Annotated in this window: 50 protein-coding genes (2 of these 50 only partly in view); 38 read left to right on the top strand and 12 right to left on the bottom strand. The window is 60.3% G+C overall.

Going from position 1 to position 57,671, the window contains the following annotated elements; all coding sequences use genetic code 11:
• Positions 1 to 269 carry the start of a bifunctional allantoicase/(S)-ureidoglycine aminohydrolase gene (locus POF53_RS05425; RefSeq protein ID WP_110739035.1) on the bottom strand. The gene continues 568 nt to the left of window position 1, outside the view, so the window shows 269 of its 837 coding nt (coding positions 1-269); its start codon is at positions 267 to 269; its stop codon lies off the left edge, out of view.
• A 256-nt stretch (positions 270 to 525) separates the two neighbouring features.
• Here POF53_RS05425 and POF53_RS05430 point away from each other — a divergent pair, with 256 nt between their 5' ends.
• The 3 genes from POF53_RS05430 to POF53_RS05440 all read left to right on the top strand — a co-directional run bounded on the left by POF53_RS05430 (position 526) and on the right by POF53_RS05440 (position 2,581).
• On the top strand, positions 526 to 1,434 hold the full coding sequence (locus POF53_RS05430) for an NHL repeat-containing protein (protein WP_498966690.1): 909 nt from the start codon (positions 526 to 528) through the stop codon (positions 1,432 to 1,434).
• 64 nt (positions 1,435 to 1,498) lie between these two features.
• Positions 1,499 to 1,921, top strand: a complete 423-nt coding sequence (locus tag POF53_RS05435; RefSeq protein ID WP_498966692.1) for a PA0061/PA0062 family lipoprotein — start codon at positions 1,499 to 1,501, stop codon at positions 1,919 to 1,921.
• Positions 1,922 to 1,963: 42 nt separating this feature from the next.
• Positions 1,964 to 2,581 carry a dTMP kinase gene (locus POF53_RS05440; protein ID WP_234561176.1) on the top strand — a complete coding sequence of 206 codons (618 nt, stop codon included), beginning with the start codon at positions 1,964 to 1,966 and terminating at the stop codon, positions 2,579 to 2,581.
• On the opposite strand, the gene POF53_RS05445 is transcribed toward POF53_RS05440, so the two are convergent.
• Complete coding sequence (locus POF53_RS05445) at positions 2,582 to 3,472, bottom strand: LysR family transcriptional regulator (protein WP_203646485.1); 891 nt, start codon at positions 3,470 to 3,472, stop codon at positions 2,582 to 2,584.
• 106 nt (positions 3,473 to 3,578) lie between these two features.
• On the opposite strand from POF53_RS05445, the gene POF53_RS05450 reads away from it, so the two are divergent.
• The 4 genes from POF53_RS05450 (at position 3,579) to POF53_RS05465 (ending at position 6,519) form a co-directional block, all read left to right on the top strand.
• Positions 3,579 to 4,586, top strand: a complete 1,008-nt coding sequence (locus POF53_RS05450) for a zinc-binding alcohol dehydrogenase family protein (protein WP_498966695.1) — start codon at positions 3,579 to 3,581, stop codon at positions 4,584 to 4,586.
• Positions 4,587 to 4,995: 409 nt separating this feature from the next.
• Entirely contained in the window at positions 4,996 to 5,322 is a 327-nt protein-coding gene (locus POF53_RS05455; protein ID WP_498966697.1) for a putative quinol monooxygenase, read from the top strand.
• A gap of 115 nt (positions 5,323 to 5,437) precedes the next feature.
• Positions 5,438 to 5,980: a chalcone isomerase family protein gene (locus POF53_RS05460; protein ID WP_232856242.1), complete on the top strand. Its 543-nt coding sequence runs from the start codon at positions 5,438 to 5,440 to the stop codon at positions 5,978 to 5,980.
• A gap of 2 nt (positions 5,981 to 5,982) precedes the next feature.
• Positions 5,983 to 6,519: a DUF3833 domain-containing protein gene (locus tag POF53_RS05465; RefSeq protein ID WP_232856241.1), complete on the top strand. Its 537-nt coding sequence runs from the start codon at positions 5,983 to 5,985 to the stop codon at positions 6,517 to 6,519.
• Positions 6,520 to 6,540: 21 nt separating this feature from the next.
• Here the strand turns inward: POF53_RS05465 and POF53_RS05470 are convergent, their stop codons facing one another.
• Positions 6,541 to 6,759 carry a hypothetical protein gene (locus POF53_RS05470; protein WP_050705559.1) on the bottom strand — a complete coding sequence of 73 codons (219 nt, stop codon included), beginning with the start codon at positions 6,757 to 6,759 and terminating at the stop codon, positions 6,541 to 6,543.
• A gap of 297 nt (positions 6,760 to 7,056) precedes the next feature.
• Here POF53_RS05470 and POF53_RS05475 point away from each other — a divergent pair, with 297 nt between their 5' ends.
• The 7 genes from POF53_RS05475 (at position 7,057) to POF53_RS05505 (ending at position 17,093) form a co-directional block, all read left to right on the top strand.
• Positions 7,057 to 7,917, top strand: coding sequence for an RNA ligase family protein (locus POF53_RS05475; RefSeq protein ID WP_498966700.1), 861 nt, complete (start codon positions 7,057 to 7,059; stop codon positions 7,915 to 7,917).
• Between the two features lie 14 nt (positions 7,918 to 7,931).
• Positions 7,932 to 9,077 carry an AAA family ATPase gene (locus POF53_RS05480; RefSeq protein WP_498966702.1) on the top strand — a complete coding sequence of 382 codons (1,146 nt, stop codon included), beginning with the start codon at positions 7,932 to 7,934 and terminating at the stop codon, positions 9,075 to 9,077.
• Between the two features lie 38 nt (positions 9,078 to 9,115).
• Positions 9,116 to 9,259: a hypothetical protein gene (locus POF53_RS05485; protein ID WP_254463702.1), complete on the top strand. Its 144-nt coding sequence runs from the start codon at positions 9,116 to 9,118 to the stop codon at positions 9,257 to 9,259.
• Between the two features lie 276 nt (positions 9,260 to 9,535).
• On the top strand, positions 9,536 to 15,121 hold the full coding sequence (locus POF53_RS05490) for a DUF7379 domain-containing protein (protein ID WP_498966705.1): 5,586 nt from the start codon (positions 9,536 to 9,538) through the stop codon (positions 15,119 to 15,121).
• A 169-nt stretch (positions 15,122 to 15,290) separates the two neighbouring features.
• Positions 15,291 to 15,854 (top strand): hypothetical protein, encoded by a 564-nt coding sequence (locus POF53_RS05495; protein ID WP_498966707.1) that lies wholly within the window; start codon positions 15,291 to 15,293, stop codon positions 15,852 to 15,854.
• Positions 15,855 to 15,858: 4 nt separating this feature from the next.
• Complete coding sequence (locus POF53_RS05500; RefSeq protein WP_498966709.1) at positions 15,859 to 16,242, top strand: hypothetical protein; 384 nt, start codon at positions 15,859 to 15,861, stop codon at positions 16,240 to 16,242.
• A 101-nt stretch (positions 16,243 to 16,343) separates the two neighbouring features.
• On the top strand, positions 16,344 to 17,093 hold the full coding sequence (locus POF53_RS05505; RefSeq protein WP_498966711.1) for a hypothetical protein: 750 nt from the start codon (positions 16,344 to 16,346) through the stop codon (positions 17,091 to 17,093).
• A 143-nt stretch (positions 17,094 to 17,236) separates the two neighbouring features.
• On the opposite strand, the gene POF53_RS05510 is transcribed toward POF53_RS05505, so the two are convergent.
• Positions 17,237 to 18,172 (bottom strand): cyclase family protein, encoded by a 936-nt coding sequence (locus tag POF53_RS05510; protein ID WP_498966713.1) that lies wholly within the window; start codon positions 18,170 to 18,172, stop codon positions 17,237 to 17,239.
• 316 nt (positions 18,173 to 18,488) lie between these two features.
• On the opposite strand from POF53_RS05510, the gene POF53_RS05515 reads away from it, so the two are divergent.
• The 3 genes from POF53_RS05515 (at position 18,489) to POF53_RS05525 (ending at position 22,292) form a co-directional block, all read left to right on the top strand.
• Positions 18,489 to 19,040, top strand: coding sequence for a fimbrial protein (locus POF53_RS05515; RefSeq protein WP_110737120.1), 552 nt, complete (start codon positions 18,489 to 18,491; stop codon positions 19,038 to 19,040).
• A gap of 62 nt (positions 19,041 to 19,102) precedes the next feature.
• Positions 19,103 to 19,849 carry a fimbrial biogenesis chaperone gene (locus POF53_RS05520; protein WP_254463691.1) on the top strand — a complete coding sequence of 249 codons (747 nt, stop codon included), beginning with the start codon at positions 19,103 to 19,105 and terminating at the stop codon, positions 19,847 to 19,849.
• A gap of 37 nt (positions 19,850 to 19,886) precedes the next feature.
• Positions 19,887 to 22,292: a fimbria/pilus outer membrane usher protein gene (locus POF53_RS05525; protein ID WP_498966716.1), complete on the top strand. Its 2,406-nt coding sequence runs from the start codon at positions 19,887 to 19,889 to the stop codon at positions 22,290 to 22,292.
• A gap of 4 nt (positions 22,293 to 22,296) precedes the next feature.
• On the opposite strand, the gene POF53_RS05530 is transcribed toward POF53_RS05525, so the two are convergent.
• Positions 22,297 to 25,878: a transporter substrate-binding domain-containing protein gene (locus POF53_RS05530; protein WP_498966718.1), complete on the bottom strand. Its 3,582-nt coding sequence runs from the start codon at positions 25,876 to 25,878 to the stop codon at positions 22,297 to 22,299.
• 10 nt (positions 25,879 to 25,888) lie between these two features.
• The gene (locus POF53_RS05535) at positions 25,889 to 26,512 is read right to left on the bottom strand and encodes a response regulator (protein WP_498966720.1); all 624 of its coding nucleotides are present in this window, start codon (positions 26,510 to 26,512) and stop codon (positions 25,889 to 25,891) included.
• Between the two features lie 225 nt (positions 26,513 to 26,737).
• Here POF53_RS05535 and POF53_RS05540 point away from each other — a divergent pair, with 225 nt between their 5' ends.
• From POF53_RS05540 to POF53_RS05565, 6 genes are all read left to right on the top strand, one after another.
• Positions 26,738 to 27,763 carry a fimbrial protein gene (locus POF53_RS05540; RefSeq protein ID WP_498966799.1) on the top strand — a complete coding sequence of 342 codons (1,026 nt, stop codon included), beginning with the start codon at positions 26,738 to 26,740 and terminating at the stop codon, positions 27,761 to 27,763.
• Between the two features lie 35 nt (positions 27,764 to 27,798).
• Entirely contained in the window at positions 27,799 to 29,025 is a 1,227-nt protein-coding gene (locus POF53_RS05545) for an EAL domain-containing protein (protein ID WP_498966722.1), read from the top strand.
• 125 nt (positions 29,026 to 29,150) lie between these two features.
• Positions 29,151 to 30,284, top strand: a complete 1,134-nt coding sequence (locus tag POF53_RS05550) for a pyridoxal-phosphate-dependent aminotransferase family protein (RefSeq protein ID WP_498966724.1) — start codon at positions 29,151 to 29,153, stop codon at positions 30,282 to 30,284.
• A 22-nt stretch (positions 30,285 to 30,306) separates the two neighbouring features.
• Complete coding sequence (locus tag POF53_RS05555; RefSeq protein WP_203646467.1) at positions 30,307 to 30,858, top strand: YdeI/OmpD-associated family protein; 552 nt, start codon at positions 30,307 to 30,309, stop codon at positions 30,856 to 30,858.
• Between the two features lie 367 nt (positions 30,859 to 31,225).
• Positions 31,226 to 31,462, top strand: coding sequence for a hypothetical protein (locus POF53_RS05560; RefSeq protein WP_028688843.1), 237 nt, complete (start codon positions 31,226 to 31,228; stop codon positions 31,460 to 31,462).
• Positions 31,463 to 31,539: 77 nt separating this feature from the next.
• Complete coding sequence (locus POF53_RS05565) at positions 31,540 to 31,728, top strand: hypothetical protein (RefSeq protein ID WP_498966726.1); 189 nt, start codon at positions 31,540 to 31,542, stop codon at positions 31,726 to 31,728.
• Here POF53_RS05565 and mhpA read toward each other — a convergent pair.
• The 4 genes from mhpA to POF53_RS05585 form a co-directional block, all read right to left on the bottom strand.
• The gene (gene mhpA / locus POF53_RS05570; protein ID WP_498966728.1) at positions 31,717 to 33,456 is read right to left on the bottom strand and encodes a bifunctional 3-(3-hydroxy-phenyl)propionate/3-hydroxycinnamic acid hydroxylase MhpA; all 1,740 of its coding nucleotides are present in this window, start codon (positions 33,454 to 33,456) and stop codon (positions 31,717 to 31,719) included. The genes POF53_RS05565 and mhpA overlap by 12 nt on opposite strands.
• Entirely contained in the window at positions 33,446 to 34,480 is a 1,035-nt protein-coding gene (locus tag POF53_RS05575; RefSeq protein WP_498966730.1) for a VOC family protein, read from the bottom strand. The genes mhpA and POF53_RS05575 overlap by 11 nt, the downstream gene beginning before the upstream one ends.
• Positions 34,481 to 34,489: 9 nt before the next feature.
• Entirely contained in the window at positions 34,490 to 35,359 is an 870-nt protein-coding gene (locus tag POF53_RS05580; protein WP_498966732.1) for an alpha/beta fold hydrolase, read from the bottom strand.
• Between the two features lie 257 nt (positions 35,360 to 35,616).
• Positions 35,617 to 36,222, bottom strand: a complete 606-nt coding sequence (locus tag POF53_RS05585) for a TetR/AcrR family transcriptional regulator (RefSeq protein WP_498966734.1) — start codon at positions 36,220 to 36,222, stop codon at positions 35,617 to 35,619.
• 193 nt (positions 36,223 to 36,415) lie between these two features.
• On the opposite strand from POF53_RS05585, the gene POF53_RS05590 reads away from it, so the two are divergent.
• From POF53_RS05590 to POF53_RS05635, 10 genes are all read left to right on the top strand, one after another.
• Complete coding sequence (locus tag POF53_RS05590; RefSeq protein WP_498966736.1) at positions 36,416 to 37,489, top strand: amidohydrolase family protein; 1,074 nt, start codon at positions 36,416 to 36,418, stop codon at positions 37,487 to 37,489.
• A 113-nt stretch (positions 37,490 to 37,602) separates the two neighbouring features.
• Positions 37,603 to 38,898, top strand: coding sequence for an OmpP1/FadL family transporter (locus tag POF53_RS05595; protein ID WP_498966738.1), 1,296 nt, complete (start codon positions 37,603 to 37,605; stop codon positions 38,896 to 38,898).
• A gap of 445 nt (positions 38,899 to 39,343) precedes the next feature.
• Positions 39,344 to 41,011, top strand: coding sequence for a bifunctional 3-(3-hydroxy-phenyl)propionate/3-hydroxycinnamic acid hydroxylase (locus POF53_RS05600; RefSeq protein WP_498966740.1), 1,668 nt, complete (start codon positions 39,344 to 39,346; stop codon positions 41,009 to 41,011).
• 1 nt (position 41,012) lies between these two features.
• Positions 41,013 to 41,957, top strand: a complete 945-nt coding sequence (gene mhpB / locus POF53_RS05605) for a 3-carboxyethylcatechol 2,3-dioxygenase (RefSeq protein WP_498966742.1) — start codon at positions 41,013 to 41,015, stop codon at positions 41,955 to 41,957.
• A gap of 17 nt (positions 41,958 to 41,974) precedes the next feature.
• Positions 41,975 to 42,838: an alpha/beta fold hydrolase gene (locus POF53_RS05610; RefSeq protein ID WP_498966744.1), complete on the top strand. Its 864-nt coding sequence runs from the start codon at positions 41,975 to 41,977 to the stop codon at positions 42,836 to 42,838.
• A gap of 14 nt (positions 42,839 to 42,852) precedes the next feature.
• Complete coding sequence (gene mhpD, locus POF53_RS05615) at positions 42,853 to 43,647, top strand: 2-keto-4-pentenoate hydratase (protein ID WP_498966746.1); 795 nt, start codon at positions 42,853 to 42,855, stop codon at positions 43,645 to 43,647.
• 11 nt (positions 43,648 to 43,658) lie between these two features.
• Complete coding sequence (locus tag POF53_RS05620) at positions 43,659 to 44,591, top strand: acetaldehyde dehydrogenase (acetylating) (protein ID WP_498966748.1); 933 nt, start codon at positions 43,659 to 43,661, stop codon at positions 44,589 to 44,591.
• Positions 44,588 to 45,598, top strand: a complete 1,011-nt coding sequence (gene mhpE, locus POF53_RS05625) for a 4-hydroxy-2-oxovalerate aldolase (protein WP_498966750.1) — start codon at positions 44,588 to 44,590, stop codon at positions 45,596 to 45,598. The genes POF53_RS05620 and mhpE overlap by 4 nt, the downstream gene beginning before the upstream one ends.
• Before the next feature lie 94 nt (positions 45,599 to 45,692).
• Positions 45,693 to 46,874, top strand: a complete 1,182-nt coding sequence (mhpT, locus tag POF53_RS05630) for a 3-(3-hydroxy-phenyl)propionate transporter MhpT (protein WP_498966752.1) — start codon at positions 45,693 to 45,695, stop codon at positions 46,872 to 46,874.
• An 81-nt stretch (positions 46,875 to 46,955) separates the two neighbouring features.
• Positions 46,956 to 48,221, top strand: coding sequence for an OprD family porin (locus POF53_RS05635; RefSeq protein ID WP_498966754.1), 1,266 nt, complete (start codon positions 46,956 to 46,958; stop codon positions 48,219 to 48,221).
• Between the two features lie 162 nt (positions 48,222 to 48,383).
• On the opposite strand, the gene POF53_RS05640 is transcribed toward POF53_RS05635, so the two are convergent.
• Positions 48,384 to 49,235, bottom strand: a complete 852-nt coding sequence (locus POF53_RS05640; RefSeq protein WP_498966756.1) for a DNA-binding transcriptional regulator — start codon at positions 49,233 to 49,235, stop codon at positions 48,384 to 48,386.
• A gap of 340 nt (positions 49,236 to 49,575) precedes the next feature.
• On the opposite strand from POF53_RS05640, the gene POF53_RS05645 reads away from it, so the two are divergent.
• Together POF53_RS05645 and POF53_RS05650 are read left to right on the top strand one after the other, a co-directional pair.
• Positions 49,576 to 50,484 (top strand): amidohydrolase family protein, encoded by a 909-nt coding sequence (locus tag POF53_RS05645; RefSeq protein ID WP_498966801.1) that lies wholly within the window; start codon positions 49,576 to 49,578, stop codon positions 50,482 to 50,484.
• A 306-nt stretch (positions 50,485 to 50,790) separates the two neighbouring features.
• Positions 50,791 to 51,204 carry a hypothetical protein gene (locus tag POF53_RS05650; protein ID WP_498966758.1) on the top strand — a complete coding sequence of 138 codons (414 nt, stop codon included), beginning with the start codon at positions 50,791 to 50,793 and terminating at the stop codon, positions 51,202 to 51,204.
• A gap of 105 nt (positions 51,205 to 51,309) precedes the next feature.
• Here POF53_RS05650 and POF53_RS05655 read toward each other — a convergent pair whose 3' ends face one another.
• A complete protein-coding gene (locus POF53_RS05655) occupies positions 51,310 to 52,047 on the bottom strand; it encodes a PA3715 family protein (RefSeq protein ID WP_232856224.1) in 738 nt (245 codons plus the stop codon).
• Between the two features lie 756 nt (positions 52,048 to 52,803).
• Between POF53_RS05655 and POF53_RS05660 the strand changes: the two genes are divergently transcribed.
• From POF53_RS05660 to POF53_RS05670, 3 genes are all read left to right on the top strand, one after another.
• Positions 52,804 to 54,501 carry a FliH/SctL family protein gene (locus POF53_RS05660; protein ID WP_232856223.1) on the top strand — a complete coding sequence of 566 codons (1,698 nt, stop codon included), beginning with the start codon at positions 52,804 to 52,806 and terminating at the stop codon, positions 54,499 to 54,501.
• A gap of 63 nt (positions 54,502 to 54,564) precedes the next feature.
• Positions 54,565 to 55,569 (top strand): hypothetical protein, encoded by a 1,005-nt coding sequence (locus tag POF53_RS05665; protein WP_232856222.1) that lies wholly within the window; start codon positions 54,565 to 54,567, stop codon positions 55,567 to 55,569.
• A gap of 71 nt (positions 55,570 to 55,640) precedes the next feature.
• Positions 55,641 to 57,671, top strand: partial view of a phage tail tape measure family protein gene (locus tag POF53_RS05670; RefSeq protein WP_232856221.1) — the 5' portion only. The gene runs 729 nt beyond the window's last position; 2,031 of the gene's 2,760 nt are visible here — the first part of the coding sequence; it begins with the start codon at positions 55,641 to 55,643; its stop codon lies off the right edge, out of view.

A 57,671-nucleotide genomic window follows, 5' to 3' on the forward strand; every position in this document is an offset into this window, starting at 1 on the left:
GCGTTCGGATCCAGCTCAGGGCGCTCGCTGCCGCCTTCGGGGGCGACTTCGACGATGTACTGGGAGAAGGTTTCGGCGAAACCGGTCAGCGGGCGGGCGATGACCCACATGCGCATCTTGTCCCAGAATGGCAGGTGGCTGGTGACGATGTCACGCATCACGCCCTTGGGGATGACGGCATAGGCTTCGGTGAACATGGCACGGTCAGTCAGCAGCTCGGTCTGAGCCGGGTGCCCACCGTGGGGGGCGAAGTAGGAAGGTTTCGACATGAACGGTCTCGACTTTGTTGTTCTCTCCCCATGCCTTGGACCACACCGGCCGGTGCGTGCAGGGGATGCACCGCCAGCATAGGGGCGTGACTGTGCCATCTACAAATTAAATGTTGGAATACCCGGTATCCAATTGCTGAATGTGATGACGGTATTCTCATGGTGCGGGTGTAGGAAGTTTCCCAGGCTTTATGGCGATGACATTTTTTTCACATCACCTTGCTAGCATCGCCAGCACTTCCACGGAGCTGAATCGATGATGCCTGTCTTGCGCAAACGTGCTGTCCGCCTCGCTCTGGCCGGTACCGGAGGTCTGGTAGCCTGTACCCTGGGTTTCTTCGGCTGGCAGTCCTTCTACCCGGTGCAGGCCGCCGAAGGCTGGGGCGTGCAAGTACTGCACAACTCGGTGACCCGGGCTGCCTCGCTGCTGCCCCAGGCTGATGGCAGCCTGCTGGTCAGCCGCGAACTCAACGGCGGCAAGGGCAGCATCATGCGCATCACCGCCGAGGGCGACCGGGTGGTGTTGCTCGACGGCCTGTCCAAGCCCGACGGCATGGTCGCCGTCGACGGTGGCTGGGCGTTCAGCCAGGAAGTGGGCGGGGCGCCGGTCAGCGTGTCGCGCAACGGCCAGGTCAGCCAGCTGTTCGAAGGCAACAACGTGCAGGGCCTGTACAACGATGGCGAGCATCTCTACGCCATCGAGGACCGCAAGGGCGATGGCCGGCTGATGCGCTACGACTGGCGCAGCGGCGAACTCGATGTGCTGCGTGCGGGCCTGACCGAAACCGAAGGCCTGACCCGCTGCACCGACGGGCGCCTGTTGTACACCGAGAAAGCCACCGGCAAGATTCGTGCGTACAATGCCGAAGGCGCCGACCCGGTGGTGGTCGAAGGTCTGCGCAATCCGACGTTCCTGCTGTGCGATCAGCGTGGGTTGTGGATCAGTGAGGACTCGACCCACCGTGCGCGCCTGCTGCGCATCGACGGCGATGGCACCCGTCACACGGTGCTCAACTACCTGAAGGCGCCCCAGGCCATCGTCCCGGACGGCAAGGGCGGCTATCTGCTCGCCGAGGGTGGCCGCGACCGGGTGCTGCGCCTGACCCCGCCGGCTGCGCAGAGCACTGCCCAGGCCGAATCCCTGCCACGGGTGCCCGAAGCCTGACAAACCCCTCCATTGCAAAGGCCACGGCGCTATCCTTGATACAGGCCCCAGAGGAGTCTTTGTCATGCGCCGGCTGATGCTGTTGTTGCTGATCACCGTCATCCCGGGTTGCCAGGCGCCAATGCCCGCCGTCAACCCGCAGATGGCCTGGGTCGACCTCTCGCTGCCGTTTCCCAACGACCGTGTCCTGCTGGCCGAACGCCTGGACAAGCAGCGCCTTGTCGAAGGCCGCTTCTTCCAGGTGACTCCCGGCAGCCATGAGCTGGTGGTCAGGTTCGACTACGAAACGAGCGGCGGAGGCGGGCTGAGCATGATGGGCGGCACCACGGTCCGCCAATGCTACCTGACCCTCGACTACGCCGGTTTCCAGGCCGGCCAGCGCTATGTGCTCGAAGCCCGCTCCATGGCCCTGACACCTGAGGCAAGGCTGTACAATGCCGCCCGGGAGATCGTCGCCGAGGTCAGCGAGTTCTACTGCCTGATGTGAGTCGATGTCAGTTGATGAAGGAATCCAATCGTTGTGTGACGCATGAATCATTCGCTGTTCATTTCCCTGGACGGGCCAAAAGGCACCGGCAAGACCACGCTGCTGGAGTCCGTCACCCAAGCACTGAGGGCGGACAACAGGAAAGTGATCCGCATCAGCGAGAAGAAAAGCGATCCCTATCGGGGCGAAACCATGGTTTTGGTCAACCAGTTCGTCAGGCATCCCTGCCGGGAGCTGGAGATGAAGGTCTGTGAGCGCCTTGCGCACAGCCGGGCCTGGATTTCCCGGCATGTGCTGGCCAGACAGCCCAAGGACAGCATCATCCTGATCGATCGCTGGTACCCGTCCGATGCCGCGTTTCGCCGGCTGGTGCCGTTTGCCGAGATTCTACGGTTGAACATCGAATGCGACGTGCGGGTGCCGGACCTGCATGTGGGCGTGATCACCGAGCCTGAAATTTCCTGGGGCAGGGCAGCGGCGCGCTCGCGTGGGCTAGGCAGTACCGTGATGCATGAACTGGATGAACACGAGGCCTGCACGCAAGCATTCGAGCGAGCGGTTGCCGATCAAGGCTGGTTCTTGTGCCGCAATGAAGACACCCTGGAAGCGGCGACGCGGCAGGTGGTATCGGCGATCCAGGGCGTGCTGCCAGCAGGCTGATCAGTAGCGTTCGAGCGCGGCGATACGGCTCGACAGCCAGGCGTGCAGCTGCTTCACGGCAGGCGACAACTGCTTGCGGTGCGGGCACACCAGGCTCAATGGCATGCTCGGCCCTGGGTGATCCTGCAACAGCACGACGAGCCGCCCCGCCAATACATCGTCGCTCACATCCAGCCAGGACTTGTAGGTGATCCCTTCGCCCGCCACGGCCCATCGGCGGGCAATATCGGCATCGTCGCAGAGCAGGGCGCCACGCACCTGCACGGTCTGCGTCCCCAGTTGCCACTTGTCGTAGACCCGGCCCTGCTGCATGTACAGCAGGCATTGGTGTTCGCGCAGTTCTGCGGGGGCTTGCAGCGGGCCTTGCCGCGCCAGGTACTCGGGCGAGGCCACCAGTACCTTGCGGTTCCACGGTGCCAGTGGCAGGGCGATGTAGTTGGCGTCGGTGTTCAGGCCGTAGCGGATGGCGATATCCACCGGATCGCGGAACAGGTCGGCGATCTGGTCGGAGAGAAACAGGCGCAGGTTCAATTGCGGGTGCTCGCGGCGAAACGCCGTGAGCCAGGGCAGCAGCACGTTGCGCCCCAGGTCGGACGGCGCGGCCACCTGCAGGATCCCGCTCAACTGGGCGCTCTCCTGCTGCAGGTTGTCCCGTCCTTGCCTGAGGGCCTCGAGGGCGGCCAAGGCCGAGGGCAGGTACTGCTCACCCTCGGCCGTCAGGCGCAGGCTGCGCGTGGTACGGGCAAACAGCCGCACGTCCAGTTCACGCTCCAGGCGCTTGACCGCCTCGGCCGCCTGGCCGGGCAGCAGGTCGGCTTCGTGGGCGGCTGCGGTAAAGCTGCCCAACGCGGCGCTGCGAACAAAGATGGCCAGGTCGTCGAGGCGGATCATTTTCACTCCTGCAATGAAAGTGTTCACGGGTACAACCCGTTTTTCCCAACGACCGGACACGCCAGACTGGGTTCACGAATCAAACCATATCCAGCAGCGAGTGCCTATGAAAGCGATCGGTTATACCCAGAACGGCCTGCCCATCGAAGACCCTGCGTCCCTTCAGGACATCGACATGCCCAGGCCGAGTCCAGGGCCCAGGGACATCCTGGTGGAGGTCAAGGCCGTGTCGGTCAACCCCGTCGATACCAAGGTGCGTGCCGGCACTTTCACGCGTGAGCCGAAAATACTCGGCTGGGACGCGGCCGGTATCGTCCGTGAAGTCGGCCCTCAGGTGACCCTGTTCAAGCCCGGCGACCAGGTGTACTACGCCGGCTCCATCGCCAGGCCCGGCAGCTACAGCGAATACCACCTGGTCGACGAACGCATCGTCGGGCACCAACCGCGCAGCCTGGGTGCGGCGCAAGCGGCAGCGCTGCCGCTGACGGCCATCACCGCCTGGGAGCTGCTGTTCGATCGCTTGGGAGTAGTCGAAGGCGGCGGCGAGGGCGATGCCCTGCTGATCGTCGGCGCCGCCGGTGGCGTCGGCTCGATGCTGGTGCAACTGGCCCGGCAACTGACCCGCCTGACGGTCATCGGCACCGCCTCCCGCGCCGAGACCGCCGACTGGGTACGCGAACTGGGCGCCCATCATGTCATCGACCACAGCGCGCCACTGCACGGGCAACTGCAGGCCCTGGGGATCGAGTCGGTCAGCCATGTCGCCAGCCTCACCCATACCGAGCAGCACTTCGCGCAACTGGTCGAGGTGCTGCGGCCACAAGGTCGCCTGGGGGTGATCGACGACCCGCAGACGCTGGATGTCATGCCGCTCAAGCGCAAGTCGCTGTCGCTGCACTGGGAGCTGATGTTCACCCGCTCGCTGTACCAGACCGACGACATGGTGCGCCAGCACGAGCTGCTCGAGCGCGTGGCCGGGCTGATCGACCAGGGCATCCTGCGCACCACCCTGGGCGAGCATTTCGGTGCTATCAATGCCGCCAACATGCGCCGTGCCCATGCGCTGGTCGAGAGCGGCAAGTCGCGCGGCAAGATTGTTTTGGAAGGGTTCTGAAGCCCATCTTTTCAGGGCGTTCAACGTTGGATTTGCAGCGCTCTTGAGATCGAGCGCCGCCCGCGCAGCGCATCGCGGGACAAGCCCGCTCCTACATCTGTTTCGGGCCAGTCAATCCTGTGCCATTACCGGGTCCGCCTTGTTGGCCCGACGAAATCTCTGCATGGGCACCACTGCCGCCCCGCACGATTTGAGGCATGCACCAAGGCGGGCGCCGCCTCATTCACAGGAAAAATTGGCCCGAAACAGATGTAGGAGCGGGCTTGTCCCGCGATGCGCCGCGCGGGCGGCGCTCGATCTCATAGGCGCTGCAAGAATCGCGGCGGACACCCAACGGCCCACACACGGTCAATAGCCCATGCACAAACAACCGCAGGCCAGTCGATCCGCAACTGACCAGGAGCCAGATATGAACCAACAAGACCATCCCCTCGTTTCCCTTGCCATCCTCAAGGCCAAGCCAGGCCACGCAGCCTCGCTGAAAGCCGCCTTGCTGGCCTTGATCGAGCCAACCCGGGCGGAACCCGGCAACCGCGACTACATGCTGTTCGAGCGCAGCGATGAGCCCGGAACGTTCTACATGCGTGAGGCGTTCGACCACCAGCAGGCCCTGGACTCGCACCTGGCCACCGCCCACTTCCAGCGCTTTGCCGAACAGGCCGACCTGCTGTTGGCGGAGCCGCTGCAACTGGTCTTCCTTGATCCGATATCCACTACCGTTGCGCCTCACCCGTGAGGCACAACGGGCAACCGGCATCGCGCAGTGGTGCACCCGCTGATCTATACATGATTTGATTTTATCTATACAAAAATCTAGTATTGTATAGGTTTTCTCTCCTTGCAGATTCGCCATGGCATTCCTTGCGCGCTGGGCCTGTCTCTGCCTGCTGCTGATGTCGATGCCAGTGGCCAATGCGGACTGGCGTGCAGCGCTGCCGGCGGCCCAGCAACTGGGCGGTGGCGACTTCACCTGGTTCGGCCTGCGGCTGTACAGCGCCCGCTTGTGGACCGAGGGTCCGCGCCATGACTGGAACCAGCCTTTCGCCCTGGAACTGACCTACCACCGCTCATTGTCCCGGGACACGCTGGTGCAAGCCAGCCTTGAAGAGATGCGTCGACTAGGCGCCGGCCGTGTGACGCCGCAACAGCTTGCAGCCTGGGCCAAGGCACTACAGGAGGCATTCGTGGATGTGCGCCCCGGGATGCGCATCACGGGCTTGTACCTGCCAGGGCAGGGCGGTCGCTTCTATGTCGATGAGCAGCCCACCCGCACCCTTGCCGACCCGGCCTTTGCCCGGGCGTTCTTCGCCATCTGGCTGGACCCGCGGGCTCGGGACGCCCAATTGCGCCTGCAACTGCTCGGCCTGGCCGGCAAGCCTCGAGGAGGATCCTGAACATGTACAGAATGCTGTTGCTGGCGGCCTGCCTGGTTCTGGGCAGTTGCGGCAATGTCGACGTCGAGCGCTACGCCGCGGAGCAACCCCGTTTCGACCTGGCGGCCTTTTTTTCGCGCCCGGTGCAGGCCTGGGGCATGTTCCAGAAGCGCTCCGGGGAAGTGGTAAAGCGCTTTCACGTTCGCATCGACAGCCGCCGGGAAGGCGAACGGCTGATCCTCGACGAGCAGTTTCTCTACAGCGATGGCACACGCCAGCGGCGCACCTGGACGCTGGTGCCGGACGGCCCCGATCGCTGGCGCGGCACGGCGGGGGATGTGATCGGCGAGGCGCGCGGTGAAGTGGCCGGTAACGCACTGCGCTGGCGCTACACGCTGGATCTGCCCGTGGACGGGCGGCACTGGCAGGTGGACCTGGACGACTGGATGTACCTGATGGACGAGGACACCCTGATCAACCGCTCGCGCATGAGCAAGTTGGGCCTGGAGATCGGCCAGATCACCCTGTTCTTCCGACGCTTGCCGGAAGGCGCGCCATGAGCGCGCGTACCGAGCAGAGCGTCAGTCTTTGCTGGCGTTGAGCTTGCGCAGCTCTTCGTAGGTGGCGGACTGGACGAACCAGAAGCCGGAAACGATGCACCAGCCGAGGCTACCGGCCACGAACACACCCAGGGCTGGCAGGAAGCCGCCGGTGAACAGGGTGATGAGCGCGAAGAGCCAGATAACGGCCAGGGAGATGTAGAGGACGATGTTGTTGACGCTGATGACGAAGTCTTTCACGAAGCATGTTCCTTGCGGGATTTCAAAAGATTGCCCCTCCAGGGGCGCGCGAATGCTATCACATTGATGCCACTGAGGGCTTGACCTGCTACCGGTACCTGCTGTTGAATACGCGCCCTCTAATCCCCGCAATCTTTTGCCAAGTGGTGAAGCCAGTGCCCTGCGCCATCAAACACGCCTGATACCGACGACGGTCCATCGTGCCTGATGGCTGCCCGTGCTTGCGCGCGGCGGCGCTTCATCCTCGTACCTGCCTGATCCTGTCGTCGGTTTTTCCCTATTTCCAAGGAGAAACCCATGAACATGGATTTTCGTGCCGACGCACATTCCCTCGAACTGCTCAAATACCCCCGCACACCCCATCTGCAAGGCTCGCGCCTGCAGGACGGCGACAGCGATGCCGGCCAGGTGGCCTACGGCTCGTTGGCCGGCCAATGGCTGGTGGTGGAAGAGAAACTCGACGGCGCCAACGCCGGCATCAGCTTTACCAACGGTGGCGAACTACGCCTGCAATCGCGCGGCCACTACCTCAGCGGCGGTGGCCGCGAGCGCCAGTTCAACCTGTTCAAGCAATGGGCCGTGGCCCACGAGCACTGGTTGCTGGAGCGTCTTGAAGACCGCTTCGTGCTGTATGGCGAGTGGCTGCACAAGAAGCACTCGGTGTTCTACGACCACCTGCCGCATTTCTTCTGCGAGTTCGACGTGTGGGACCGCGCCACGGGGCTGTTCCTGTCCACCGCGGCGCGTCGACGCCTGCTCGCCGACGGACCGGTGCTGTCGGTGCCGGTGCTGTACGAAGGCCCGGCACCACGCCGCTACGCCGAGCTGATGGCGTTGCTCGGCGACTCGCAGGCCAAGACCGCGCAATGGCGCGAAGTGTTCGAGCAGGTGGTGCGCCGCGAAGGCCTCGACCTGGCCCGTGCCTGGCGCCAGTGCGACCGCTCGAGCCGCATGGAGGGCCTGTACCTGAAGCTCGAAGACGAGCGCCAGACCCTGGGCCGGCTCAAGTGGGTGCGCCAGGACTTCGTCCAGGCCATCCTCGACGCCGACCAGCACCATGCCAACCAACCGTACATACCCAATCAACTGGCCGCCGGCGTCGATCTCTACGCACCGCGCCTGTCCCTGGACTGGCACGGCCAACGCCGCGGCGACTGAAGGAGCTTCCTGAAATGGATATTCGACAACTGCAACAACTGGTGCCCGACCCCGGGCACGACATGGACAGCGCCGCTTGCCTGGCGGCCATTCCGGCCCTGGCACGCCTGGCCGACACCCCACAGGATCCGACCTATCACGCCGAGGGCGATGTGTGGGTCCATACGTGCCTGGTGGTCGAGGCGCTGCTGGCGCAGAGCGCCTATCGCGAGGCGAGCGCCGAGCAGCGCTTCGTGCTGTTCTTCGCTGCCCTGCTGCATGACATCGCCAAACCCGACACCACGGTGATCGACCCGCAGACCGGGCGCATCGGCCAACCCGGCCACTCGCGCCGGGGCGCGGTGGATGCGCTGCTGCTGCTGTGGCGCGCTGGCGTGCCGTTCGCGCTGCGTGAACAGATCTGCCGAATCATCACCGTGCATCAACTGCCGTTCTTTGCCTTGCAGGGCGACCGCAGTGGACGCAGCGCGGAGTTCCTGCTGCACAAGCTGTCGTGGGAACTGCCGGTGTGGATGCTCTGCGCGGTGGCCGAGGCCGACATGCAGGGTCGCCACTATGCCGGCAAGGCCGATGTGCTGACCGCTATCGAACTGTGGCGCGAGCTGGCGGCAGAGGAGGGGTGTTTGTACGGCCCACGGGCATTTGCCGACGACTACACGCGCATTCAGTACCTGCGTGGCGCCCGCGTGCACCCGGACTATGCGCTGCACGAACCCCAGGGCTCCCAGGTGGTGATGCTCTCGGGCCTACCGGCCAGCGGCAAGGACACCTGGACCGCACGACATCACCCGGATTTGCCGGTTGTGTCGTTCGATGACGCGCGCCAGGCCCTGGGCCTGCGCCACGGCCAGAACGAAGGCGCCGCCGCCCACTACGCCATCGACCGGGCCAAGGCGCTGTTGCGCGAGCGCAGGCCCTTTGTGTGGAACTCGACGCACCTGTCGGCGCAGATGCGCAGCCGTACGCTGGACTTGCTGTATGGCTACGGGGCGCAGGTGGAGATCGTCTACCTGGAGCGGCCGGAGGAGGAGATCATGCGGCGTAACCAGCGACGCGACACGTCGCTGCGCAATGACGATATACGGCGGATGCTGTTCAAGTGGGAGGTGCCGCTGCCGACCGAGGCGCATCGGGTGAGGTATGAGGTGGTGACGGGGTGAGCTGTTTTGCGGCTACTTGCGCCCAAGGAGTCACCATCATGCAGTTGTTTATTGAAATTCCGACAGGGCTTGATGTGGAGCGCGACGGCCATAGAACGCCGTGGAATACCGGTTGTGTTCTTTTTTGTTTTCAAGTTGATCGTCAGTGTTCGCAAAGTAATGGCCAAACTGACGCTTCATGAAGGTGACCGAAACTAAATAGGAAGCCACTGAACAATAGCGCGTATTGGTTTTTGGCTGTAGGGCCAAACCTAGTTTGGCCAGGGCGCTATCCCTTCTCTGGTCAGTGTGCCTTGAAAGCTATAAGGTTTTGCTCGGAAATATGTTTCATTGCCTATGTTCTATAGCCGTTACACCTATGTAGCCATCGCTTAAGCAGGCGAACTGTTGGCTATAGCTCACTTGGCGAAAAAATATAAGGATGGCGTTTCGCTCACCTATCGTACTTATTGATCTTCATGAGCGGGCTGCGCGCCAGGGAGAACAAGGTGAGCATTACGTTTGTTGTTTCTGGGCATGAACAAAATACGTCAAACCTCAGGGTGCCGTTGCAACTGCCGGCCGGATTGACTGACGGAACGATAAAGTACTCGGTTCAGGTAGCGGTGCGTCGCGGTACCGGTAGCGAAGTGTCGCTCAACGTCGACCCGGATAAGGACGTAATGGCTGTGCATATCGCCAACGGTCCCGTGCTGCTACTAAACCCGCAGACCGCGAGCGAACTGTTTCTTGCTCAGCAGAGTTCGGCATCCCGAGGCGCTCAGGGCACAGACAGCATACGGATCCCCGCGCAACTGGCATGGGATGGTCATGCTGAAGTTCAGAGGCAGACCCGTGGTCCGTCACGTGGGCCGATAGGCAAGGTGCTCGTTAAACTGATCCAGGTCATCACCGGTGTCGGTAAAGATAACGTTGTGGATACCGCGGCTGCGCTGGCATCGAGAGCTGTCGACAGCCAGGTCGATCCCGGCCTCTACAAACTCACTGCCAAAGCGCTTAAAGCTCTCAAGGGCAGCACCCCGGCCACAGAAATTGCCATTAGCGGCAAGCCTATTCTGGTACTGCTGCACGGCACTTTCTCCACTACCCAGGGCACTTTCGGCAAGCTTTGGGTCGATCATCCAGAGAAAGTTCGGCGTTTGTTTGATGCCTACAACGGCGTCTACGCTCTGGACCACGCAACTTTGACCGCCAGCCCGATTCAGAACGCCATGGAATTGGCCCGGGCGCTCCCCCAAGATACAGTGATGCACTTGCTTTCACACTCGCGGGGCGGACTTGTCGGCGAGGTTCTGGTCAAAGTCTGCAACGGTGGCGACCGTCTTCAGCAGAGCTTCGATGAATTGGCCGAAGGCGATGAATACAAGGTTCAACGCGGTGATCTGCAAGAGCTGATCAAGCTGGTCAACGAAAAGAACCTCAAGGTCACGCGTTTCGTGCGAGTTGCCTGCCCCGCACGGGGTACGCTACTGGCTTCAAATAGACTGGATGCCTACCTTTCGGTGCTTAAATGGAGCATGGAACTGAGTGGCCTGCCGGTGGTACCTGAGCTAATCGAGTTGATCAGCGAAGTGGCACGACGGCGTAGCAACCCGTTGCTGATGCCTGGCCTTGCTGCCCAGATGCCTGACAGTCCGCTGGTCAAGTGGTTGCACCTGATTCAAGTACCGGTCGACAGCGAGTTGCGCGTCATCGCAGGTGACATGGAAGCGGACTCAGTGATCAGCTGGCTCAAGACCCTGCTCTCCGACACGTACTTCTGGACCGACAATGACTTGGTGGTGCAAACCAGCTCCATGTACGGCGGCGCCCCCAGAAGCAGGTCGGCCAGTTTTCTTCTGAATCGGGGCGGTACCGTTTCGCATTTCTCCTACTTCAGCAACGAGCGCACTGCGGCAGCCATTGTCGACGGCCTGACACTGGACAAACCCAAGGAGTTCAGTGATATCGGACCACTCTCTTGGCAGGGGCGCGATCCTGGAGGACTGCGCGGCAGCGCCAACGACAAACCTGCTGCACAGAAGCCTGCGGTATTTGTACTGCCGGGCATTCTCGGCAGCAACCTCAAGGTAGGTGATCGGCGTATCTGGCTGGGGCCATGGTTAATCAATGGTCTCGATAAACTGAGCTACCAGGAAGACGTGCAGGATAATGTCGAACCTGATGGCGCGGTGGGACTGGTTTACGAGGACCTGATCGACTACCTCAAGTCGAGCCACGAGGTGTTTGAATTTGCCTACGATTGGCGACTGCCGATGGCGCGAGAGGCTAAACGTCTCGCCGACGCAGTAGAAAAGGCCCTCGATGCCAGGTCCGGTACTCGACAGCCGGTAAGAATGCTGGCGCACTCCATGGGAGGTTTGCTGGCGCGAACGATGTTGCTTGAGTGTCCGCAAGTGTGGGCGCGCATGATGGCAGACCCGGAGGCACGCTTGTTGATGCTTGGTACACCCAATGGCGGTTCGTGGGCACCAATGCAGGTGCTGTCAGGCGATGATTCGTTCGGCAACAGCCTGGCATTCGCTGGAGCGCCGTTCTCACCACAGAACTCCCGGGCGCTGATGGCGACCTTGCCAGGATTCATCCAGTTGCAAGCCAACCTGCTCGATCCAGTGCTCAAACTGTCCGATACAGCGGTTTGGGCGAACTTGGCTGAAAAAGATCGTCAATGGTTGAAGGAGCACAGCTTGTGGCACAACCTGCGTATCCAGCAGGATTACTACGATTGGGGTGTGCCCAGCGCCGAAGTGCTGAAGGTCGCGACAGCGTGGCGCAAGGCGTTGGATGCTCAAGACTTGAGTGCCTGGCAGAGCAAGCTGTCGATGGTTGTAGGCAATGCGCAATTTACCCCCGATGGTTATGACATCAGTGCCGAAGATGGTTTCACTTACCTGGATGCATTGGGTGGCGGCGATGGCCGGGTGCCCCTGCACAGCGCTCTGCTACCCGGCGTGCAAACCTATCGATTGGACTGCGCTCACGGCGATTTGCCCAAGCAGCGAGCTGCGTACCCGGCTTTTCTCTCATTGTTACAGACCGGTCGAACCACTGAACTAAGGGAGTTGAGCGAAACAACCAGCCGTGGGGTTTCCACACGCAGATCGCTGTCCTACGTCACGAGCAGGCCGGTGCGCGCCAACCAGATCACTGTGCCAGTCAGCGCCGGTGATGTATTCGACTTGTACAGTCAGGTGATCACCCAGACGACGCGGGAAGAACTACCGCCTCTACCGGTGACGGTGATCAACTGTAACCTGAAGTTCGCCCGCGATCCGCTGATCGTTGGCCATTATGCCAGCGCCGGGCTGACCGGCAGCGAACGGGTGGTTGATGAAATGGTCGGAGGCCTGCTGGGCGATGCCTTGAAGATGAGGCTCTATCCCTCGGAACCAGGCAGCCACCAGACATTCATGAACATTGCCGCCAATGGTGACAATCCATTGCAACTACCGCGTCCCGAAGCAGCCATAGTGGTGGGCTTGGGATCAGAGGGCAAACTGACCTCCAATGACCTTATGCTGACGGTGCGTCAAGGCGTATTGGCTTGGGCCCAGCGCTTGGCTGAACAACACCGCGGTGCCCCAGTCCAGTTCGAGCTGGCCGCCGCGCTGATCGGCAGCGGCGGGGCGGGCATGTCGCCAGGGCAGTCGGCGGCGTTGATTGCCCAAGGTGTGCGCGAGGCTAACATCCGCCTTAAACGAAAGGATTGGCCGACTGTCAGCCACTTGCACTTGACCGAGCTGTACCTGGATCGCGCCACGGACGCCTGGCGAGCAGTGCAGCTGCTTGGCGAATCACGGCCGAAAGATTTCCTGGTGACGCCGACCATCAAGACCGGTACCGGCTGGCTACGTCGGCCACTGGAGGGCGGTTACCGAGGCACTCGCTACGACTTCATTTCCGCGATAACCCAATACGATGAGAATCAGTTGCCGATGATTGTCTACACCTTGGACACCCGGCGCGCTCGCGCCGAAGTTCGGGGACAATCGACGCAGGTGGCGTTGCTGCAAGAGTTGGTCAGCGCCTCGTCGAACCAGCCCTCGGCTGGCAACACTATCGGTCAAACACTGTTCAAATTGTTGGTGCCACTGGAAATGGATACCTACCTAGGTGGCACAACGGAGATGCAAATCGAACTGGACAGCTCTACTGCGGCGATTCCTTGGGAATTACTCAATACCGAGCGCGACCCGGACAGAACGACGACGGATGAACAGGAACCCTGGGCAATTCGTTGCAAGCTTCTGCGCAAGCTCCGAACCGAGAACTATCGTGAACAGGTAGTCGATGCCACCACCGAAGCCTATGTGCTGATCATCGGCGAGCCGCTCACCGACTCCAGACGCTATCCGAGACTGCCAGGTGCGCGGACCGAAGCCCTTGCCATCTGTCAACTGATGGAAAACCACTTGTCGGCCGACAGGGTGCGCTCGTTGATATCCAGCGATACCGATCCCTGCCTTGACGTCGATGCTGTAGCGGTGACCAGCGCCTTGCTGGCCCATGACTGGCGTATCGTACACATTGCAGGCCACGGCGAGCCGCCGCTGTTCGAGACCTTACCCGTGCCGAACATCGATGCCCCTTCAAAGGTTGGTGAAGCTCAGCCGAAAATGCTCAACCCACGGGGCGTCGTTTTGTCCAAAAACATCTTTCTTGGTCCTCGGGAAATGATGAGCATGCGCGTAGTGCCTGAACTGGTTTTCATCAACTGTTGCTACCTGGGCGCGATCAATCAGAGCAAATTGTTGAAGGCCGAGCATCTGAACTACGATCGTACGCGCTTCGCCGCTACGGTGGCCGAGGAGCTGATTGCCATCGGGGTGCGTTGCGTTGTCGTCGCGGGCTGGGCGGTAGACGACGAAGTAGCCCGTCTCTTTGCAACCCAGTTCTATAGCCAGGTACTGAACGGCCTTCGGTTCATTGATGCGGTGGCGTCGGCGCGTCGGGAGGCCTGGCAGGCCGCTCCCGAAGGCAACACTTGGGCAGCATTCCAGTGTTACGGCGACCCGGAATGGGTGTTCACGCGTATACCGGGAGATGCCAAGCAATCTGCTTCGGCTCCAGACCAGGGTTTCGACAGCATCGCCTCACCTCAGGCCTTGGTGCTGGCATTGGAAATCGCCATCGATGACAGCCGCTACAAGAAAGTACCCAAGACCCAGGTCATCAACATGATCGAGATCCTGGAAACCCGCTTCGCGCGTTTGTGGAGCGAGATGGGATCAGTGTGCGAAGCGTTCGCCCAAGCCTGGGCTGAAGCCGGTGAGACCAAACGTGCGATCGACTGGTTCGAGCGTGCCATCAGCGCCAACGACGGCGGCGCGAGTCTCAAAGCCAGCGAGCAATTGGGTGATTTGCGGGCGCGCCGAGCCTGGCTGAAAGCGAAAGATGCCGCCAAAGAGTCTGCGCAGGCATTGAACGCCGAGTTGAGCTCGGCCCGCGAGCAAATCACTAGTGCAATCAATATGTTGAGTGGGGTGTGTAAGGTACAGCCGACAGTGGGGCGCACCAGTCTTTGCGGAACAGCGTATAAGCGCTTGGCTTGGATAGAGCTGCTAGCCAATGACAAGCCCGCCGAACTGAGCGCCTTGCAGAAGATGGAAGACTATTTTTCCGAGGCAGAACAACGTGCTACCGCCAGCGATCCGAGCCACGCTTACGAGCCAGCCCTCGAACGCCTCGCCGCACAACTGTTCGTCGCTGAGCCCGCTCCGGTAAAGGCTGACATTTTGCGAGTCCAGGCGCAGCTCAAACCTTGGGTAGAAAGCAGTCCGGACTTCGGCAATGTGGTCGCGATGATCCTCGCCGGTCTGTATCTGGTCTTGCTTAACGGCAAACTGAAAGCCAATAGCGCTCGGTTGCTCAATGAATTCGCTGACCTGAAACGACGTGTGCCGGCGGTCTTGAAGTGGAGAGAGGTACAGATGCAGGCCGAGTTCGTGCTGGACCGCTATAAGGCCAAAGCCAGCAAAGCGGAGAAAGAGGAAGTGGCCGCGTTCAAGGACAAAATGGAGGATTGGGTCAAAACGCAGGATTGACCCGTGCGCAGGTGGTGTGGCGGTTGTATCGCGGCTGGAAAGCGTGAGCCTCTAGAGTCATTGACGCTATCAGACAAGAACGGAAGGGTGTCGGATATCACTTATATCGTGGGGGAACCTTGAGGCATGAGCATTTCTCAAAATCCTGATGTATACACGGAGGCACTCAATGACCGCTGTCTATTACTCGACCACTACGTTCCTGATGCTTTCCATAAATAAGCACCTGTACGGTGGTAAGCATTTCACGTACGTCGCAGAAGGGTTTTTCCCATACGGAAGAGGCAACCCGAAGTCATCGAACCCGCTGTTGATCTACATGGACCTGTATCAGCCTTGGCAGGACCGGGATCCCTACGACAAATTCGTGACACAACATCGAATGTCGGTTCGCAAAGGCATTCTTGCCAGGGAACAGGACAACACGATCTCCAAGCGCACAGCGAAAGACCTCAATCGAGTTGCCGACCGCATACACCTCGATTTCTTTTATCCGGTGGTTTACAGGATCAAGTCCGATATCAATTCGCTAATCAACACGCAAAGAGCAGTATTAGCAGGCTCGGGGTTGACGGGCTCATGCGAGTACCTGATTCGGGATCTCGATGATTTGGAGTTCGACATCTACTTCAATGACAATGAGTCGACCAGGTACGGGAACCTGAAAGGCGATGCCGGATGCTACGCAGGCCACGCAGATGCCGTGAATGATCTCTTGGCATGGAGTCAATGAAATTATGTTCACATACCTATCCGCGCAGAACTTTCTAAAGCTGCGAAACACTGAAGATTTCAATAACTATGTGAGTGTACTGGTACTGCTCGATGACTTGCTTTGCAGGTATGATTTGGTGCCTCGACACCCCGAGTATTTGCCATCCGGAAAGAATTTCGCGCAAATGGGAACTCCAGAGCTTCTGTCGGAACCAATGCAGCGGTGCGCCGAAAGGATATCCTCCGAGGCGTTACGCTTGAATATTGATCGTAATATTCAGGCTGCATTAACCCTGTACAATGATCGAGATAATAGGCGGGCCGATATTGTCGACTTTTTAGCCGAGCTTTCTCTGCAATACTCGGAGGTCATTCATCCGGCAATCTATCCGCATGTTGTCGGCTGACCACGTAGATCGTGTTCGTCCAGCCGGCAGATGCGCCGGCTCCAAGTGAAGCGGTTTGGCCTGCTACCAAACGCTAAACCGCTAGTTTCAAGGAGGCTCACATGCTTATCCGACTCCTGTTCTCAATGCTGTTCCTCGTAGCGGCGGTGCCGGCCAGCCAGGCAGAGGTCAAAAAACTCACGATCTACGACGATGGGGTTTCTTGTCCCGCTAACTGCGACGCACATGTCGTCTTCTCCAAAGCCATGAATGGAACAGAGTTCGCTCACAAGGAAGGTACGAAGTACAGCAAGTGCGTGAAGGGAGAAGAGTGTCGCATTTGCTTCGAGTCCGGTGAAAAGCAGTGCTTGAAGGTCATGTATCGGGGGAGTGGCCCGCACCCGGATACCTTCGACTTCACCCCGGCGTTCTATCAGCAAGCGTGCGCCAGTACACCGGCGCAGCCTCTGTTGGCGAAGGAGTGCGTAAGCTTGAGGGAAAGAGCCAAGGCATTGAGTGGGCGAATCAACTGCCTCGCTACACCGGGTGACCCCAAATGCACCGCAATCATTGCAGAGGCGAAGGCCAAACGCGAACTGGATCTCCCCAAGTACAAGCAATGTCTCCAGCTGGGGGAAGCAGCCTATAACCAACAGGTGCCGAATGCAGAGAAGCGTAAGCATGACTGCACCTACGAGCTCAATGGCACGGGCAGAAATGACGCAGGGACTAAAACCTGGAGGAAGCTGCTGCCTGCAGCGTGCAGGGCGGGGACCTACGTGGGGCGCGACGGGTTGGACTGCTGCAGCGGCAATACGTTTGCAGACGGTCCCTTAGGACGTGAATGCAGAGGCTTCTACCCGGCGCCGTAAACAGCGCGGCCAGGCTGAAAGCTGTCTCCCACAGGATCGCCCAATTTCTGGAGTTGGCGCTGTACCTGTGGGAGCGGGTTCACCCGCGAAGGGCTGCAAAGCAGCCCCAGGGAGGCGAGGTACAACACCTCAAGGCCTGATGATCAATAGATGGCCACCGGGTTGATATTGACCTGGGTCGAACCCTTGTACAGCGGCTGGCCCAACACGAACAGGAACTCGAAGGCCTTGTCGCGCACCAGGGCGCGGGTGTCGATCAGCTCCAGGTTGTAGATGCCACGCTTGGCCAGCATGAACTGGTTGACCGGGAACTCCTCACCGGTAGGGTTCGGGTAGACCTCCGAGGCCCAGGTGTCGCCGCCGAAGGCAACGATGCCCTGGTCGGCCAGCCACTCGGCCGCCGGCAGGTCGATGCCTGGCTCGGTGGCGAGGAACTGCGCGTTGTTCTTGCCAATCAGCTCCAGCCAGCCGGTGTTGAACAGCACCACGTCGCCCTTGCGCAGGGTGATGCCTTGTCGTTTCAGCACCGCCTTGATGTCGTTGACGGTGAACGACGTACCGCCCGGCACGATGGTCTTGCCGTAGTAGGCGGTCATGTCCAGCACCACGCCGCGGGTGACCATCGGCGGCACTTTCTCCACGCCGAGCTTGGTCACGCCTTCGACGGTGACGAAGTCGGCGGCTTTGTTGCCGTTGTAGTAGACGTTGTCGATACCGATATGGCCGATGCCGTTGAGCTGGGTGCCAACGCCGGTCCAGCCGTTGACCAGCTCGTCGTTGAAGCTGAACTTGTTCTTGCCCAGGGTCTGGCCGGCCTGTTCGCCGGGCTGGATGTTGTAGAGGTGGAAGCTGCGGTGGCGGAAGGCGGGCAGGTCCTTGCTGACGGGGACGGCGAGGGGGTAGGTCTTGCCGGTCTTGACCAGGGTGATGGCTTGCTTGACCACCTCGGGGGTGAGGAGGTTGGCGGCGCCGATTTCGTCGTTCGGGCCGTAGGGGGAGGATTGCCAGTCGGCGGCCAGGGTGGATTGGGCGGTGGTGGCCAGGGCCAGGGTGAGTAGCAGGGGTTTGAAGTAGTGCAAGTTGTGGGCTCCTGAACGGGAAATGGTGTCAGGGGCGGATTCTGGGTGGAGGCGGGGATGGGAAAAAGTGGTGGAAGGGACAAGGAGTTTTGCGTGTGAGTCAAGGGACAGTCCCTCCCTCAGTGCCTGCCAGGGCCTGGTTGCTGCCATGCCGGACCTATTATTCGACCGCTCTTACCCACATATGGGCAAGTATCAAGACTGCTCTCGCCCGTATTCAAGACGGCTCCCGTACCCCCTGGCGCATCGCTTCCCTAGTCTGCAACGGCCCGCATCCAGCGGTTCCCTTCAACTTCGGAAAACAGGAAGCACCTCCATGAATCTTCTGAAATCGGCATTGGCCGTCGGCCTGTGCTGCGTCGCCACATCCGGCATGGCCGCTGATGGTGAGATCAGTTTCGTCGGCTCGGTCAACGCCTCAACCTGCTCGGTCAGCGTCGGTGATGTCAACAACACCGCAAGCTCGATCGTGTCACTCGGCAACGTATCTTCCCAGTCACTGAAGAAACTAAACGATACGGCCGGCGCCGCAGCGTTCGAGCTTCATCTGCAAGCCTCGGGCGTCGAGGACGAGGACTGCGACCTAAGCGACAAGACGGCCACCGTACGGTTCCTCGGCATGAGCGGGGTTGCCGGGCCCAACGGTGAATGGCTGGGTCTTGAAAATGCCGGGAGCGACGGTGTAGCGCGCAATGTCGCGGTACAGATTCGCGACGCCGCGGGCAACGATGTACAGATGGGCCGTTCCTCCAGCGAGTACGCCAACCTGAGCGAGCCGCTGCGTTTCACCGCGAACTACATCGCCACCGGCGCCGCTACCCCAGGCACTGCCAACGCCAAGGCCTCCTTCAGCGTCGACTACAAGTAACCCGCCCCTGCACCGGGGCCAGGTCGCGCTCCGGTGCTGTCAATGTTCAGGTTCGAACTGCAATGAAAACCCTTCTTCGTGCGCGCGCGGGCGGCTTCGGCCTGCGCAGGATTTGCGTTGCACTCATCGTCTGCTGGCCAGCACTGCCGGCCAGTGCCGGCGTGATGCTCAACGGCACGCGCATCGTGCTCGGCGCGGACGAGCGCAGCGTATCAACCATCGTTTCCAACCTGGGGCGTGACGACTATGCGGTCCAGGCCTGGGTCAATGACGCCGCCGACAGCCGCGACCGCGCCAGCCCTTTCATTGCCATGCCCGCGCTGTTCAGGGTGCGTGCCGGCGAAGAACAGGTGGTGCGGATCATCAGGACACCCGGTGAATTACCAAGCGATCGTGAGTCGGTGTTCTACTTCAACGCCCAGGAAATTCCAGTGCAGAACGAGCGCCAGGACAATGCGCTCAAGGTCGCCGTGCGCACCCGAGTCAAACTCTTCTACCGCCCAAAGGGCTTGCCGGGCACCGCGTTGCAAGCCCCTGGGCAGTTGCAGTGGAAACTGATCGACCGGCCCACCGGCACGCTGCTACGGGTCAGCAACCCCAGCGCGTACCACGTCACCTTCATTGGCATTCGGGTCACGGACGGCCAGAAGCCGATCGAACTGCGGGACATCGACATGCTGGCGCCCAGATCGAGCCTGGATTACCCGCTCAAGCGTCAGGTCGGGGTGGCGGGCGCGATGGTCGAGTTCTCAACCATCAACGATCATGGCGGTTACCAGGACCCGCTGAAAGCCCGCGTCGGGTTCTGACCGCATGATCCAGGGACGAATGGCAAGGGCAGGGACGGTGCTGTTCCTGGTTATGCTGCGCGATGCCGCGGCCGGCTCACAATTCGATACCGGCTTCATGGTCGATATTGGCGGTTCGGGCTGGCAGGGTGACCTGCAGGCCATGCTGCACGAGCAGGCGTTGCCGACCGGGCGCTACCTGGTCAGTGTGCGCCTGAACCAGGAGGCAATCGGGCAACGTGAGGTCGACTTCCGGCGCATGGGCGAAGCGCTAAGCCCATGCCTGTCCCGGGCGCAGCTGGAACGGCTGGGAATCCAGTTGCCCGCCGCCATCGACGACACGGATTGTCCCGACTGGTTGGCGACACTGGAGGGAGCGTCGGTACATTTCGACAGCCGCCAACTCAGGCTCGACATCAGTGTTCCACAGGTCTACCTCAGGCACGATGCCTTGGGCTACGTGCGCCCCGAAGAGTGGGACGCAGGGATCAATGCTGGGTTTCTCAACTACCAGTTTTCCGGTTCCAGGAGTGAGTACCAGCATCAGGGCACTGATCAATACAGCCTCTACCTCAATGGTGGTTTGAACCTTGGCGCTTGGCGCCTGCGCTCCAGTTCTTCGTATCAGAAGGACGGCACCTGGGAACGCGCAGCCAGCTATCTGCAACGTGACTTGCCAGGCACCGCGGGGCAACTGCTGATCGGAGAAAGCATGACCCTGGGTGACACCCTGCAAAGCATCCCGTTTCGCGGCGTGCAACTGGCCAGCGACCTGCAAATGCTGCCGGATTCGCTGCAAGGTTACGCGCCTGTCATTCAGGGTGTTGCCCGCACTCAAGCGAAAGTCGAGGTGCGTCAGTATGGCTATTCGCTCTACAGCACCTTCGTGCCGCCAGGCGCGTTCGAGATCCGTGACCTGAACGCGGCATCCGGCAGTGGCGACCTGGAAGTGATCATCACCGAGGCCGACGGCACGCAGCAGCGTTTCACCCAGCCCTATGCAACCCTTGGCAATCTGCTACGCGACGGTACCTGGCGCTACAGCGTGACCGCCGGGCACTACCATGCGGCGAGTTCACCCGAAGCACAGCCGGGCTTCATGCTCGGTTCATATGCCCGAGGTTTGCCACGCGATTTCACCATGTCCGTGGCGGGGCTGGTGGGCGAGGGTTACCGCGCCTACCAGTTAGGTGTCGGCAAGGGGCTGGGCAGCCTGGGCGCGGTATCACTGGACGTCACTCACGCCCGGTCGGATATCTGGCCCTCGGCCGTGACCGGACAGAGCTATGGCCTGCGTTATGGCAAGGCCTTCGCCACGGGGACCAACCTGCGTTTTGCCGGCTACCGCTATTCGACCCCCGGTTACCGTGATTTCAGCGAAGTGGTGGGGGATCGTATCTGGCAGCAAGCGTTGGCTGACGACAGCCAATACAAGATGGTCAGCCGGCGCAGCCGTCTGGAGGCCAACGTTTCACAAAGCTTTGCCAGCAGCACTTCGATGTACCTGAACCTGTCCCAACAGGATTACTGGAACAGCGCGCGCCAGCAACGCCAGCTGCAGTTCGGCGTGAGCAGCCAAGTACAACGGGCCAACCTGTCGCTGCACGCCAGCAAGAGCCTGAGTGCTGACGATCAGCAAGGGCTGCAGGTAGGCCTGACCATCAGTTTCCCTCTGGGGGGCCAGAGCGCGAGGGTCAGCGTGGAGCGCGAAGCTGATGGCAGTCAGGGCCAGCATTTGGGGTTGAGTGGTTTGGCCGGTGAATACAACAACCTCAACTACAACCTCGACCTGCAGCGCAACGCACGTTCGGCCAATACCGGCTCGGCCTCTGTCGGTTACCGTGCGCCCTGGGCCGACCTTAATGCGGGGCTGAGCCACAGTAGCGACTATCGCTCGCTCAACATCGGTATGTCCGGGGCGTTGTTGGCCCACGCTGGGGGTATCCAGTTGGGGCAGCACCTGGGTGAGACCATGGCGCTGGTCGAGGTCACGGACACGCCGAATGTAGGTGTGCTGAATGCTCCCGGTGTCTTCACCGACGCTCGGGGATACAGCCTGGTGCCGTATGTTCAGCCTTACCGACGCAACCGCATCAGCCTCGACACTCGCAAGCTGGACACCAACACCGACATCGACAATGGTGTCGGTACCGTGGTCCCACGGCGCGGCGCGGTGGTGCTGGCGCGGTTCAGCGCACGGCGCAGTGACAAGGTACTGGCCACGGTGGGCTTGCCGGGTGGCACGACGGTGCCGTTTGGCGCGGCGGTGCTCGATGGCACTGGGCAGCGTGTCAGTGCCGTGGGGCCCATGGGCCAGGTACTGCTGTCCGTCGGTGAAGACCGGCATTACCGTCTGGTCTGGGGCCAGGCCGCCGATCAGCAGTGCGCCTTCAGCCTTGACCTGGCGCAGACCCGAGAACAGGACGGCCTGCGCCTGGCCGAAGTGAGTTGCGCCTCCGGATGACTGCTCATGTTGCGTCGAGGCTGGCCGCCAGCGCAGCGTTCAGGTCGTTCACCAAGGTTGCGATAGCCTGGCATTGCGCTGTCAGCGAAGGCTTTGTGGCGCCAGCCTCGATAGCTTTCTCCAGAGCTTCACAATGCTTCAGCAAGGCGTCGGACTGCATCAACTGCGCAGCGGTCTTGAACCGATGCGCCAGGCTCGCCAGCGCAGCATGGTCCTGGCAGCCGAGGGCGTCGTCCAGGGCAGAAAGATCCTGCTGGTTGGTCAGTATCAGGTTGCGCAGCAACGGTCGGCGTTTCGCTTCCGGCAGTCCTGCGAGCAACGGCACGCACAGGTCGGCAGGTTCGCTGCCGCTCGGTGCTTGCTGGGCGAAGGCCGGCGCATGCCGCGCCAGCACCACGAGACTCAGGGGCTTGAGCAGGCAGGCGTCCATGCCAGCGGCCAGGGCGGCCGCATGATCCTGGGCACGGGCACTGGCGGTAGTGCCAATAATGGTGACTGGCCGTACACGTTGCAAACGCTCAAGGCGACGGATCTCCTCCGTCAGCCCGAGGCCATCCAGCTCGGGCATGTTGCAGTCAGTAATGATCAGGTCGAAGGCATGCTGTTCCCAGCACATCAGTGCTTCGAGTCCATCGTGGGCCAAGGTCGGCTGATGGCCGAGCAGCTCGAGCTGCTCTTTGAGCAGCACCAGGCTTGGCAGATGGTCCTCGACGATCAGTATCTTCAATGGGCCGCGACCCGTTGCGGCAGGCCCGTCGAGCGCGTCAGGCATGGAGGTGGTACAGGCGGGCGCAGGTTCGGCCGGCAGCGTGAAGGTCATGCTGGTGCCGTTGCCGGATGCAGGGTCCAATACCAGGTCGCCACCCATGATGCGGGCTAGCGAGCGTGCAATCGACAGCCCGATAGCAGCGCCGCTGTTGCGCGATACGGTTCCGCGAGAGAAGGGCACGAACAGCGTCGGTAGTTCCTGTTCAGCGATACCGGGCCCGGTGTCCTGCACGCGGAGGGTGAATGCCAGCAGGCCTGCTTGCGAAGACTGACCAACGACTTGCAAGGTGACGCTGCCCTGTTCGGTGAACTTGATCGCATTGCTTATCAGGTTCGACAGCACTTGCTTGACCTTCAGCCGGTCAAGGTGCACCGCTGTATCAACATGCCCTTCGTAGGTAACGTCCAGGTCCAGGCCCTTGCGATGAGCCTGGTGGCTGAAAATCTGCAAGACGCCGTCGACCACCTGCCTCATGGTCCAGGGCGCAAGGTGCAGCCGGGTCTCGCCCGACTCGATGCTGGAGATGTCGAGGATGCCGCCCAGCAACTCCAGCAGGCTTAACGCGACATCGTGTGCCACCTGAACTTGCTGCACCGATCTTCCTGCCATGTCATTGCGTTGCAGCACAAGCTCGAGCATGCCGATGATTGCGTTCATGGGCGTACGTATTTCATGGCTCATGGTCGCCAGGAAGATTGTTTTGCTGCTGTTGGCCTGGTCGGCGGCGTCCTTGGCCTCGTGCAGCTCACCCAGTATGCGCAGTCGATCACCGATATCCAGCCAACCGCAGACCAGCCCGAAGATCTGTTGCCCGTCTTCGCGCAAGGGTTGTATCCAGTGGTAGATGTCGAGCATCTTGCCGGGTAGGGCCAGCTGCTGGTCACTCGCGCAGGGCTGGCCGGTATTGGCCACGCGGGCATAATCCAGGCGCCACTGCGCCAGTTGCGTCGGATTGAGCATGGCGTCGAGCTGCGCGCCGCTGCTTTCCAGGCTGGCCAAAGGACGGAAACTGTCGGCGTAGGCGGTGTTGAACAGCAGCAGCGCACCTTGAAGGTCGCGTACATAGATGGGGTGCGGAATGCTGTCGACAATGTTCTGGATAAGGCCAAGCCTGGCTTGCAGCGCCTTGCGTACCGTGGCTTTCCTGAAGATCAGCTTGCGCAGGTAGACGATCCACACACAGGTGATCAGCAGCAGCACGAACAGCCCGCTGAGCACCTGGTAGACCCGCAGGCTGAGGCCCGTCCAGTAAAGATTGTCGGTGGCCGCGTTGGCGCGCCAGCGGCCGGAAATGGTGGCGACTTCGTTGGGTGAGATGCGTTGCAGAGACTTTTGCAGCAGCGAGATCAGCGCCGGATTGTCCGCCGTGCTCGCAAGGCCGACCCGTGCATAGACACGAGTCAGCATATCGGCAACTTTCAATTGCCCTTCATATTTGTATGACAGGTAGTAGCGAGCCTGGTTGGCCGAGAGCAGCGTGAAATCGCTGTCTGCGTTGCTGACACTTTTCAACGCGTCGGGAACGTTGTCGGTCAGCTTCAAGGCAATCGACGGGAACTGTTCGCGCAGGTAGTCGATCAGCGCATCGGATTCGGGCAGGGCAATGCTGAGGGTCGAACCGGGAGCCAGATACGGCTGCTCCGGTGCCTCGGTGCGGGTGATCAACGCATACGGTGTGTTGATGATCGGCCGGGTGAACAGGTACTTGCGCTCTCGCGACGCTGTCTGGGAGATGATCCCCAGGTCTGCTTGGCCGCTGTCCAGCAATTGCAGCGTCTGGTGGATCGAGCGGGTGCGCACCACCTCGAAACGCAGCCCGGAGTTGATCCGCACCAACTCCAGGATGTCGGACATGGTGCCGCCGAACTGCCCCTGGCTGTCGAACAGAGCATAGGGCGCGAGGTCTTCGCTGGCGGCTATCCTGATCGGCTCGCGGCGGTTAAGCAATGCTTCTTCCTGGGCGTCGAGCGTGCTGACCTGTTCATCTTCACGGCACTTGAGCGCTGCCACCCACCAGTTGACCTGATTGATGACCTGGCAACGGCTGTGGGAGTGCAACTGCTGGTCGAGAATGGCTGCGAGCCTGCGGTTGTCGGCGGTGTAGGCGAAGCCGATACCGGTTTCGATGGCGTTGACGCTGGTGTTGGTGACCAGGAGGTTGTTGAAGCTCTGGTTCAGCAGGTACAGGGTACTGACGGTGTCACCCAGGTACGCCTGGGCCTTGCCCTTGAGCACCGCAGCGATGGCCTCGTACGGGGTAGGGTAGTTCTTCACCGTGGCCGTGCGGAACAGCTGGAACGTTTGCGCATCGATGAACCCATCGGCGGTCGAAGAGATCTCAGCTGACGCATCGCGCAGGTCGATATCCAGCAAGCTCCCAGTGGGTGAATACAGGGCGATGCGGGTATAGGCATAGGGGGCGGTGAACGCCACCTTGTAGCGCTGGGCCTCGGGCGCCGTGGCCGCGTCCACCAGGTCGACCTGGCGAGCCACCAGAGCGGCGAAGGCACTGTCCCGGCTGTCGTAGACCACGACCCGAAAGCGGATGCCCAGTGCATCCTGCAGCGCGAGCAGGTTTTCCGCGAGGATGCCTTCGAGCTGCTGGTGCTCAGTGATGATGGTGAGTGGCGGGTAGTCGGGGCTGGAGATGGCCACGGTGACCACCTGTTTCTGCGCCAGCCACGCACGATCGGGTTCGCTGACCGGGGCAGAGAAGCTCAAGGCCTGGCCACGGGAGGAAAGGGCCAGTTCCTGGGCGAGCGATGGCAAGGCAGCCAGCAGCAGGAGCGAAGCGAGGAGGGCGCGCAGGGTATTCACGGGGCAGTGTTCAGATCAGGTTCATGTCTCTGGCGATATCGGCCAGTTCGATGGTGGTGCGTACCCCCAGCTTGCGCAGGATGTTGACCTTGTGGCCGCTGATGGTCTTGTGGCTGAGGTGCAGCCGCTCGGCGATCTCCATGTTGCTCAAGCCCTGGGCCAACAACTGCAGGATCAGCATTTCCTTGTTGGTCAGGCTCTGCGTGCCGTTGTCGCTCTGTGGGTTGAAGTCCATATAGTGCGAGAGCACGTCCTTGGGGAAATACAGGTAGCCGTCCTGGATCGTCTTCAGGCCGCGCAACAGGTCGTCCAGTGTTGCGCTCTTGTTGATGAAGCCACTGGCACCGGCCTGCATGCAGCGTGAGGCATAGGTGGCAGCCATCTGCGAGGTGAACACCAGTGTCTTCACTGGCAGGCTTTCAGCGTGGATGCGTTGCAACACCGAAAGGCCATCCAAGCCGTCGAGGCCAATATCCAGGATGAGGTAATCCGGGCTTAGCCGGCGCAAACTCGCCAGGGCTTCGATGCCGTCGGTGCACTCGCCCACAACGGTGTATCCGGTCTGCTCCAGAAAGGCGCTGATGGCACTGGAGAAGATCGGGTGATCGTCCACGATCAGCACGGTTATGCTCATGTCAGGTGAATCTCTGTTTCATTGAGTCGTATACGATTGAGGCGATTATAGCCTGACAGTCGCTGCCGAGTGATCTGGATTATGATAATTGCAGTCCAGGAATGTTCTTGGTGGCTAACAAGATGCGTCCTGGATAATTAATAACTTTGCCCTCTTATTCTGTTGGGGATACCGATATGCAATGCGAGGTGACAGATGAAGGGGCTGATATGGAGTTTCGTCTTGATGGTGTTGTTGCACAGCGGCGCCGCTTTCGCGCGATGCACCGGTGGTGGTGAGGATGTTTATGTAACCTTCAATATAGGTACACAGTATGTGCCACGTGATGCCCCCGTGGGTTCGGTAATTGGCACGGCCAATATGAATTATGTATACCGCCCTGCCAAGCCCTTGAATTGCGGAGTCTGGGATCCCTGGGAAGTGCGTTTCAGCAGCAACATGCCAGTTGTGCAAGGTATTCAGTTGCCACCGATGGAGAGTGGAATTGCCACTGCGACCATTGTCAAGACCAATGTGTCCGGAGTGGGGCTGGTCGCTAGCTCCGAGCCGTTGAAGAAATATAATGTTGTCAGTGGATCACCGCCGTATGTTCCTTACAAGGTAACGCTGCCTGGTTGGGCGACGGATCATGTCAGTGTCACGGCAAAATTTACCCTGGTGAAAATAAGCAATGAGATACCCGCTGGAAGCTCGAGGATAGAGAGCCCTTATTCCGCAATCGGCTACTGGTCGGTTGACAGAAAACACAGCATCTTTCTTACCGGCACGGTCGTGCGTTCCGAATGCTCTATCCAGGGGAATGCCCAGGCCTATATCGAAGTGCCCATGGGCACGATCGGTCGCCAAGTTTTCAAGGGTAAGGATAGTTTTTCCCGAAGCAACGATGTACTGATTCCGCTCACCAACTGCACACCGGGCAGTTACCCCCCCAACCAAGGCTGGAACTACTATCAGAATGCCAATGCCTGGCTCCGTCTTGATGGCGCAAAAGGCTCGACCATCGTTGATGCCGGGCGTGGTCTGTTGGGTCTCACGCCGGAATCGACCGCAAAGGGGGTCGCGGTGCAGGTACTGCGCAAGGACGGGATCACTCCTTTGCCGCTGGGCCAGCCAGTGGCAATCTCACGGCTGAGCGGCGGCAACATGAACATCGAGCTCAAGGCTCGTTATATCCAGACGTCCGATTCGTTGCTGGGCCCGGAACCGGGTTCGGCCAATGCGCGCGCGGCGTTCACTGTCACCTACAAGTAAGCCGATGCGCGGCTTTTCATCAGGAGTTGCAGGCCATGCCGACATTGAGCGTGCTTTTGCTGTGCGCCAACGCCTACAGGGTCGAGCGGTTTACCGCGCTGTTCGCACGACTGGATTTCGTTCGGCTGCAGGTGGTCACTCACGAAAGCGACTGGTCTGAGCCTCTCTGGGGACAGGAGGGACCGGACCTAGTGGTGTGCGACAGCTTGCCCGCGCGAGGAGGCATTGGTTATTTGCGTCGGTTGTGCGAGCACAGCGGTTTTTTTTCGGTGATCGAATGTGAGGCGTTGGCAGCCCCCATCCGCTGGGGGCTCAACCATTTTCGTGTGCAGGCGGGCAAATATTTCGTGGGCAGCTACGATGCGTTGGCGGCAGCGCAAATCGATGGATTGCTGTTCAAGGCGTTGACGGTCAAGCGAACGGTGAGGCGCCATAATCTCGGTAGCCTGCCACGTTCATCGCGGGAAGTGATGAACGATTGGAGAGAGGCGTTGGATATTGACCAGGCTCTGGATCAGCAGCAAATCGTGGCTTTCTATCAGCCACAGGTCTGTTTGAGGAGTGGGCGCATCTGCGGTATCGAAGTGCTTGCCCGCTGGCGGCATCCACAAAAGGGGGTGTTGGGGCCGCAGGCTTTTCTCGACCTGATTGATACGCCGCAACGCCATGCCCGACTGCTGGACTGCCTGTTGCAGCAGGGGTTGAAACTGCAAAAGCACCTGCAATTGAGCGCTTCGGGGGAGTGGCTGGTGTTTTCCTACAACATCGAGCCCAGCCAGTTGGACGAAGAAGGTTTCGCCAGCCGAATCCTCCGGCATATCGAGCAGGCCGGCGTACCTTGCAGCCAGGTCATGCTCGAAGTGACCGAGCGTGACCCATTGGCGCTGAACCTCAACAGCATCGAGAACATCAGCCAACTGGTGAAGAGCGGAGTAGGGCTGGCGCTGGATGACTTTGGTACGGGCCACTCGACACTTGCGCGGTTGGCGCGCATTCCGTTTGCCCAGGTCAAGCTCGACGCAGGATTCGTTGCCCACGTGAACAGCCTGCGGGAGACACGGGTTGTTGAAGCGCTGGTAGGTCTGGCGCAAACGATGGGCTTCGAACTGATAGCCGAAGGCATCGAAACAGAGAAGCAGCGGCTGCATCTGCAACGGCTGGGTGTGGATGTGGGCCAAGGCTTCCTGATGTACAAGCCGATGAGTTGCAACGATCTGCTCGAGGTCCTGGTTACCAGTCTCGCGATCTTGCGCTTGGGCTGATAGGTCAATGCCAATTTGATGGTGGGGCAAGACTGTCGATTGCGAAGTGCCTGATGCATCTTGTCATTTGCAATAGCTTAGGGCAGGGTCGATGCCATGGACCTCTCTGCCAAAGGAACCGCACCATGTCGAAGATCTATCCCGGTATCGATCCCGAAGGGCTGGTCGAGTATTCGGTGGTCTACACGGACCGCTCGCTCAACCACATGTCCCAGTCGTTCCAAGGTGTGATGAAGAACATCTCAACCACCCTGAAACTGGTCTACAACGCCCAGGCTGTTGCGGTGGTTCCGGGCAGTGGCACGTTCGGCATGGAAGCGGTAGCACGGCAGTTTGCCACCGGCCAGCAATGCCTGGTGCTACGTAACGGCTGGTTCAGTTATCGCTGGAGCCAGATCCTTGAAATGGGCAACATTCCGGCGGCGACAACGGTGCTGAAAGCCCGGCCGGTTGAAGCAGGGCGCCAAGCTGCCTACGCCCCGGCCCCTCTGGACGAAGTGTTGGCGGCCATTGCGTCGCAGAAGCCGCAGATTGTCTTCGCCCCCCACGTTGAAACGTCATCAGGGATCATCCTGCCTGATGAATACCTGCGGGCCGTGGGCGACGCCGTGCATGCGGTGGGTGGCCTGTTCGTGCTGGACTGCATCGCCTCCGGCGCGATCTGGGTTGATATGCACAAATGTGCGGTCGACCTGCTGATCAGCGCACCGCAGAAAGGCTGGAGCGCCTCACCTTGCTGCGCCCTGGTGATGCTCAGCGCGTTGGCCCTGGAGCGCATCGAATCGACGCAAAGCACCAGCTTCGCCTGCGACTTGAAGAAGTGGCTTCAGATCATGCAGGCCTATGAGCAGGGCGGCCACGCCTACCATGCGACCATGCCCAGCGATGCCCTCGCGCGGTTCAACGAAGTGATGAAAGAGACGCAAGCCTACGGTTTCGACAAGGTCTGCGACGAACAACAGGCCCTGGGTGATCGGGTGCGCGCAATGATGACCCGCAAAGGTATCAAGAGCGTGGCCGCAGTGGGCTTTCAGGCCCCTGGCGTGGTGGTGAGCTACACCGATGATGCCGATATCAAGACTGGTAAGAAGTTTGTCAGCCACGGCCTGCAGATTGCTGCCGGCGTGCCGTTGCAATGCGACGAGCCGGCCGACTTCCAGACCTTCCGCATCGGCCTGTTTGGGCTGGAAAAGCTGCACAATATCGAGCGTACGGTCAGCACTCTGGAGCAGGCGCTGGACGAGGTGATGGTTAACTAGGCGCTCGGTGGGAGAACTTGCAATGACAACAGACGATGCGAGGTCCCGATTCGAAGTAAAGCTTCTTCGTCCGTTAAAGCCCGGTGATGACAGGTCGTGGGCGTTTGCAGTTCTTCCAAGGGACGCGAGTGAACGGCTACCGAGGCGGGGAAGGACATCCGTTGACGGCACGATCAATGGGCATCCTTTCCGGGCAACCCTGGAGCCCGATGGTCAGCTGAGCCATTGGCTGAAGGTCGGTAGCGAGTTACTCGACGCGGCAGGTGTGGCCGTCGGCGATATCGTTACCCTCGAATTGGTCCCTGTGAAGAAGGAGCCCGAGCCTGACATCCCAGCGGATTTCGAGGAAGCCCTGGCAACCATGCCTGAGGCTAGAAAGGTTTGGAACAGTACGACGACCCTCGCGCGGGTGGACTGGATCCACTGGATTACCTCAGCGAAGCAGCTCAAGACGCGTGAAAAGCGAATAGGTGATGCCTGCGAGATGCTTGCGACCGGCAAGAAGGCGGTTTGCTGCTTCGACTCGTCCGGCTACTACAGCAAAGCATTTCGGGCGCCCGAGGCAGAAGATTGATCCGTGGTGCAGCCCGGGAGCTTCCAGCCCTATGTTGACGACAAGAGAACACTTTTTATGTGCTCTGAATCGGATTTTCCCTCTTCTCTGTAGTCCATTTCCGAAACATACTCCCAGCGCCTTACAGCCCATTGCAGCACTCCTATCAGCCATCTAGTCTCGCCAAGTCGCTACCAAACCCGCGACACGGCTTTGACAGGCCGTTGCTGATAGAAGGACTGCACGTTGTCGCTTATGGCGGCTGTACGTGGGGCACCTCGTGTGCGCCGGGTTCCTTCATCCTCGGTCTGTCAACCCACGTACCGCTGCCACCATTCTGTTTGACAGCAGGATCTTGGCGGTTCAATCCCGATGAAGGAGTGTAACCATGCTAAAGATCGTTCCTGACCCACCGCTACACGACAAATACACCACCCACACCCTCGAGGACCTCCTGGTCCAGATCTCCGAATACCTCGTCTGCGCCCTGACCGTCAGCCAGCAAACCGTCCTGCTCCACGCCAAACCGCCAGGCCAGGTCCTGACCCTCGCCGCCATGCACGAAATTGACAGCGCCCGCACCTTGGTGGAAGTGGCGCTGAGTCGTGTGCAATCGCGGCATTGACCTTGGCGAGCCTGGGCTCGCATTTGATGTTAACCGATCAGGCCCCGCGTCGTTCGCGGGGCCGCAGGAGGAATGGTATGGGTAACGAATTGCAGATCCCGCGCGTCAGGAAGCTCGCAACCACGGGCGTCGGGCGTTTCGGCGAGGCTGCAGAGGAGGGCGGTCAAGACCCGCTGTTCCGTGTTATGGCGGGCGATGACGGTTTAGAAAGTACAGGATTGCATCGGCACTGGCCTGTACTGGATGAACGCCGGCTATGGTCGTAGCGGAGTCGCTGAGGCCATGTCTAGCCGAGGCCTCCACTGCAGCTGGAACTTGAGCTCGTTTATAGCCCGATCCAGGTCGGCGGCCTCGACCATGGCGAAGGTGAACTTGTCGGGGCGCACAACGGCTACCGCTCCGCTGGAAAACCCCGAACGCTTGAACCAAGCGACCATCTCACCTTGCACGTCCTCGATCTCAACCAATTCACTGGTATTGGTGGGATTGATACCGGCGCCCTGTGGACGGGTACCGAACGGGAAGAGGGTGACGAAGCGTGAATCCTGGATCTCTAGCAGTTGCCGGGAGGCCTGACTCAAGTGTGCGCGTGGATCGATCTCCAGACCTATCAAGGCAAAACCGTCGCCCAACAGGTCATCGAGCAATACGCGCTGGCCCTTGAAAGTGCGGACTTCGGGTTGCGGAATCATCCGGCCTTCCGGGGAGCGCCGATGGCGGCGTGGCATGCCCAGATAGCTGTCATGGGCATAGGTCGGGGCCGGTTTGAAACGGCCTTCACGAACATAGCGGCCAAGAAATGGCGTCGCCAGGACGGTCTTGACCAGCAGATTGCGCATCAGGCTGGAAACGGGGCTGGACATCGAGACGAAGTCTTTCATCTGTACCGAGATGTCGATCATCGCCTTGGCATGATGGAAGCGTTCGGTGCCATACGTGTCGAGCAGGCGATCACCTGCCAGGCCCTTGATCACGGCGTCGATTTTCCAAGCCAGGTTGTAGGCGTCGCGTACACCGGAGCTCATACCCTGGCCCATGAACTGTGGCGTCATGTGCGCTGCATCGCCAGCAATCAGCACCCGGCCCTTGCGCCAATCCTTCGCCACCAAAGCATTGAAGGTGTAGACCAGTTTGCGCTTGATTTCGAATTTGTCCGGATCGACATAACGACTGATGAGGTTGCGCACAACTGTCGGATCTTCCATCTGGTCGCGGGCTTGGCCGGGCATCAGCATGAATTCGAATCGATGAAAACGCCCCGGCTGCGGGCAGCAGACGGTCGGGCAATCCGGGTCGCAGATGAAGCTGAAGTAGGGCAAGTGACGCAAGGCATCCTCGCCTTCTTTCATCTCCAGGTCGACTACCAGCCACGGTTCAGGAAAGTTTTTTCCGCTCATGGCAATGCCCAAGGCTTCGCGAACGGTACTGCGACCACCGTCCGCACCCACCAGATAGCGCCCGCGAACAGTCTGCGGGTCGGGATCGATTTCAGATTCAGTACACGCATCGCTTGCTTCGCTGAAGCGGAAGGTGCTGGTGGCCTGATGGGTTACGGTAACGCCATGCTCATCCTGTTCGAACCGGGTGAGTTCACGCCCACGTGCAATTCGCACATTGGGATAACGGCTGAGTAGATCGCTGAGGGTGGTTTCCATCCAGGGCTGGTACAGAAAGTTGATGATCGGCCAGCCATAAGGGCGATCGAGGCGCCAGTACTGACCCAGAACCTTGCCGCTGGCAAGCACCCACTGCGCCGGCGTGTCGACCTGCATATTGACCGCCAGTTCGGCGGCAACACCGGCAGCTTGCATGACACGCATGCACTCGTCATCGGTGTAGACCGCCCGGGCATTGCCGTAGAACGTCGGTTCGCGCTCCAGTACCAGCACCGATAGGCCGCGTTTGCCCAGCAGGTGCGCCAGCGTCGCGCCAGTCGGCCCGAGGCCAGAAATGATCACATCGACGGTTGGTACCGAATCGTTTTTATTGTTCATGTCGATGCCTCTCTAAGAGCGGTGAATACTCAGGTTTGAGCAACGAGCGCATGCCGCGGATGAAGTTGCCCAGATTGTTGATTAGCGTGTGCCAGGTACCGCTTTTCTGCGGGCGATGGCCCCAGAGGCTGATGCCCTGATATGACGTCGTGCGCCACTTTGCTTCCTCGACCACCATGGCGTTGCAACCCAGTTCCAGCTCGAAACCGCTAGGGCTCATCACGTAGAAGGACTGCTCACGGTCATTGGGGTGTTCACCGATTTCATGAGCCATTTCAAAGCCGAGTTTTCGGCAGCGTAAATAGGCGTCGGTCAGTTCGCTGGCAGATGTGGTCAATAGGTTCATGTGCTGCACGCGGGTGCGTATCGGATCCATCGGCAGGCTACGCAGGCGTGCGATAGCGATAGAGTGGTGACGCTCGTTGACCCTGAGAAAATCGATATCCAGCGTCAGTCCGGCAATGTGCTCAACGATATGGTCGCTGATACGGGCATCAAATATTTCCTCCCAGAAGCGTTGCATCTGTTGTGGCTTGCGTGAGGTGATCGCCAGATGGCCCATTCCGGCCGCACCGGTAATGAAGCCAGCACTAAGCATGTTCAGTGGTTTGTCTGTCAGTAGCGGCTCCCAGAACAGTTCGACGGCCATGCGTTTGGGGCCAAGCACCCGCCAGAATTTTTTCACCCCGCGATGCGCGGCTTCATCCGGTAGTCCGGGATGCGCCTCAATGCCCAGGCGCTGCAAGCGATTCAGGACTTCGTCGAGGGTCGCCTCGTCACGCAATTGCCAGCCCACGGCCAGAAAGTCTTCCTGCCGGCCACGCTGGACAATGATGCGCCGTTGGTGCTGATCCATGCGAAAGGCCAGGGTCTGTTCGTCAAAGAAAGCCAAGTGCAGGCCAATGCCATGCTGGAGTAACTCACGCCATTGATCGAGGTGGCAGGACTCGATCAGCGCGTAACCCATGCTGCTGGCACCGAAAATGTCCGGCGTTGTACGGGTGGTCATCACTTGATTGTTCATGGCAGCGGCTCAGCGTGCAGAACGGCTGGCGAGGAACGCCAAGGTCACGGCATTGAACTCGTCCGCGCGCTCCCACTGCACCCAGTGTCCGGTTCTGCTGAACAGGTAGAGATTGCAATCGGGCATACGGCTGCGTAGGGCCTCGCCGCCGCTGGGACGGTTGACCTTGTCCTCCGTGCCCCAAAGTACCAAGGTCGGAACCTGGCAATGCTTGATACGTGAGTCGCGAGTGAAGTCCCAGCGCGAAAAACGAGGGATTCCAATGGGGCGGCGCAGGGGTGGTGCGGCAATGACTTGCGGATCGATGCTGGCCTCGTAACGTTCCTGGATCATCTTGTCGCTGACCTGGCTGCCGTCGTACACCAAATATTCGCGGATGAATCGGGTGATCTTGGCCAGCGTCGGACCTTCGCCGTTGTAGTAGTCGAGCAGCAGTTTGAGACCGGGCGTCGGCAGGCTGCGAGTGGTGTTGACGCCGCCGGGCCCCATCAGCACCAGTGCCGATACCCGGCCAGGTGCATCCAGGGCCATGCGCAGGGCGCAGGCACCACCCAATGAGTTGCCTACCACATGGGCGCTACGGATATTGAGGGCATCAAGCAGGCCGAGCATCGCTCCCGCCAAATCGCCAAACGGGTCTTTGCGATCGACGCCTTTAGTGGATCGACCATAACCGGGCATGTCGACGACGATGACCCGAAACTGCACGGCCAGTGATTCGATATTGCGCGAGTAGTTGGATAGGCCGGACGCCCCCGCACCGCCACCGTGAAGCATCAACAACGGATGCCCGCCCCCCGTTTCGCTGATGAATATCTGTCGTCGACCCACTTGCACCGTTCGTGAGGTCAAGGCGGGGAGAGGTTCTTTATTGTTCATTGTCAGCTCCTGGCGTAAGTCAATTCGACCCGGGCAGCGGGTTGGTACCTTGAAAAGACTCTAACACCAACGATCATATTTGAACAATAGTGTTCAATTGCATTTTGAGCGGACGATGAAAAGCCTGGTCTGTCAGCGATGTCGTCGATCAAAAGCAGGAAGGGCAATCTGGGACTGGCGGGATGTTCAGGTGGGAGAGCAGAGTGCGCAGACCCTGCCCGCGGAGTGAGGGCGGGCAAAGTCTTGGTAGGAAAACATCAGATCGCGAGTGCCGGGAGATCCTGAGTGGCAACGCTGCGCGCTTCATCGGCTGGCACCCCGAGCGCTCTCAGCACGAATTCGGCCATATCTGAGCCCGCATCGCGCCAGGTCTTTTGCCCCTGAAGTACAAGCATCGTCGCACCCAGGACGCCTCCACCGATCAGCGCCATCACCGAAGGCAATTGCTCCTGCCGAAAGCTGTACTGCTCACTTATCAGGCCACTGAGCACATCGTGCATGGGCGGGCCGCTCCACATCTGCTGCAGCGTCTCGTTGCTGGCCCCGTATCGCACGATGAAGCCACCCCAGTGCGGTTCTTCATGGGCGCGGCGGATATACAGGCGGATACCGGTGGCCAGGCGAACGGCGGGTGTTGCTTCGGGATCCGCGCTGCGTGCGGCCCTGTCGTTCATTTCGGCACTGAGTTGGCTGGCGACATCCTCGAAGAGCGACTCCACCGAGTTTAGGTTGTTGTAGATCGTGCCGCGGGCCACGCCAGCAATTTGTGCCAGTTCGCTGACATTGACTTCTTCCACACGCTTCTCGACAAACAGCCGGATCGCTGCCTCATGGATGCGCTTCTGCACGGGAGTGAGTTTCAAAGGTAGGAGCTCCGTCGAGGATTTCTGTGCATTGAACAATCGCGTTCAAAATATAGCAAATCCGCATTCGACGACGATTGACAAGATTGAACATAGGTGTTCAATATTGATCTCGAGAGTTATTTTGTTCTGACCGCCATATCGAGCGCAGGCACTGCAACTGCTCGGTTGAAGCCCAACCACGAGAACCCGCATGTCAATCAAGCAAGGCCGTATCGACGTCCACCATCACATCATCCCGCCCGCATTCGTCGACGCCATGAATGCGAGAGGATTGCACCAGGTCGCCGGAGCGCCATTGCCCGACTGGACACCGGAGAAGTCCATTGAAGTGATGGATGCCAACGGGATCGAGCGGGCAATCACTTCACTCTCGGCACCAGGCGTTCATTTCGGCGATGGCGTCCAGCAGGCCAGTGAGTTGGCGCGGAGCTGCAATGATTTCGCCGCGCAAATGCGTACGCGTTATCCTAATCGCTTCGGTAATTTCGCGGTGTTGCCGATGCCATTTACCGATGCAGCATGCCGTGAGGCCGTGCATGCGCTTGACGTCCTGAAGGCCGAGGGAATTGTTTTGCTGGGCAGCACGGACGGGGTATTTCTTGGCGATCAGCGGTTCGACGAATTGATGGCCGAGCTTGATCGTCGCAAAACCGTGGTGCTGATCCACCCCAACATGCACCAGACCAGCGAAAGCATGGGTCTCCAGACACCTGGGTTTCTCATCGAGTTTCTCTGCGATACCACCCGCGCAGCAGTCAACCTGATCCTCAGCGGAACGATGGAGCGCTATCCCGGCATCCGCTGGATTCTCGCCCACTCCGGCGGCTTCCTGCCGTTCGTGGCTTGGCGTGTGTCGTTGGCCAACATGCTTCCAGAGTTCCAGCAGCAGGCGCCGCAAGGCGTGATGACCTATATCCGCCGCTTCTACTACGACACGGCGTTGTCACCGTCACCTTATTCCATGGCGGTGCTCAAGGAACTGGTGGAACCGTCGCACATTCTTTTCGGCAGTGACTATCCCTTCGCCCCGGCCCCCGCCACGGCATTGCAATGCCGCACGCTGGAGAACCTGGACATTTGGCCGCCGACGATCATGCACGGCATCAACCGAGGTCATGCGCTGAGTCTATTCCCGCAGTACCGCCAGCCGAAAGAAATCGTGACGCCAGCGCCAATCTATCAGGGCGAATCCTTCTCGCAACGGTTACGACGCAGCATGGCGCGACCGATTGGCGCCCTGGCCGAGCGAATGCGCAAGCGCTGAGTCAGCGGGCTGCCATCGATTGCCCGTGACGCTGCAGACCATTGAGTCCAAAGATCCATCCGCGGTCCCCGGGTGTTCGCCCCCGGTAATCAAAAAATAATAAGAGCCAGATCATGACAATAAAAAAGCAGCTTTGCGCACTGGGGCTATGCCTTACCTCCACTCAACTAATGGCCAACGGCCTGCAAATCAACGAACAGAGCATCAGCTCAGCCGGTAAAGCTTATTCGGGTCGCGCCTCTGATGTTCAGGATGCATCCATCGTTTATGGCAACCCGGCAGGGATGTCGCGCCTGGCGGGTGAGCACATCAGCGGCGGTGTAAGTTTCATCGATGTGAATTCGCGTATCAGCAAGGTCGACACCACCGTGTCAGGCACTTCGAAAGGCGATATGGTGCCCGATCCCATTGTGGTGCCATTGGGTTTCTACACCCTGCAACTCAACGACGACTGGCACTTGGGTTTCGGGGTCTATGCACCTTTTGGTGGTAGCACGGATTACGAGAACAGCTTCCAGGGACGCTACCGCAGCTCACAGACTGAGGTGAAGGTCGTCACCTTGCAGCCGACGATCAGTTACCGGATCAATGATAGGTTGTCCGTGGGTTTCGGACCTACGATCAACCATATCGACGGGCTACTCGAAAGCAAGATCGCCAATAACGCGGTAGGCGGACGGGGCGATGGTACAGTCAAAGTCACCGGCAATGACACTGCCTTGGGATTCAACCTGGGCATCCTGTTCGATCCATTCGATGACCTGACCCTTGGTCTGACTTATCACTCCAGGGTCGACTTCGACTTGAAGGGCAAGACCAAGGTGTCCGGCGCCAACGGGCTGCTGTCACCGGTTCCGGTACTGGGACTGCCGGGCGTCAACGGCAAATATGATGCGAGTCTGGAATTCACCACGCCAGAATCCGTCGATGCCTCGGTAACCTGGCGAATCAGCGATCGCCTGGATGTTTCCGCCGGCGCGCTGTGGAGCCGTTGGAGTCAGGTGCAGGAGTTACGGGTGCTGAATTCCGGAGTACCGCGGGCCTACAGTGCTTTTGACACGATCCTCGAAACGCTGAAGTGGCGGGATACCTGGTCTTTCTCCACAGGCATGGCCTATCGCCTGAACAACGAGTGGAAGGTTCGTGCAGGTATCGCCTATGAGCCTACTCCGATGCCAAATCAGTACAGCTCCACTCGCGCGCCGACCGGAGACCGTAGGATTTTCACCGCAGGCCTGAACTGGCAGATGACCGATCAGACATCGTTGGATCTGGGATACGGCTACATCCACGAAGATCCGGTAAAGATCTCTCAGGCCACGTCACAGGGTGGCCTGCGTCCAGGTTACAGCGCCACCTACCAGAATACGGTTAATGGCCTGGGTCTGCAGTTGAACTACAGCTTCTGATCAGTCTTGCTTCACGAGAAAATTGCGCTGGACAAGCGGATCGACAATACCGGCCGCGCTGCGTTTTTGCGCCTCAACCTTCTCGCGCGGTTTGAGGTGACGCTCGCGGCCGGCCTGGGCGTTTAGATAATTTTTCCAATTAAAACAGGTATGTGCACTTGGTGCACGGTGAAGTGGTTTTTCATTGTCGAGCCGGCAGCACGATTCCTATACTCGCCGCAACAACTACAAATGCCCTGACAGGGGGAACACACCATGCGCCATGCCTGCCTGCCGTCCTTATCCGTTGCCTGCACCTTCCAATACCTAAGCGTAGCGTTGATGCGCTAACACCCGTACCAGCCAATACGCCCACTCAACTGCCTTGCGCCTGCCTGCGCGAGAACGGTAGCGGCTTGCCTGGAATTACCGGGCGCACCGTTGGGCGGTGTCGAGGATTACAACAATGAACACGTCACATCCAGATCATCTTCAGGCCGACTACACCGCTGACGTGGTGGTCATCGGTGCCGGCCCGGTCGGGCTGGCGATCGCCAATTACCTCGGCCAGGCCGGGGTGCAGGTGCTGCAGATCGAGAAGCTCGACCAACTGATCGACTACCCTCGCGCCATCGGCATCGACGACGAGTCGCTGCGCACCGTGCAGGCCATCGGCCTGGTCGAGCAGGTGCTGCCGCACACCACGCCGTGGCACGCCATGCGCTTCCTGACGCCCAAGGGCCGCTGCTTCGCCGACATCCAGCCGATGACCGACGAGTTCGGCTGGTCGCGCCGCAACGCCTTCATCCAGCCGCAGGTCGATGCCGTACTGTTTCAGGGCCTGGCGCGCTTTGCCAATGTGCGCACACTGTTCTCCCGCGATGTGGTCGAGTTCCAGCAGGACGAGCAGGGCGTCAGCCTGCGCATGAACGGCCCCGAAGGCCGGCAGGAGACGGTGCGTGCCCGTTACCTGGTGGCCTGTGACGGCGGCAACAGCCTGATCCGCCGAAGCCTTGAGATTTCCTTCGAAGGCAAGACCGCGCCCAACCAGTGGATCGTCATCGACATCGCCAACGACCCGCTGGGCACACCGAACGTTTACCTGTGCTGTGACCCGGTGCGCCCGTACGTGTCGGCCGCGTTGCCCCACGGCGTGCGCCGCTTCGAGTTCATGGTGATGCCGGGCGAGACCGAGGAGCAGCTGAGCCAGCCGCAGAACCTGCGCAAGCTGCTGGCCAAGGTGCTGCCAGACCCGGACCGGGTCGAACTGATCCGCAAGCGCGTCTACACCCACAACGCACGCCTGGCCGGCCAGTTCCGGGTCAAGCGGGTGCTGCTGGCCGGCGATGCCGCGCACATCATGCCGGTGTGGCAAGGCCAGGGTTACAACAGCGGCATGCGCGATGCCAGCAACCTCGGCTGGAAGCTGGCGCTGGTGGCCAAGGGGCTGGCTGGCGAAGCGCTGCTCGACACCTACGAACAGGAACGGCGCGATCATGCCAAGGCGATGATCGACCTGTCGGTGCTCGCCGGCCATGTGCTGGCGCCGCCCAAGCGTTGGCAAGGTGCGCTGCGCGATAGCGTGTCGTGGGCGTTGAACTACCTGCCGGCGGTCAAGCGCTACTTCCTTGAAATGCGCTTCAAGCCCATGCCGCAGTACGCCAAGGGAGCGTTGGTGGCCGAACCGAACAACAAGGCCACGCCGGTCGGGCGCATGTTCATCCAGCCCAAGGTAGTCACCGAAGCGGGCGAGACGCGCCTGCTGGACGATGTGATCGGCAGCAACTTCGCGTTTATCGCCTGGGGCAACAACCCGCTGTGGGGCCTGAGTGACGAGCAGGTGCAAGCCTGGCGTGCACTGGGCGCGTGCTTTATCCAGGTATTGCCGGAGGTCCAGCTCAAGGCCGGGCGTGAGGTGCCGGACGGGGTGGTTCGCGTGGGCGACTGCAGCGGTCGCCTCAAGGAGTGGTTCGGCCGCTTCCCGCTGTCCATCGTGGTGCTGCGCCCGGACCGTTTCGTTGGCGCAGTGGCCATTCCGCAAACCCTCGACCGGGCCAGCGACGCGTTGTTGCAGGCGCTGGCTGCCAAGCCCCAGGCCACCCGACAGGCGCCATTGGCGACCAAGGTGGCCTGAGATGAACGCCTATTTGCATTGCCTTTCGCACACGCCGCTGGTGGGTTACGTCGACCCGGCGCAAGCCGTGCTGGCGGAAGTGGCCGAGGTGGTTGCCGCCGCCCGTGCGCGTATCGCCGCGTTTGACCCAGAGCTGGTGTTCCTGTTTGCCCCGGATCACTACAACGGCTTTTTCTACGACGTGATGCCGGCCTTCTGCATCGGCATGGGCGCCACCGCCATTGGTGACTTCCAAAGCGCAGCTGGCCCGCTGGACGTGCCGCGCGACATCGCCGAGGCCTGTGCTGGCGCGGTGCTGGACGCCGGAGTGGACGCTGCCGTTTCCTACCGCATGCAGGTTGACCATGGTTTTGCCCAACCGTTGGAGTTCCTGCTCGGCGGCCTGGCCGAGAAGCCGATGATTCCGGTGTTCATCAACAGCGTGGCGGTGCCGCTGCCCGGTTTTGCCCGTGCCCGCCTGCTCGGCGAGGCCATTGGCCGCTTCGCCCGTGGCACCGGCAAGCGCGTGCTGTTCCTCGGCTCTGGTGGGTTGTCGCACCAGCCGCCGGTGCCCGAGCTGGCCCATGTCGATGCGCGCATGGCCGACCGCCTGATGGGCAGTGGCCGCGATCTGCCGGCCAACGAGCGCGAGGCCCGCCAGCAGCGCGTAATCAACGCCGCCAAAGGCTTCGTACGCGACCAGCACACGCTTCACCCGCTCAACCCGGCCTGGGACAACCATTTCCTCGACCTGCTCGAGCAACGCCGCTTTGCCGAGCTCGATGCCATGGCCAATGCCGAGCTGTCGGTGCTGGCCGGCAAGTCGACCCACGAGGTCAAGACCTGGGTCGCGGCCTTTGCCGCGCTCTCTGCGTTCGGTGATTACCAAGCCACCAAGCGCTACTACCGGCCGATCCCGGAGTGGATCGCCGGCTTCGGCTCGCTCAGCGCCCACTCCCTTACCTGATGAACGGAGGATCTATCATGACCAACATCTCTTTCAGTGAAGCCGCCAGCAGCCGTTTTGCCCGTATCCGCCAAGGCGACCTCGACCTGCAAGTGCACTACAACGACCTCGGTGACGGTGTCGAGACCGTAGTAATGCTGCACGGTTCTGGCCCAGGTGCCAGTGGCTGGGCCAACTTCAGCCGCAACCTCGAACCGCTGCTGGCTGCCGGTTACCGTGTGGTGCTGATGGACTGCCCGGGTTGGAGCAAGAGTGACCCGATCATCAGCCATGGTTCGCGCTCGGACCTCAATGCCACTGCGCTCAAGGGCCTGCTCGACGTGCTGGGCCTGGAGCGTGTGCACATCCTCGGTAACTCCATGGGCGGTCACACTGCCGTGGCCTTCACCCTGAGCTACCCCGAGCGCGTCGGCAAACTGGTGCTGATGGGCGGTGGCACCGGGGGCGCCAGCCCGTTCGTGCCGATGCCTACCGAGGGCATCAAATTGCTCAACGGCCTGTACCGCGAGCCGACCATCGACAACCTGAAGAAGATGATGAACGTCTTCGTCTACGACCCGAGCGACCTCACCGAAGAACTGTTCCAGACCCGCTTGGACAACATGCTCAGCCGCCGCGACCACCTGGAGAACTTCGTCGCCAGCCTGGCCGCCAACCCCAAGCAGTTCCCCGACTTCAGCGCGCGCCTGGGCGAAATCAAGGCCAAGACCCTGGTGGTCTGGGGCCGCAACGACCGCTTCGTGCCGATGGATGTCGGCCTGCGTCTGATCGCTGGTATCGCCAATTCCGAACTGCATGTGTTCAACAACTGTGGCCATTGGGCGCAGTGGGAACACGCCGACACCTTCAACCGCCTGGTACTGGACTTCCTCCAGCACTGATTTGAGGTACATCCATGACCATCGATTCGCAAACCCTCGAGTGCCTGGCTGCCGACCTGCGCCGCGCCCAGCAGCGGGGTGGGGCCATCGCCCCGTTGCGTGACGCCATCGGCGCGGAAAACGCCGAGGCGGCCTACGCCATCCAGCGCTTGAATATCGCCCACGCCGTGGCCGAAGGCCGGCGCCTGGTCGGCCGCAAGATCGGCCTGACCAACCCCAAGGTGCAGGCTCAGCTGGGTGTCGACCAGCCGGACTTCGGCTGCCTGTTCGCCGACATGTGCTACGGCGACAACGAGAGCGTGCCATATGCCAGCGTCATGCAGCCGAAGATCGAGGCCGAGATCGCCCTGATGCTGGCCCATGACCTGCCCAGCGCACAAACCACCTTCGCCGATGTGATCGCGGCCACCGGTCATGTGTTGCCGGCGTTGGAGGTCGTCGGCAGCCGCGTGCAGGACTGGAACATCCGTTTCGCCGATACCGTGGCCGACAACGCGTCCAGCGGCTGCTTCGTGCTCGGCGGCCCGGCCCGCCAACTGCACGACCTCGACCTGCGTGGCGCAGCCATGCGCATGACTCGCAACGGTGAGCTGGTGTCCAGCGGCAGCGGCGCCGAATGCCTCGGCCACCCGCTCAATGCCGCGGTGTGGCTGGCCCGCACCATGGCCCGCCTGGGCGAGCCACTGCGTGCCGGCGACATCATCCTCACCGGTGCCCTCGGGCCGATGGTGGCGGTGGCGCCGGGCGACCATTTCGAAGCCGAAATCGACGGCCTGGGCCGTGTCGGCGTGACCTTCTGCGGCGAATGACGGAGAGCCCCATGAGCCACAAACGCAAAGTCGCCATCATCGGTTCCGGCAACATCGGCACCGACCTGATGATCAAGATCCTGCGCAACGCCAAGCACCTGGAAATGGCCGCGATGGTCGGTATCGACCCCGCCTCCGACGGCCTGGCCCGCGCCGCCCGCATGGGCGTGGCCACCACCCATGAAGGGGTGGAGGGCCTGACCCGCCTGCCGGTGTTCCAGGACATCGATTTCGTCTTCGACGCTACCAGCGCCGGTGCCCACGTGAAGAACGACGCCTTCCTGCGCCAGCACAAGGCCGACCTGCGCATGATCGACCTGACCCCGGCGGCCATTGGCCCGTACTGTGTGCCCGTGGTCAACCTGGAGCAGCACTTGCAGGCGACCAACGTCAACATGGTCACCTGCGGTGGCCAGGCGACCATCCCCATGGTCGCGGCGGTATCGCGCGTGGCCAAAGTGCACTACGCCGAGATCGTTGCCTCGATCGCTTCGAAGTCCGCAGGCCCGGGTACTCGCGCCAACATCGACGAGTTCACCGAGACCACCAGCAAGGCCATCGAAGTGATCGGCGGCGCGAGCAAGGGCAAGGCGATCATCATCATGAACCCCGCCGAGCCGCCGCTGATGATGCGCGATACGGTGTACGTGCTGAGCGAGGCCGCCGACCAGCAGCAGGTGGCGGCCAGCATCGAGAAAATGGCTGCCGCCGTGCAGGCCTACGTGCCGGGTTATCGCCTCAAGCAGCAGGTACAGTTCGAAGACGTGCGCGACCTCAAGTTGCCAGGGCAGGGGACCTTCACCGGCCTAAAGACCTCGGTGTTCCTCGAAGTCGAAGGCGCCGCCCACTACCTGCCGGCCTACGCTGGCAACCTCGACATCATGACGTCCGCCGCGCTGGCCACCGCCGAGCGCATGGCCCTGGCGATGGGAGCCCTGGCATGAACGGCAAAAAGCTTTACATCAGTGACGTGACCCTGCGCGATGGCATGCATGCCATCCGCCATCAGTATTCGCTGGACAACGTGCGCGCCATCGCCAGTGCCCTCGACCGGGCCAAGGTCGACTCCATCGAAGTGGCCCATGGCGATGGCTTGCAGGGTTCCAGTTTCAACTACGGTTTCGGTGCCCACACCGATCTCGAATGGATCGAAGCAGCGGCCGACGCGGTCAACCACGCCAAGATCGCCACGCTGCTGCTGCCAGGGATCGGCACTACTCATGACCTGAAGAACGCCTACGACGCCGGTGCGCGCATCGTCCGCGTGGCCACCCACTGCACCGAGGCAGATGTCTCGCGCCAGCACATCGAATATGCCCGTGAACTGGGCATGGACACCGTTGGCTTCTTGATGATGAGCCACATGCAAACGCCCGAAGGGCTGGCTCAGCAGGCCAAATTGATGGAGGGCTACGGCGCCACCTGCATCTATGTGGTCGACTCCGGCGGGGCGATGAACATGGACGATATTCGTGCGCGTTTCCGCGCGGTGAAGGCCGTGCTCGACCCAGCGACGTTGACCGGTATCCATGCCCATCACAACCTCAGCCTGGGCGTGGCCAACTCCATTGCCGCGGTGGAGGAGGGCTGCGACCGCATCGACGCCAGCCTCGCCGGTATGGGCGCCGGTGCCGGCAACGCCCCGCTGGAGGTGTTCATCGCCGCTGCCGACAAGCTCGGCTGGAACCATGGCACCGACCTCTATGCGCTGATGGATGCGGCCGACGACCTGGTGCGACCGCTGCAGGACCGCCCGGTACGCGTGGACCGCGAAACCCTGGCGCTGGGATATGCCGGGGTCTACTCGAGCTTCCTTCGGCATGCCGAAGTGGCAGCGGCCCGGTATGGCATCAAGGCGGTGGACATACTCGTCGAACTTGGCAAGCGCAGGATGGTGGGAGGTCAGGAAGACATGATCGTGGATGTGGCGCTGGACCTGCTCAAGCGCTGACTCCATTGCCGATTGTCTTTAAGCGCCGGCTTGCCGGCGATTGGGGCGCACAGCGCCCCATCACAACCCAACACAACAACAAAATGGGTGATTCATGACTTCTGCCAATAACCCGCCTCGCATGGCCCTGACTATCGGCCTGTGTTTCCTCGTCGCCCTGCTCGAAGGCCTCGACCTGCAGGCCGCCGGTATTGCCGCGCCGGGGATGGCCAATGCCTTCGGCCTGGACAAGATGCAAATGGGTTGGGTGTTCAGCGCCGGCATTCTCGGCCTGCTGCCCGGCGCCCTGGTCGGCGGCTGGCTGGCAGACCGTTTCGGTCGCAAGCGCATTCTGATCGGCTCGGTGGCGCTGTTCGGCGTGTTCTCGCTGGCCACCGCCCATGCCTGGAGCCTGCCCACCTTGCTTCTGGCGCGGCTGTTCACCGGTGTAGGGCTGGGCGCCGCACTGCCCAACTTGATCGCCTTGTGCAGCGAGGCTGCCGGCCAACGCCTGCGCGGCAGTGCAGTCAGCCTGATGTACTGCGGTGTGCCTTTGGGCGCGGCGATCGCCGCCGGCATCGGAATTGCCGGCTACAGCGGCGAGTGGCAACGGGTGTTTCATGTTGGCGGCGCGGGGCCACTGTTGATCCTGCCACTGCTGGCGGCATACCTGCCAGAGTCGGGCCAGTTCCGTGCTACAGCCCAGGCCGATGCCACGCCGAACCTGCGTCGCGAGCTGTTCGGTCAGGGTGCGACCTGGCTGCTGTGGCTGAGCTACTTCTTCACCTTGATGGTGGTGTACATCCTGATCAACTGGCTGCCGAGCCTGCTGGTCGGTCAGGGCTTCAGTAGCCATGATGCCAGCTGGGTGATGTTCGCCCTGCAGATCGGCGCCGCCATAGGCACGTTGATCCTTGGCCAGGTGCTCGAGCGCCTGCCAGCAGGGGTCACAGCAGCGCTGGTATACGTGGGGATCCTCGCCGCCCTGGCAGGGCTGGGGCTAGCCAGCGCGCTGCCGGCAATGCTTGCCGCCGGCTTCTTCGCTGGTTTCTTCGCCACGGGTGGGCAGGGCGTGCTGTATGCCTTGGCGCCGCATTTCTACCCCGTCCGCGTGCGCGCCACCGGTGTTGGCGCGGCGGTGGCCGTCGGGCGCCTGGGAGCGATGAGCGGGCCGCTGGTGGCTGGCCAGATGCTCGCCCTTGGCGCCGGTTCCGCCGGCGTGCTGCTGGCCTCGGCGCCGGGCGTGGTGATCGCTGCGCTGGCGCTGTTCCGCTTAATCGGCCGCCGTCCCGGCTGATCCAACCCGCTGTTCAACCTTACGTGCCTCCTGCTGCGCCTGCGGCAGGACTTCCTACAACTACAAGAAAGTGAAGTGACCATGCACAAGGCCCTTGGAATTTTCCTGGCCGTTGGCCTGCTCTGCAGCAGTGCTGCGCATGCCGCTGGTTTAATCGAAGACAGTCACGCCGATCTGGTGTTGCGCAATTACTATTTTGATCGTAATTACTTGGGGACCACGCCACAGGCGGCTGCCCGCGAATGGGCCCAGGGCTTCATCCTCAACGTCAGTTCCGGATTTACCGAAGGGCCGGTCGGCTTTGGCCTGGATGCCAAGGGCATGCTGGGAGTGAAGCTGGATTCCTCACCCGACCGCGCCGGCACCGGTCTTCTGCCATTTGATCGCAGCACTCGCGAACCTGCCGACGACTATTCCGAGTTAGGGCTGACCGGCAAAATACGAATCTCGCATACAGAACTGCAAGGGGGCACTATCAGCACTTTCCTGCCGATTGCCTTCGCAAGCCCGGCTCGCTTGCTGCCGCAAACATTCCGTGGCGCCTACCTGCGTTCCAGCGATATCGAACGTCTGACACTTCACGCTGGCTGGCTCGACCGCATCAACCTGCGTGATTCCAGCGATTATCAGAAAATGAGCGTCGCCGCTCCCAACGGACGCTTCAATGGCGCTGCCACCTCTGATCGCTTCACTTTCCTGGGCGGAGATTGCGCTTGGTCCGAGGCGTTGACGCTGCGCTACTACCATGCAGAACTGGACGAGCTTTACCGCAAGGACTTTCTAGGTTTCATCGATAACCGCCAACTGGGGCCAGGCTGGCTCAAAAGTGACTTCCGCCTATTCGTCACCGGAGAAGAGGGCGCTGCCAAGGCCGGACCGGTCGATAACCGTAATACTGCACTAATGCTCACGTACGCATGGGGCAGTCATAGCCTTGGCATCGGTTACATGCGCCTGGATGGTGATACCGCGATGCCTTACCTGTACGGTACCGAGCCGCTGGTAATTACCGAGGGCACGCTGAGTTCGGAGTTCCTCAACCCCAAGGAGCTCAGTTGGCAGGCCAGGTTCGATCAGGACTTTGCTGCCCTGGGTGTGCCAGGACTCAAGGGCATGCTGCGTTATGTGCACGGTGACAATATTGAACTGCCGAAATTTGGCGGGGGCGGGCTGAGCGAAAGTGAGAAGGATATCGAACTGTCATACGTCGTCCAGCAAGGTAACTTCAAAGGTCTGGCGCTGCGTTTGCGCCATGCCTGGTATCGCAATGACTTCCTTGCCGGCGCTTCGCACCGAGATGACAACGAATTACGAGTCAACGTGGATTACACGATTAAGCTCTGGTAGACATAGTGGGTCCTGCATGCAGGGATGCTGCTGACCGGATTCGCGATTGGTAAACAGAATCGATTGAACGGATATTCAGCGCCGGCGGCCAAGGTAACGACTCTTAGAAAGAATCACCATCAGGCAATGACGACCGTTGCCTGACCCGTCGCCGGGTTCAAACTATAAGGATGCTTCGAGCTTTTCTTGAATCAGCTTCGCTGTATTTTGCAAGGCGCCCAAATAGCGGTGTGCAGCCTGCTCGATTGGCATCGCTTTCGCCACATACACCAGATTCAAACAGCCCAGCAGGCGCTGCCCGGAGAAGACAGGAACGGCGATGGAGGCGATTTTTTCTTCGTAGTTCCAAGCCATGAAATTTTCCCCATAGCCAAGATGCCTGACTTTGCGCAGGACGTTGTCAAGTTGCGTCACGTTCCGCGCCAAGTGAAATTCTTTATCCTCACGCCCCGCCAAGAGGGTGAGGATCTGTTCACGCTCGGCGTCGCTGCAGAAGGCGAGGTAGGTGAGCCCTGTTGCCGTTTGCAGAAGAGGCAGGCGGCGTCCGATCATGGAGCGGTGAAATGAAAGGCGGCTGAAGCGGTGAGTGGTCTCGCGTACCACCATCGCATCCACATCCAAGGTACAGATGTCAGTCGGCCATACCACTTCCTGTAGAAGCTCCGCCAGCAGCGGTGCGGCGATGGCGCTGATCCACTGCTCATCGCGAAAACCTTCACTCAATTCGCGCACTTTGAGGGCTAGGCGAAAACTGTCGTCGGACTCGCTGCGGCGTACATAGCCTTCGTCCTGCAATGTTTCCAGCAGTCGCCGGACGGTGGTTCTGTGAAGCCCGGTAATTTCGGCCAGTCGGGTCGGGCTGGCGCCTCCGTCCAGGCGGTTCAGGGCATTGAGAAGTGCCAGGCCACGGCTCAGTCCGCGCACAGTCTTGTAGTCGGAGCCTCGATCAGTATTCATGGAAACCTCTTTAAAAATAATGATGTGCATCCAGTGCACGGCGACGCGGTTTTTCATTGTAGGACAATCGGTGCGATTCTTATACTCAGCGAATTCCAAGCCAAAACCTGTGCCGGCCAGGTCTCAGCGCCTCGCGCTTTGGTCACGTCGCACAGGCGGATCTAGCTCACTGGATGGGGCGCGACATCACTGCCAGGGCGGCAGCGTCGATTGTTCGGTGGCTTGCAGTTGCTCATCCATCTCGAAAAAAGGCACGCCGATGAATCGCAGACAAGTCCTCCAATCCATGGCTACCGCCGCAACCGTCGCAGCCGTCTCTGGCTTGGCCCCAAGCACTGCCCGCGCATCCGAAAGCAGCAAATCTCCAGGTGTTCGCGCGTCAAAAGACGCCCGACGCATTGATACCCATCAGCATGTCGTTCCACCTTTCTATGGAAAGTGGCTTGAGTCCCGAGGTATTACCGCCGGCGGTCTTCCCATCCCAACCTGGAGTGTCGAGGGAGCCCTGGACCTGATGGACAGCAACGGTATCGCAACCGGCATACTTTCGGTGTCTACACCAGGCGTCCACCTTGGAAATGATGCAGAAGCACGCGTGAAAGCCAAAGAGGTCAACGAGTTTTGCGCCGAGGTGGTCGACAAGCATCCCGGACGGTTTGGCTTCTTTGCAACGTTGACGCTGCCAGATGTTGAGGGGGCCATAGAGCAGGCCGAGCATGCCCTGACCACGTTGAAAGCTGACGGAGTCATCTTGCTGGCAAACGTTCGGGGTACCTACCTCGGGGCCCCCGAGTGGGATCCCCTCATGGAGGTATTGAACCGACACCACGCCACCGTTTTCGTCCACCCTTCAGAGCTGCCGGCTGAGCCCGTCGAGGGGATTCCACCCTATGCTGCGGACTTTCTCCTAGATACCACGCGTGCGGCCCTTAACCTGGCCAAGCGAGGTTGCCTTGAACGCTATCCAGAACTGAAGATCATTCTGTCTCATGCAGGCGGGTTCCTTCCCTATGCCGCCGAGCGCATGGCCCGTGTCTGCTCAGACGACGCAAGCACTGAGCGAGGTATCCAGCGGCTGCGCAAGTTCTACTTTGATACCGCGCTGTCCAGTAGCCCTTATGCCTTGCCTGCGCTGCTGGCATTCGCCAATCCGCAGAACATCACCTTCGGCAGCGACTGGCCCTATGCCAACAAGGAGCGTTCTAGTCACTTCACCGGGCTGCTGGATACCTTCGGCTTCACCGAGCAGCAACGCTTGGCTGTCAATCGGGAAAACGCCTTGCGCTTGTTCCCCCGCCTGGCCTGAGTGCGCCACCACTGGCGTCGGGCATTTCGGCGAGGCTGGAGAGGAGGGCGGTCAAGACCCGCTGTTCCGTGTTGTGGCGGGCCAATCGATGGACGAAGAACCGCGTGCGTATCACAAGCGCACAATATTTTCGAAGCGTTTTTAATGAGTTGCGAAACGCGAAGTATTCCAGTCAATGGCAGAGCAAGCCTGACACCTGGTTGGCGCAAAGCCGCGACTTCCTGCGCAAACCGGCTGACCGCCAGGCCCGGAAAATGGAGCGCTTGGGGGTAATGCCTGCATCGCAAATAGCCAAGGCAGGGCCGCATGAACCGATTGTTCTCATTGGGCCTGTTGGCCACATTGCTCAGTGGCTGCTCATCGCTGGAAGCCAGCAGCGCCTGGAAAGATCGTCCGGTGGGCGAGCTGATCGATTTCTTCGGGGTGCCCAGGCAGATCATGGTGGTGCCGGAAGAAGATCTGGTGGTGCTCAGATATGTGCGCGACAGCAGCTATGTCACGCGTGAAGCCGCGGGCACTTACACGGGGCCGCAGAACGGGCAGCTTGTGCACACGGAATACTGGGAAGATGTGCAGCACTCAGGCAGTTGTCAGATCGATGTGTTCATCAACAGGGCTCGACTGGTGCAGAAGATACGCACGAAGGGACGCTGCGCAGTTATCGAGATGGCACCGGCAGCTCAACCACAGGTGATCGACTCAGGAGGTCACCTCCCATAATACTCAATTTAACATAATATACATTATGCGTATATTCGCATTGAGCACCACGCCCAGTGGGAGGCCAGATCTCAGCCTCCATCAAAGCCCTGATGCCAATCCAGCTCACTGGAACGTCAGTTCTTCCGGTACCCTATACCGACCACCGTCATAATCCAGATCGAACGTCTTCGTCGACGTACTGCTCTCGATTTCCTGACAGTCATCCTCGCCTTTGAGCACGCTCCGACTCCCAGTCGATATCTCGGTCACCCGCAGCCTGTTGAAGCCATCCTTGCCAGGTTTGCCAATCGCTAGCGTGCGTTTTGTCTCGCCAAACTCACCGGCGCAGGAACCATCCCATTCACCGTTGCCCTTGCTTACAACCAGGCCTCCCATGACCCGGCGCAACTGCGAGCCGTCGTTCACGTAGAGACTCAGTGTCTCGCTGCTGAACGGATTGACCCGCGACGAGCCTGTATGACGAATGCGCACGCCAAATGCCCGCTGCCCAGGCGCAACCTGATAACGCGCCGTGTCCAGCGTCAGGCCTGAAAACTGCACCGCGTCGGAGACGATCGCTGCCTCCTGGTAACTGCGAGCAATGATCTTGCCGCTGACAGCTTCGGCCACCAGGACATCCAGGCCATAATCGCCTTGCCCGTACTCATCGACGTTCATCATCACGGGCAAGGCTGCCAGGACCTGGCTGGCGTCTGCAGGATTGACCTTGCAGACCGCAAACTCGCTGGCGAGCTTCAAGGTTGGATGCAGGTGGTGGGCCCAGGTTTGCAGGTGCTGCGTGCAGTCGCCCCAGGCGATCATGGGGGCAAACAACAGCGGTAAGACGGTGAATCCACGCATGAAGGTGTCTCATTCCTTTGAAGGTTTTGCCAGGATATGCGAGCTGGGCGAAAACTTCACATGATTGATGGGCAAAGGTGCCCTGCCCGTTTTTTTGATGATCATTAATTATAACTCAACTAAATATTCATTTAGTTGAGTTATATATGAAGACGCCAGACAACGTCATGCTCATCCCCTCACCTATCGGCTCTTGCAGATTCCGTCGAGGTCATGACCAGCAATGTGTCAAGACACGGGGAACGAGAACTTCCAGGCAAAGGACATTCTCCGTTCGTCGCTTGTCATGGAAAGCCAGGGCAGGTCCGGCTAACGTCTGATTGCTGGCTTATTGCCACCCGTCATGTAGAACCTCGGTAAAAATATCTGTGAAACACCGTGAACACATTGAAGTGTTCATTTCAGTTTGGTTGCTCTTCACCCAGGGAAGGAAAAATGACCAAGCTCTCGAGTCGATCACGTCACGCAACGGGCTTGGCAATGTCTGCCGCCAGCGTGCCACCCTCACCCATCGCAGCCGCTTGCCTCCACGTTTCATCCGACATTATCGGCTCGCAACTGATCAACGCGCCGCCGTTCGGCGAAGTGCGCTTCTAAGTCCATTACTCGTTCATCACAACGCAAGCAACGATGCTGACTGACCGTCGGCAGGTGACGTGTTGCCCCGGAGACATCGCGCTGTATTCGTACCCGCTCGTCCCTGGCTGCAAATTACCCAGACAGGGTTTCACTTCCCATGGAATCAAGGAAGCCATCATGAACATCCAAGTCGCAACAACCGCCAATAGCAGCCAGTCCAGTGATTTCTCCGGCATCCCGGTACAGATCACCAACCAGCTCAAGGTTCCCATCGACATCTACGATGTGTTCAACCCCGCCGCCAGCGGCCTGAGCGCGCCTTATGTCTACACCAAGCTCGGCACCATCGCCGCGGGCGCGACCGGGACCGTGACGACCATTCGACAGGTCGCGCAACTGGAGGCGATGTACACCGGTCCGATCGATGAACTGCAAAGCTGGTACTACTACCAGTTCCCGCTCAAATTCATGTCCGGCACTCAGTTCACTTTCGGCAATCCCCCGCCACTGAGCTACACCGTGGGCGAGAGCGACCGGCAGTCGATGATCCAGTCGTTTCTGTTCCACAAGTACGCAATGGCCAACCCTGATTCAGCACTGACCAAGAACCTCAACATCGCGTTGAAAAGTGGCGATGCTAACGCGATTAATACCTTTTTCGCCGGCACCCTGAACTTCAAGAACTGCACCTTGAGTTCATGGAACGCCGTCATGACCTGGCTTTCCATGTTCACCTCAGGCTGGCAAGGCCCCTACTACCTGTACGAAGCCGCGCCAAACCCATTGCCGCAGGGCTATGTACCGGCGCTTGTGGGAACGCTCAACATCGCCTCAAGTACCAGCAGCAACGCGGCAACGCTGACCCTGTGCACCCAGGACAGTAGCGGCAACCTGCAGCCACTTAGCCCGAAACAGACCTCCAGTGCGGTAATGGCCGGTGACGGTACGCTGACCGACCAGAACCCCGGCCAGGATGTGAGCCTGTCGCTGACGCCAGTGTGGATGAATGTGATCCAGACCACCATGGTCGACAACACCCCAACCACGAGCTACATCGCTGGCCCTACGCTTACCGGTACTGTAGCCGGCAGAAAGGTGGTTTCGACGCAGACCCTGATCCCTCTGCCAAGCAAGAGCGCAGGACAAAAACCGGCGGCAGGCTCCTCCAGCCAGACCTTCGGCACCATCTGCCAGGTGGTGGGCCTGATCGTGGGTCTGGTCATGCTGTACGAGATCGCCGAGAAACGCCTGAAAGGCCAGCAGAGCCAGGAAGAGCAAGCCAAATCCGATGCCAAGAGCGAGTCGGACTACCAGGATAAGGTGCAAGAAATCGAGAAGACCACGGCCAGCGACAATGCCGAGACCTTCAATGATAGCGCCGAGATCATCAGCCAGGACAGCGCGGGAGTGGCTGATGGCTATGCACAAACTTCGCAGGTCCAGCAGAAGGATGTGCTCACCCAGACCATCGAGAACGAAACTCAGACGTTCAACGAAGAGATTAATCAACAGCTGGAAGACGGCATGACGCCGACGCAGGACTTCGAAAACGCCTACTCGAGTGCGCAGCAGTCATTCGAGACGGCACAGCAGCAGATCGAACAGGGCAACCTCACGGATGCCAGCGCAACCATGGCAAAAGCGTCCACCTCGATGCAGGCCACCATCGAGCAGAGCGCTCAGCAAATGCAGAAGTCGGAGGTCGATGCGCTGCAGCAATCATCCGATGCCATTGAAGAAGCCACCCGCCAGGCCGACGCTCTCAACGAGGCCCAGGACCAGTACGAAGAAAACATGAACAACGAGGAAAACGACTCGGGTTTCAACGAAGAAGACACCACGCCGGAAACCGAAGAAATCCCCGACGCTCTCTGACCCGTATACCGCAACCGCCTGAGCGGTTGCGGCCTGTTCCCCCAAACGCAAAAGGATACGCGTATGATCATTTCCTGGTTCACCCAGCCCACTGACGCCAATGCCTCCTACTACCAGTACGACAGCGTCACTCAGCAGTTCTCCCGCATTCGCCTGGAACTTGGTCGCACCAGCATGAGCGGCAACAACGGCACTTTCGCCACCTACAAATCGCAACGCACGTTCGGTTTCTCCGACCAGCGCTACTCCACCCAGAACCCCGCTGATCACTGGAGCGTCAACGAGGACGGTAAGCTCTGCTACGACAAGACCGTACTGCGTGGCGTCCCTCCCCAAGTCGGCGATAAGGTTTACGACAGCAGCAATACCAATGAATTCGTCCATCGGGGCAACCCGGTCACCGACACGCCGGAACTGCCGGAAGGTATTTTGCCCAAACACTTGGCGCTGCTTGCCAACGAGGCGATGGTACAAAAAGCCCAAATCGATCTGACGCTCGGCACAGCCACGCAGGAAGCGCTGATCGAGGCCATCCAGAACAAGGTCTGCGGCATTCTCAAGGTCGATAATTTCGAGCAGGTCACCGATGACCTGATCCTGGGGAAACTGACTTCACAGATCGCTCAGATCGGTCAATCCGCAGGCAAGCAACAAGCGCAGACCTTGAACGAGGCTTTGGCCAAGAGTGCGCAGGTCAACGAGTGGATCGCCTCGCAGATGAATGACGGCCTGCTGACTCCCACAACGGAGTTCGAGAACGCCTTCGAGCAACTGCAACAAGCGGTCATCGATGCGCAGAGCGCCACCGGCCAGGCCAATCTGCAACAGGCACTGACTGAGATCAGTACAGCCCAGCAGCGGGTGGAGACGCTGATCGGCACCCTCGACGCCGAACAACATGCCGCTGCCGTGCAAGAGTTGAAAAACGCCTCGCAAGCGTTGGCCGAAGCCCAGACAAGTGCCAGCGAATGGCAAGAGATCAATGCCGAGTACGAACCGCTTGCCGAAGCCGAAAGTATCGAAGCGTACGAGCAGGAAATCGGTATAGAGGTCGAAGCCGCCGTTTGAGCACTGCTTCGATCAGGCCCGCCGCCTGAACGGCGGTGGGCACACCAGCCCCTGTTTCGCGGAGATCGTCCATGGCCAGTTACCCGCAGATCACCATCGACAACAAGCTCGCCGGACCGGTCTCGGTCTACGATGCGTTTGTCGACAACACCAATGACACGAGCCTCGCCAACTATTTTGGCACCCTGACCAGCCTAGGCAGTGTGGGCGCGGCAAACGTTACTGCCTTTACGCCGATCCACGGTCCCATTTCCACCTACATCCTCTATGACAGCCAGAACACGCCGGTCAAGCGTGTGTTCACCCTGGGCACGGCCCCGCAGACCTTCGAGGTGAACCAGGCGGACCTCGATGTCATCGCCACCACGCAGAACTTCGTAAAACTGATGCAGGACAGCCCAACCCACCCGCTCGTGCAGCAATTCAACGTGTTGATCAAAGGTGGCAAGAGCAGCGCCCAGGACGTCGATGCCTTCTTCAGGAACAGCGCCGACTATAGCACCTGCTCCTACATCTCCTACATGCTGGTGATGGTTGCCCTGGCGCGCACCCCGGCCACACGCAACCTGCCTCCCGACCAACAGCGCTACAGCTTGTCGACGCTGCTTCAATACATGGGCATCGATTGGCCTTCTGGCCTGCCGGATATCATCCTCTCGAAGTTCTTTTGCTCGCAGGCCAACCAGCGCATTCAGCTCGGTGGCCAGCTCACGCTCAGTGACATTACGTTTGACAGCGGCGTGCTAGACCATGTGTTGGCCATCCTGCCTTCGCCAACCCTCCGTTTCACCGTGGTTGTCGACCTGGAGCCCGGTCTTGCCGTGGGCAGCACGCAACTGCAGTGCCTGTTCGATAACCTGTCCATTCCGATTGGGGGCAGCAGCACGATCGAACTGGACAAACCCACGGTAATGCTGTCGCTCCTCCCCCTGTTCAAGTTCGTGGTATTCGAGATCAAGGCCATTATGCCGTTCTCGCTGTTCAACAGCCCGACCTTCAACGCAATCGCCGCGATGACTATCGACAACGTCGAGGCGGAAATCGGCGTGACTCTAGATGGCAACGACCATACCCTACTCACACCGCCAGGTATAAAGGGGCTGCATTTCGATCAGTTCGGCGTCGGCATGGGGCTGTTCTTCGAGCCGCCTGGCTTTGCGCTGGGTGTCCAGGGCAAGTTCCATATCGGTGAAGGCAACCAGGTGGTGCAGCTTGATGACGACACCTTCGCGGTGGTGTGCGCATTGCAGGGTGAGGTGCCCAATCCGTTGTATCTTGCCTTCTACGTGCCACAGTTGAGCCTCATGCAGGTCATCACCCTGTTCACCGACCAGGCCTGCAACATCGATGTACCGGTCCAGTTCAGCGACCTGTCATTGCATTGGGCGGAAAACCCGATGGAGCCTGTCACCCTGCCGGATGGCAGCCTCGCGCCGATGGGGTACGGGTTCAGCGCCGCGATGGATCTGTTTGGGCTCGGCTTCTACGCCGACCTGTCGATAGACCTGAATAACGGCGTGCAAGGCAAGGCCGAACTTGCACCCTTCTCCTTTGGCCCGGTGTTTTCCCTCAGCGGCGATGGCAGCGGCGTTAGCATCAAGGTCGATGCCAGCGGTAACCCGATTGCCAACAATACCATTCCAAGGTCAGCAGCAGCCAAACAGGCTATCGACCAGGCGACCAGTAAGCAATTGGTAGCGCCCGGTGGCGCACAGTTGCAGATCAGCACGTCGAACTCGCCCTACTTCAAGCTCGATGCCCGCCTCGCGTTTCTCGGTTTCCATGACAGTATCGACGCCACCATCGACAAGAACGGCATCCGTTTCTCACTCGACTACGGCGCCATCATTTCCGGCACGATGGCCTGCGTGTTAAAGGACTTCCACAACTTCAGCGGCCAGTTCGCCTACGGCCCCAACTTCGACATTCCACTGCCGACGATTGCCGGCCTGAGCCTGGGCCATATCAACCTGACCGCGCAGATCGACACTACACTGGGGCTGTCCACCTCCACCAGCAACCTGGTGTTCAGCGCTGCGGGTGGTTTCGACTTCGAGGGGCTCACCTGCACCATCGGCCCATTCGACCTTGACATCGACATC

This window comes from Mitsuaria sp. RG, assembly GCF_028369275.1.
Classification (GTDB): Bacteria; Pseudomonadota; Gammaproteobacteria; order Pseudomonadales; family Pseudomonadaceae; genus Aquipseudomonas; species Aquipseudomonas peradeniyensis.

Excerpts from the sequence above, each read along its gene's own strand:
- mhpA (WP_498966728.1), bottom strand. The coding sequence starts at position 33,456 with ATGAACAATAAAAACGATTCGGTACCAACCGTCGATGTGATCATTTCT.
- POF53_RS05465 (WP_232856241.1), top strand. The coding sequence starts at position 5,983 with ATGTACAGAATGCTGTTGCTGGCGGCCTGCCTGGTTCTGGGCAGTTGC.
- POF53_RS05455 (WP_498966697.1), top strand. The coding sequence starts at position 4,996 with ATGAACCAACAAGACCATCCCCTCGTTTCCCTTGCCATCCTCAAGGCC.
- POF53_RS05610 (WP_498966744.1), top strand. The coding sequence starts at position 41,975 with ATGACCAACATCTCTTTCAGTGAAGCCGCCAGCAGCCGTTTTGCCCGT.
- POF53_RS05480 (WP_498966702.1), top strand. The coding sequence starts at position 7,932 with ATGGATATTCGACAACTGCAACAACTGGTGCCCGACCCCGGGCACGAC.
- POF53_RS05475 (WP_498966700.1), top strand. The coding sequence starts at position 7,057 with ATGAACATGGATTTTCGTGCCGACGCACATTCCCTCGAACTGCTCAAA.
- POF53_RS05535 (WP_498966720.1), bottom strand. The coding sequence starts at position 26,512 with ATGAGCATAACCGTGCTGATCGTGGACGATCACCCGATCTTCTCCAGT.
- POF53_RS05635 (WP_498966754.1), top strand. The coding sequence starts at position 46,956 with ATGCACAAGGCCCTTGGAATTTTCCTGGCCGTTGGCCTGCTCTGCAGC.
- POF53_RS05505 (WP_498966711.1), top strand. The coding sequence starts at position 16,344 with ATGCTTATCCGACTCCTGTTCTCAATGCTGTTCCTCGTAGCGGCGGTG.
- POF53_RS05565 (WP_498966726.1), top strand. The coding sequence starts at position 31,540 with ATGGGTAACGAATTGCAGATCCCGCGCGTCAGGAAGCTCGCAACCACG.
- POF53_RS05430 (WP_498966690.1), top strand. The coding sequence starts at position 526 with ATGATGCCTGTCTTGCGCAAACGTGCTGTCCGCCTCGCTCTGGCCGGT.
- POF53_RS05550 (WP_498966724.1), top strand. The coding sequence starts at position 29,151 with ATGTCGAAGATCTATCCCGGTATCGATCCCGAAGGGCTGGTCGAGTAT.
- POF53_RS05595 (WP_498966738.1), top strand. The coding sequence starts at position 37,603 with ATGACAATAAAAAAGCAGCTTTGCGCACTGGGGCTATGCCTTACCTCC.
- POF53_RS05545 (WP_498966722.1), top strand. The coding sequence starts at position 27,799 with ATGCCGACATTGAGCGTGCTTTTGCTGTGCGCCAACGCCTACAGGGTC.
- POF53_RS05575 (WP_498966730.1), bottom strand. The coding sequence starts at position 34,480 with ATGAACAATCAAGTGATGACCACCCGTACAACGCCGGACATTTTCGGT.
- POF53_RS05540 (WP_498966799.1), top strand. The coding sequence starts at position 26,738 with ATGGTGTTGTTGCACAGCGGCGCCGCTTTCGCGCGATGCACCGGTGGT.
- POF53_RS05450 (WP_498966695.1), top strand. The coding sequence starts at position 3,579 with ATGAAAGCGATCGGTTATACCCAGAACGGCCTGCCCATCGAAGACCCT.
- POF53_RS05460 (WP_232856242.1), top strand. The coding sequence starts at position 5,438 with ATGGCATTCCTTGCGCGCTGGGCCTGTCTCTGCCTGCTGCTGATGTCG.
- POF53_RS05650 (WP_498966758.1), top strand. The coding sequence starts at position 50,791 with ATGAACCGATTGTTCTCATTGGGCCTGTTGGCCACATTGCTCAGTGGC.
- POF53_RS05495 (WP_498966707.1), top strand. The coding sequence starts at position 15,291 with ATGACCGCTGTCTATTACTCGACCACTACGTTCCTGATGCTTTCCATA.
- POF53_RS05515 (WP_110737120.1), top strand. The coding sequence starts at position 18,489 with ATGAATCTTCTGAAATCGGCATTGGCCGTCGGCCTGTGCTGCGTCGCC.
- POF53_RS05435 (WP_498966692.1), top strand. The coding sequence starts at position 1,499 with ATGCGCCGGCTGATGCTGTTGTTGCTGATCACCGTCATCCCGGGTTGC.
- POF53_RS05440 (WP_234561176.1), top strand. The coding sequence starts at position 1,964 with ATGAATCATTCGCTGTTCATTTCCCTGGACGGGCCAAAAGGCACCGGC.
- POF53_RS05640 (WP_498966756.1), bottom strand. The coding sequence starts at position 49,235 with ATGAAAAACCGCGTCGCCGTGCACTGGATGCACATCATTATTTTTAAA.
- POF53_RS05500 (WP_498966709.1), top strand. The coding sequence starts at position 15,859 with ATGTTCACATACCTATCCGCGCAGAACTTTCTAAAGCTGCGAAACACT.
- mhpD (WP_498966746.1), top strand. The coding sequence starts at position 42,853 with ATGACCATCGATTCGCAAACCCTCGAGTGCCTGGCTGCCGACCTGCGC.
- POF53_RS05660 (WP_232856223.1), top strand. The coding sequence starts at position 52,804 with ATGAACATCCAAGTCGCAACAACCGCCAATAGCAGCCAGTCCAGTGAT.
- POF53_RS05490 (WP_498966705.1), top strand. The coding sequence starts at position 9,536 with ATGAGCGGGCTGCGCGCCAGGGAGAACAAGGTGAGCATTACGTTTGTT.
- POF53_RS05485 (WP_254463702.1), top strand. The coding sequence starts at position 9,116 with ATGCAGTTGTTTATTGAAATTCCGACAGGGCTTGATGTGGAGCGCGAC.
- POF53_RS05445 (WP_203646485.1), bottom strand. The coding sequence starts at position 3,472 with ATGATCCGCCTCGACGACCTGGCCATCTTTGTTCGCAGCGCCGCGTTG.
- POF53_RS05555 (WP_203646467.1), top strand. The coding sequence starts at position 30,307 with ATGACAACAGACGATGCGAGGTCCCGATTCGAAGTAAAGCTTCTTCGT.
- POF53_RS05590 (WP_498966736.1), top strand. The coding sequence starts at position 36,416 with ATGTCAATCAAGCAAGGCCGTATCGACGTCCACCATCACATCATCCCG.
- POF53_RS05655 (WP_232856224.1), bottom strand. The coding sequence starts at position 52,047 with ATGCGTGGATTCACCGTCTTACCGCTGTTGTTTGCCCCCATGATCGCC.
- POF53_RS05580 (WP_498966732.1), bottom strand. The coding sequence starts at position 35,359 with ATGAACAATAAAGAACCTCTCCCCGCCTTGACCTCACGAACGGTGCAA.
- mhpT (WP_498966752.1), top strand. The coding sequence starts at position 45,693 with ATGACTTCTGCCAATAACCCGCCTCGCATGGCCCTGACTATCGGCCTG.
- POF53_RS05600 (WP_498966740.1), top strand. The coding sequence starts at position 39,344 with ATGAACACGTCACATCCAGATCATCTTCAGGCCGACTACACCGCTGAC.
- POF53_RS05620 (WP_498966748.1), top strand. The coding sequence starts at position 43,659 with ATGAGCCACAAACGCAAAGTCGCCATCATCGGTTCCGGCAACATCGGC.
- mhpB (WP_498966742.1), top strand. The coding sequence starts at position 41,013 with ATGAACGCCTATTTGCATTGCCTTTCGCACACGCCGCTGGTGGGTTAC.
- POF53_RS05560 (WP_028688843.1), top strand. The coding sequence starts at position 31,226 with ATGCTAAAGATCGTTCCTGACCCACCGCTACACGACAAATACACCACC.
- POF53_RS05665 (WP_232856222.1), top strand. The coding sequence starts at position 54,565 with ATGATCATTTCCTGGTTCACCCAGCCCACTGACGCCAATGCCTCCTAC.
- POF53_RS05520 (WP_254463691.1), top strand. The coding sequence starts at position 19,103 with ATGAAAACCCTTCTTCGTGCGCGCGCGGGCGGCTTCGGCCTGCGCAGG.
- mhpE (WP_498966750.1), top strand. The coding sequence starts at position 44,588 with ATGAACGGCAAAAAGCTTTACATCAGTGACGTGACCCTGCGCGATGGC.